This is a genomic window from Streptomyces sp. NPDC045021 (genome assembly GCF_056432645.1).
The window spans coordinates 55,721-106,542 of sequence record NZ_JBWKIQ010000015.1 but is presented as its reverse complement, the minus strand read 5'-3'; the positions used below and the strand labels follow the sequence as shown (position 1 = coordinate 106,542).

Here is a 50,822-nt window from a genome sequence, read left to right as displayed (position 1 = left end):
CCCCGCCGCGCGCGCGGGTGGGGTGGGGGGGGGGGCGGGGGCCCCCCCCGCCCCCCCCCCCCCCCCGCGCGCGCCCCCCCCCCCCCCCCCCCCCCCCCCCCCCGCCTCTCTGCTTTTCTTGTCAGTAATTCTCTGGACCTCAGAGTTCCGCTTGTCTGTAGCGGCTCTGTGCAATTTCTGGTGTTCCCGACGGCATGCTATTCGCATGACGCGAAGACCTCCTAGGAAGGAGTCTTCCGGTCGACGATGAGCGGCAGCGCCCGACAGCGGAACACGGGAAAGCGGCGCCACTCAGGTGGGCGCCACCGAGGTTTCGGAGTCGTCGTCGACCAGTCCCAGGGGGCCGTACCGCGCACGAAGGCCCGGACTGCCGTCCTCCAGCACGTGTCGCACAAGGGAGTGCCCGATGATGAGAACGAGCTCCACGGGAAAACTGCTGCGTTTGACCAGACTGTCCGGACACGGGGACGGCCGTTACCTGTTCGTGCCGCTCGACCACTCGGTCTCCGACGGACCGATCGCCAGCGCCGACCGTTTCGACGAACTGATCCGGGACGTGGTGGCCGGCGGTGCCGACGGCATCGTCGTGCACAAGGGCCGGGCCCGTGTCATCGACCCCGAACTGCTCGCGGACTGTTCGCTGATTGTCCACCTGAGCGCCAGTACCGCCCACAGCCCGGACGTCGACGCCAAGGTCCTGGTCGGTGACGTCGAGGACGCCCTGCGGCTCGGCGCCGACGCGGTGAGCGTGCATGTGAACATCGGCTCGGACACGGAGGCGGCCCAACTCGCCGACCTGGGAGCGGTCGCCGCGGCCTGCGACCGCTGGGGTATGCCACTGCTCGCCATGATCTACCCGCGCGGTCCCCGGGTCACCGACCCCACCGACCCCGTCCTGCTGTCGCATGTCGTCAATATCGCGGCCGACCTCGGGGTCGACATCGTCAAGACGGTGTTCGCCTCCCCGGCCGAGCGGATGGCCGAAGTGATCGACAGCTCGCCGCTCCCGATCATCGTGGCGGGCGGCGCCCGCGCCGACAGCCTGACCGACTTCGCCACCTCGGCGCTCTCCGTCGGGTGCAGCGGGCTCGCCGTCGGACGACGGGTCTTCGGCGCCACCGCCCCGCGCGCCACAGTCTTCGAACTGGCCGGGATCGTCCACGGACACCCCGGCCCCCTCCTCTCTTCCCGTTCTCCGCGAATGGCAGGTGCCCTGTGAAGCTCAGCTGGATAGACGTCCGTTCCATCGGATCGGCCAAAGACGCCATCGTCGAAGAGGCGATCCACGCCCGGATCGACGGGATCCTCGCCTCCGACCCAACGGACTTCGCCGTACTCCCGCCGACCGTGAAGAAGATCCTCTTCCCTCAGGGGGAGAACCTCCCCGAGGACTTCGGCGCCGCCGATGTCGTCATCGTCGAGCCGGCCAAACACGGCGAGCCCGCCGAACTGGCGCTGCGCCACCCCGAGGTGGAGTTCGGCCGCTACATCGAGATCGTGGACGCCGAGTCGCTGGAGGAGGCCTGCCGCTCCGGTCGTACGGAGAAGTGGAGCGTGCTGGACTTCCGCGACCCGACGAAGATCCCGCTGGAGATCGTGATCGCGGCCGCCGCCAGGGCGGAGGGCAGCCTCATCACCATCGCCCACGACGTCGAGGAAGCGGAGATCATCTACGGCGTCCTCGAACTCGGCTCCGACGGTGTGCTCATGGCGCCGGCCGCGATCGGCGACGCCACCGGCCTCAAGCGGGCCGGCGAGGGCGGTGTGCCGGACCTGGAGCTGGTCGAGCTGGAGATCACCGCCACCGCGCACGTCGGCATGGGCGACCGGGCCTGTGTGGACACCGCCGCCTACTTCGGCAAGGACGAGGGCATCCTCGTCGGCTCGTCCTCCAAGGGCATGATCCTCTGCGTCAGCGAGACCCATCCGCTGCCGTACATGCCCACCCGCCCCTTCCGGGTCAACGCCGGGGCCATCCACTCGTACACCCTCGGCCAGAACGAGCGCACCAACTACCTGAGCGAGCTGAAGGCGGGCAGCAAGGTCACGGCCGTGGACATCCACGGGAAGACCCGACTGGTGGTCGTGGGCCGCGTCAAGATCGAGAGCCGGCCGCTCATCTCCATCGACGCGGCGGGCCCGGACGGCCGCACGGCAAATCTGATCCTCCAGGACGACTGGCATGTGCGGGTCCTCGGCCCCGGCGGCGTCGTGCTCAACAGCACGGAGCTCAAGCCGGGCGACAAGGTCCTCGGGTACCTGCCCGTCGCGGACCGCCATGTCGGTTACCCGATCAACGAGTTCTGCCTGGAGACGTGACAGATGCGGGAGCGAGCGTCCGACGCGGCGCGCAGAACACGACCGGCCGGCCGCTCGCGCCCGCCCCAGGGGGGCGCGGCGGCGGGGCCGCCCCAGACCAGGGAGTTCCCCGACGACGACGCCCGCTGGCGGGCCGTACTACGGCGTGACCGGCGCGCCGACGAGGCGTTCTGCTACTCGGTGGTGACCACCGGCACCTACAGCCGGCCGTCCTGCGGGTCACGGCACTCCCGCCGCGCCAACACCGTCTTCTTCCCGGACCCCGAGGCCGCCGAACGCGCCGGCTTCCGGCCCTGCCGGCGCTGCCGGCCGGACCAGGCGGCGTACGACCCGCACGCCGCCGCGGTCGTCCGGTCGTGCCGGCTGATGGAGGCACCGGGCCCGGCCCCCTCGCTCGGTGAGCTCGCGGACGCGACCGGCTTCAGCCGGTTCCACTTCCACCGCCTGTTCACCGCCCTGACGGGCGTCACCCCCAAGGCATACGCCGCCGCCTGCCGCGCCGACCGGCTGCGGCGGGAGATCCCCAGGACCGGGACCATCACCGAGGCCATCTACGAGGCCGGGTTCAACTCCAGCGGCAACTTCTACGCACTGGCGCAGGACCTGCTGGGCATGACGCCCAGCACCTTCAAGAACAACGGACGCGGGGAGCGCATCGGCTACGCGCTGGCCGAGTGCGAACTGGGCCTGCTCCTGGTCGGCACGACGTCCGCAGGCATCTGCTCGATCCAGTTCGGCCCCGACGCCGAGACCCTCGTCGGGCGGCTGCGCAGCCGGTTCGCGGAATCCGGGCTGACCGCCGCCGACCCCGGCTTCGGCCGCCGGCTGGCCACGGCCCTGCGCGGCACGGCGCCCCTCGCGGGCGACGCCGCCATCCCCTGCGACATCCGGATCAGGGCGCTGGGGGAGCGGCTGCGGACAGCGCTCAACGAGTCACGGCCGGGTCCCCCCGCACCGAGGGCTGAACCCGCGCCCTCCCCACCGATGGCACGAGCAAGAGAGGCACACGGATGAACATCCTCGGGACCCATCGCTCCGTCACCCAGCGCCTGCGCCTGACGGCTGACCGGCAGCTCGGTGCGGGCGACTTCTTCTGGCACACCTGGCGAACCGCGCGCGACCGCGACCGGCCGGTCCTGTTCCACCCCGACACCACGTCACCCGCCTGGGACGAGGGCGAGCTGCCGGGGGTGTCCCTCAACGACATCCGGATCGCCGCGATCCGGTACGCCCACTGGTACCGCACCCACGGGGTGCGCCCGTCGACCCACGTCGGGGTCTTCACCCGCGACGGACTGTACGGACTGCTCCACCACATAGCGATCACCAGCCTCGGCGCGGTCGCGGTGCACTGCAACCCCAACATGGCCATCGGCACGGCAGCGGAGTACTTCCGCCGCACCCGGACGACGATCCTGGTGGGCGACGCGGACCTGCTGGCCGGCTGCGCCGAGTCCTGGTCGCTGCCGAACGCGGCCCCGGACCAGCCGCTCCTGACCGAGGACATCGCGCGGCTCGACGAGACGGCCCCCCTGCCGCCCGCACCGCTGACCGGGTTCCCCTACCGCCACCGGCCCGACGACCTGGTGATGATCTCGCACTCCTCGGGGACCACCGGGCGGCCCAAGGCCCCGGTCTTCACCCACGCGTCGTTCTTCAACGGCAAGCGCGAACGCCTGTGGACCTTCCCCTCGCTGCGCTCCGACCGGATGCTGACCGCGCTGCCGCACAGCCACTCGGCCGGCATCAGCTATCTCAGCATGGCTCTCATGCTCGGCATCCCGACGCTGCTCCTGGACGCGGCGGACGGCGACTCGGTCGCGCGGGCCGTCAACTGGTTCCACCCCACCTTCGTCCTGGGGTTCCCGCTGACCCTGGCGGAGATCGACCCCTCCCGGATCACCCCGGACGCGGCCCGGCGCATCCACACCTGGAACGGCATGGGAGACGCCTCCCACGAACGCCACATCCGCCCGCTGACCGCGCTGGGCACCCGCCGCGACGGCGGGAAGGCACTGGCCGGTTCGGCGTACGTCGACGGGCTGGGCTCCTCCGAGATGGGGATGGTCCTGTTCAAGCAGGTCTTCACCCCGCAGTCGGCCGGCTTCGGGCGGCTCATCGGCCGCCCCGTCAAGGCCGTACAGGACGCCGCGGTCCTCGACGAGCAGGGCCGGCCGCTGCCCGACGGCGAAGCCGGACTGCTCGGCGTCCGCACCCCCAGCATCACCCCCGGCTACTGGGACGACCCGACGCTCGGGAAGGAGTCCGTGCGCAACGGCTACTTCCTGACCGGTGACGTCGTCCGGCGCGAGAGCGACGGCCTGTGGTACCACCTCGACCGCACCCCCGACGTGATCCGCACCGCCGACGGCCCCGTGTACAGCCTCCCCGTGGAGGAGGTCGTGCTGCTCACCACCCAGGCGTTGGACGCCGCGGTCGTCGCGGTGGACGACCCCGGGGCCCCCGGTGCCCAGCGGCCGGCCGCCGTCGTGCTGTTCGCCGGCGGCTCCGGGGCGGACTCCGGCCCCCATGACGCCTCCCCGCAGGACCTGCTGGACCGCTGCAACGAGGCGCTGGCCGGGCGCGGACTCGCACCGTTGAGCGCCCTCGTCATCGCCGCGGACCGCGGCGCCCTGCCGGTCGGCCCGACCGGCAAGGTCCTTAAGCGGCAGCTGCGCGAAGCGCACCAGGACCTGCTGAGCCGGCCGGCGGGAGCGGGCGCGGCCCAGCGTGGGCAGCGGCTGCCCGCGGCGTAGACCGCAGCCCCTGTACCGCGGCCCTCATACAGCTGCCTCACACAGCGGCCCGCACCAAGGGCCCGTCCGGCAACCCTCAGGAAGACCCACACACCGAAAGGCTCGACGACATGGCCGACGGGCAACCCGCACGCCGCGTGGTGGACATCCTCACCGGTGCTTGGCAGGCTCAAGCGCTCTACGCGGTCGCGGCACTCAATCTCCCCGACCACATCGTCTCCGGGAACACCACCGCCGCGAAGATCGCCGCGGCGGCCGGCTGCGACCAGGACGGCATCGAGCGCCTGCTGCGGCTGGCGACCGCCATGGGCGTCTTCGAGGAGACCGCGGAGTGCTACCGGCTCACCGGGGTCGGCGAACTGCTGCGCTCGGACGACGAACGGTCGATGCGCGACATGGCGGTGATCTACGGCGAGGAGTTCCACCGCGCCTGGGGACAGGTGGTCCCCGCCCTGCGCACCGGCACCTCCGGGTTCGCCGTGGCCTTCGGGACCCCGCTGCGCGGCTATCTGGAGACGGAACCGGGCGCGGGGGAGAAGTTCCAGAAGGCGATGAACGCCGGCAACGTGTTCTTCCCCGACGTCCTGGGGGCCTACGACTTCACCTCCTGCCGCACCGTCGTCGACGTCGCCGGGGGCAGCGGGATGCTCCTGGGCACCGTCCTGCGGGAGTACCCGCAGCTGCGCGGCGTGCTGTTCGACCTGCCGCACATGACCCCCGTCGCGCGGGAACACCTCCAGAGCACCCTGGGCCCACACCGCTGGCAGACGGTCGCCGGTGACGCCTTCCAGAAGGTCCCGCCGGGAGCGGACGTCTATCTGCTCTCCCGGGTCCTCCAGGACTGGGACGACGAACGGTGCGTACGGCTGCTCTCCGTCATCCGGAAGGCGATGCCCGACACCGGTCGGCTGCTGATCGTGGAACGGGTCATCCCCACGGACGGCTCCGGACTGCTGGCCCTGCTGTGGGACCTGCACCTGCTCATGGCCGCCGGCGGCCGGGAACGCACGCTGGACGGCTACCGGTCCGTCCTGGCCGGCGCCGGGCTGCGGTTGGAATCCGTCACCCCGATGGCCCTCGAAACGAGCCTGCTGGTCGCGGCACCGGCATAGGCCGGGGTCCGGCCGGCCCGCGACAACGCGAACCGAAGGAAGCGTGATGAACTCATCCCGTCGACCCGAACCGGCCGACCGGCGCACCCCCGTACTCATCGTGGGCGGAGGCGGGTCGGGACTCACCGCCTCCCTGGCCCTGTCGGGGCTCGGTGTCGGCTCCCTGCTCGTCGAACGCCACCCCGGCACCTCGACGCTGCCCAAGGCGCACATCCTCAACGCCCGCACCATGGAGGTCTTCGGGCAGCTGGGCGTGGCCGGTGACATCTACCGCGAAGGCGCTCCGCAGGAGAACTGCGGAGCGATGGTATGGCTCTCCAGCCTCGGCGGCGACCAGCCCTACGACCGCAAGGTGCTCTACCGGACCAGCGCGTACGGCGGCGGTGAACTGGCCGAACGCTACGCCCGCGCCTCCGCCTACCCGCACGCCAACCTCGGCCAGCGGTGGTTGGAACCGCTGCTGCGCCGGCACGCGGAGGAACGCGCCCCTGGCCAACTCCTCTTCCACCACGAGCTGGTCGGACTCGATGAGGACGGGGACGGCGTCACGGCCACCGTGCTGGACCGCACCGCCGACCGGACCTTCCGGGTGCGGGCCGGGTACGTCATCGCCGCCGACGGCGGCAAGACCGTCAGCCGTCTGCGCGGCATCCGCATGACGGGCACCCCGACGTTCCTGGAGTGGATCAACCTCCATGTGCGCGCCGACTTCTCGGAGTTCATCCCGTACGACGACGCCGTCGTCAACCGCGTGTCCAGCCTGTCGGACGACGGGACGCTGGAGCACTGCGGAGTGGTGCCGATGGGACCGCGCCGGTGGGGGCGATACTCCGAGGAGTGGACACTGATGTTCTCCCGGCCGCCGGGCGCCGCCGCACTCGACGACGACACGATCGTCAAGATGGTGCGCCGCACCCTGAAACTCCCCGACGACCACGCCATGGACGTCCGGAGCGTCAGCCGCTGGCCGGTCGAGGGCACCGTCGCCGAGCACTTCCGCTCCGGCCGGGTCTTCCTCGTCGGCGACGCCGCCCACCGCCATCCGCCGTCCGGCGCCCTCGGCCTCAACACCGGTGTCCAGGACGCCCACAACCTCGCCTGGAAACTCGCCCACGTCCTCGACGGGCAGGCCGCCCCCGCGTTGCTCGACAGCTACGAGGCGGAGCGCCGCCCGGTGGCCGAACGGGTCGTCGAGCGGGCGCTGTACTCGCTGTTCAACCAGATCGCGTTCACCTCGGGCACCGGGGTGGTGCAGGGAGCCCGGCCGGAGTGGAACCGCGCCCAGATGACGGCGCTGTTCTCCGACACCCCGGACGGCGCGACCCGGCGCGCCGTGCAGCGCGAGTACTTCGCCACCAACCGGATCACCACCGAGCACCTGGGCCTGGAGATGGGGTCCGACTACGGTGACGCCGGCTTCGTCGGCGACGACGGCACCGAGCGCCTGGAGCAGGATCCGCTCGGCCTCGAACACGTCCAGGACGCCCGCCCCGGGTCCCGGCTGCCGCACGCCTGGCTGCGGCACAGCGGGCAGCGCGTCTCCACCCACCATCTGCACGCCGGGGGCGGATCGTTCCTGCTGCTCGCCGGCTCCGGGGGCGCTCCCTGGCTCGCGGCCGTCGAGGAGGTGGCGGACACCTGCGGTGTCGCGGTCACCGCGTACGCCGTCGGGACCGGCGACGGGCCCTGGGACGGGCCCTGGGACGACGACGGCGCCTGGACGGAGCTGCGCGGCCACGACGACGACGGAGCGGTCCTGGTCCGCCCGGACGGCTACGTCGCGATGCGCTGGCTGGTGGGGCAGGCGCGGCCCGCCGCCGCTCTCGCGGCGGCGCTCGACCTGGCGCTGGCGCGCGGTGCGCGCGGTGCGGTACGACCGGGAGGGCGTGACTAGATGTCCGAGCCGCTGCGGACCCCCGTCGCCATCGCCGGTGGCGGACCGGTCGGGCTGATGCTCGCCCTCTTCCTCGACCACCACGGCATCCCCAGCACCGTCTTCGGCACCGGCCGGCCCCGGCGCGACGAGCCGCGCGGCACCACCCACGACGCCCGGACGATGGAGCACTACCGCCGGCTGGGCGTCTCCGGCCCGATCCGACGGCTCGGACTACCCGCCGGCCACCCCACCGACATCGCGTACTTCACCCGGTACAACAGCCCCGAACTGTCACGGTTGCCGCAACCCGCGCCGACCCAGCGGCTGCGGCAGGTCGCCGCGGCGCCCCGCACGGACCAGCTCCCCGAGCCGGCCCACCGCGCCGACCAGACGTCCGTCGGGGACTTCCTCTCCGAACACGCCAGGACCCGCCCCAACATCACCCTGTGCGGCGGCCGGCAGATCACCGGATTCGACCAGGACGCCGGGCAGGTGCGCGTCCGCGCCGAGCACCCGGGCCATGCCGACGAGGAGTGGACCGCGCGGTACGCCGTCGTCAGCGACGCGGGACCCGGCTTCGTCCAGCAGGAGCTGGGCATCCGCTATGAAGGCCCCGCAGCCGGCGCCCCCGGCCGGCCGGACGCCGGGCTCCGGGCGACAGCGGCGCACCTGCGCCTGCCCACCTTCCACCGAGAGGTGCTCTCCGGACAGCCCGCCTGGAGTTACTGGGCGATGAACGCCGAACTCGTCGCGAACCTCATCGCGCTCAACGGCGAGGACGAGTTCTTCCTGCTGACCAGTTCGGTGGACCCCGACACCGCGGACGCGGCCCGGCTCACCGACCTGGTCCGGCGGGCGGCGGGCACCGACCTGCCCGTCGAGGTGCTCAGCCACAGCTCCTGGGCGCCCGGCGCGGCGCTGGTGGCGGAGCGGTTCGTCAAGGGACGGGTCCTGCTGGCGGGCGACGCCGCCCATCTGTTCACCCCGGACAGCGGGTTCGGCCTGAACACCGGGGTCGACGACGCCGCCAACCTCGCCTGGAAGCTCGCCGCCGTCCTCCAGGGCTGGGGCGGCCCCGACCTGCTCGCGACGTACGGCAGCGAACGCCGGCCGATCGCCCTGCGAAACACCGCCGCCGCACGGGAACTCCACACCGCGATAGCGGAGATCGAGCGCCCGGCGGCCCTGGACACCGACACCCCTGAGGGCATGGCGGCCCGCGACCGGGTGGGCGGCCTGCTGCGCTGCCACGGCCAACGGACCGACTCGATCGGGGTGCAGCTCGGCGTCCGCTACGACGGATCACCGATCATCGCCCCCGACGCGGACGCCGAGACCCCGGGCGACCCCTGGGGCATGTACCTCCCGACGAGCGTCCCCGGTGGCCGCACCCCGCACCTGTGGCTGGACGACTGGCACGGCCAGGGCAGTTCCCTGTTCGACCGCTTCACACCCGGCTTCACCCTGCTGCGGCTGGGCCCGGAACCCCCGAGCGGCAAACCGCTGCTCGCGGCGGCCCAGGCGCACGGCATGCCCTTACAGATCCTGGACGTCGAGGGCCGGCCCGCCCGTGATCTCTACGAACGGGACCTGGTCCTCATCCGGCCGGACCAGCACGTGGCCTGGCGCGGAGACCAACTGCCCACCGACCCGGGCGACCTGGTGGCACGGGTGACCGGGGCCGGACGGGCCCTGACGGGGAGGCGGATATGACTGCACGAGACCTGGAAATCTGCGTGGTGGGCGCGGGACCGCGCGGACTGTCGGTCCTGGAACGGCTCTGCGCCAACGAACGCGCCCGCCCGTCCCACCGATCCGTCGTCATCCACGTCGTCGACCCCTTCCCGCCCGGCCCCGGACGGGTCTGGCGGACCACGCAGTCCGCGCTGTTGCTGATGAACACCGTCGCCTCGCAGGTCACTGTCTACACGGACGACAGCGTCGAGATGGACGGGCCCGTCGAACACGGCCCCAGCCTGTACGAATGGGCCAAGTCCGCCGTTCTGGGCGGCAGTACGGACCGTTACGACGACCGCACCCGGGCCGAGGCCCGCGACCTCGCCCCCGACTCGTACCCCACCCGCGCCTTCTACGGCCGCTACCTCGCGCACGTCTACCAGCAGGTGCGGGACCGGGCGCCGGACCACTGCACCGTGCGCGAACACCGCACGCGGGCCGTGGCGCTGGAGGACACCGGCGGTGTCCCCGGCACCTCACAGACTCTCACCCTGGCCGACGGCACCCGGCTGCCGGGACTGGACGCCGTCGTCCTGGCCCAGGGCCACGTACCGTCCCGCCCGACCGCACGCGAGGAGGAGTGGGCCCGCGCCGCCGCCGCCCACGGCCTGACGTACCAGGGCCCGGCCAACCCCGCCGACCTCGACCTGTGCGCCGTCAAGGCCGGCCAGACCGTACTGGTCCGGGGCCTGGGGCTGAACTTCTTCGACGAGATGGCACTGCTCACCCGCGGCCGCGGCGGCACCTTCGAACGCCGGGACGACGGAACCCTCGTCTACCACCCCTCGGGACAGGAGCCGCAGATTCGGGCCGGCTCACGGCGCGGCATCCCGTACCACGCGCGCGGCGAGAACGAGAAGGGCGCGCACGGACGGCACCTCCCCCGGGTGCTCACCCCGCTGACGATCGGCCGGCTGCGCCGCCGCGCCGTCGACGCCGAGCGCGTCCACTTCGGAACGGACCTGTGGCCGCTGATCGCCAAGGAGGTCGAGAGCGTCTATTACGAGACGCTGCTGACCGCGCGCGGCCAGACCTCCGCCGCGTTGCGCTTCGTCCGCCGCTACCTGGCGGCGCCGGCCGGTGAGGGCGAACGGCTCCTGCTCGACGACTTCGGTATCGCCGAAGCCGACCGCTGGGACTGGCAGGCCATCTCCCGGCCCCTCGCGGAGCACCGGTTCGACGACCGCCACACCTTCCGCGACTGGCTGCTCGACCACCTGGCGCAGGACGTACGCGACGCCAGGGCCGGCAACCTCAGCGGACCCCTCAAAGCGGCTCTGGACGTCCTGCGGGATCTGCGCAACGAGATCCGGCTCGCGGTCGACCACGGCGGCCTGGAGGGCAATTCCTACCGTGACGACCTCCAGGGCTGGTACACCCCGCTCAACGCATATCTGTCCATCGGCCCGCCCGTCTCCCGCATCGAGGAACTGCGGGCCCTGATCGAGGCCGGCGTGGTGGAGATCATCGGCCCGGACCTGGAGATCGGCATCGACACCGGCAGCCGCCCCGCGTTCGTGGCCGTCTCCAAGACCCTCGACACGGAACCCGTCCGCTCGACCGTCCTCATCGAGGCCCGGCTGCCGGAACCCGACCTCCGGCGCACCGGGGACGCCCTGCTGCGCCAACTGCTCACCAGCGGACAGGCGGTCCCGTACCGGCTGCAGGGAAGCTGCGGCACCGAGTACGAGACTGGCGGCCTGGCCGTCACGGAACGCCCCTACCGGACGGTGGACGTCCACGGCCGCGCCCACCCCCGCCGCTTCGCGTACGGCGTCCCCACCGAATCCGTCCACTGGGTGACGGCGGCCGGCATCCGGCCCGGCGTCAATTCGGTGACGCTCGGCGACTCCGACGCCATCGCCCACGCGGTCCTGGCTCTCACCCCCGCACGGGGCGGGACCGCCGCCGAACGGTACGAAAGCGGCCTGGCGGAGGTGGCGTCATGAGTGAGGCCGTCACGAGTGAGGGCTTCGACGGCGGGACCGACAGCGGACTGTTGTCGCCGGTACGCGTCGGCGTCCCCGTGGAGGAGGCGGTCTGCGACCGCGCCTGGCTCCAGGCGATGCTCGACGCGGAAGCGGCGCTGGCCCGCGCCCAGGCGGCGCTGGGGACGATGCCCGCGCCGGCCGCCGTGGCGATCACCCGCGCCGCCCGCGCCGATCGGATGGACCTGCGCTCCCTGGCCCTGGCCTGCCGGGAGACCGCCAACCCCGTCGTCGGCCTCGTCCAGTCCCTCACCGCGGCGGTCGCGGCCACCGACCCCGCCGCGGCCGAGTACGTCCACCGGGGATCGACCAGCCAGGACGTCCTGGACACCGGTGTCATGCTGGTGTGCCGCGACGCGCTGCGGCTGATCGGCGCTGACCTGGAGCGGACCGCCGCGGACCTGGCCGGCCTCGCCGGACAGCACCGGAGCACCGTCATGGCGGGCCGCACCCTGGCCCTGCACGCGGTACCCACCACCTTCGGCCTCAAGGCCGCCGGCTGGCGGGCGCTGGTCATGGACGCCGGAGCCCGGCTGCGCGCCGTGGAGCGGACGCTGCCGGTCTCGCTCGGTGGCGCGGCGGGCACCCTGGCCGGCTACCTGGAGTACGCGACGCCCGACGGCCCGCCGGACGACCCCGACCGCTATCTTGACCGGCTCGTCGACCGGTTCGCCGCCGAGACCTCGCTGGCCCGCCCGGTCCTGCCCTGGCACGCGCTGCGCACCCCCGTCGTGGACGTAGCGGCGGCCCTGGCCTTCACCGCCGGGGCGCTGGGGAAGATCGCCGCCGATGTGCAGGTGCTGACCAGGACCGAGATCGGCGAGGTCACGGAACCCGCCGTCGCCGGACGCGGCATCTCCTCGGCCATGCCCCACAAACGCAACCCCGTACTGGCCACCCTGATCCGCAGCGCGGCCCTGCAGGTCCCCCTGCTGGCCACCGGACTGACCCAGTGCCTGATCTCCGAGGACGAACGCTCCGCCGGCCCCTGGCACGCCGAATGGCTGCTGCTGCGCGAAAGCCTGCGGCTGACCGGCGGCGCCGCCCACACGGCCGCCGAACTCGCCGGCGGGCTGGTCGTCAGCCCCGGCCGGATGCGGGAGAACCTGGCGCTCACCGGCAGTCAGATGGTGACCGAACGGCTGGTGGCGGTCCTGGCCCCGCACCTGGGCCGGGCCCGCGCCAAGGGACTGCTCAGCGCCGCCTCACAGACCGCCGTCCGGGAGAGCCGGCCGCTGTTCGAAGTCCTGCGCGCGCACCCGGACGTCGCCCGCTGTCTGGACGACACAACCCTGGAGAAGTTGCTCGACCCCACGGCCTACACCGGCGCCGCCGAAGCGCTCGTCGACCGGGCCCTGGCCGCGCCGTCCCCGTTCGACAGCCCGATGACCGCGTCCGACTCCGAACCGACCGTCCGCTGACCATCCGCCGACCATCTGCTGAGCGAAGGACCGTACTGATGTCGACACGCCTGTTCACCTCCGAGTCCGTGACCGAGGGACACCCCGACAAGATCGCCGACCAGATCAGCGACACGATCCTGGACGCCCTGCTGCAGGAGGACCCGGCCGCCCGGGTCGCCGTGGAGACCCTGATCGCCACCGGTCAGGTGCACATCGCAGGCGAGGTGACCACGTCCGCCTACGTGCCCATCGACCAGCTCGTGCGCAACAAGATCCTGGAGATCGGCTACGACTCCTCCTCGAAGGGCTTCGACGGCGCCTCCTGCGGCGTCTCCGTCTCCCTCGGCACCCAGTCGCCCGACATCGCCCAGGGCGTCGACAACGCCTACGAACACCGCACCGGCGGCGAGGACGGGGAACTCGACCAGCAGGGCGCGGGCGACCAGGGCCTGATGTTCGGCTACGCCACCGACGAGACCCCCAACCTGATGCCGCTGCCGATCGAACTGGCCCACCGGCTCTCCCGCCGCCTCTCCCAGGCCCGCAGGGACGGCTCGATCCCCTATCTGCGCCCCGACGGCAAGACCCAGGTCACCATCGAGTACCGGGGCAGCCGGCCGGTACGCCTCGACACCGTCGTCGTCTCCTCGCAGCACGCCGCCGACATCAGCCTGGACGGCCTGCTCACCCCGGACATCCGCGAGTACGTCGTCGAACACGTACTGGCCGAACTCGCGGAGGACGGCATCAAGCTCGACACCGACGGCCACCGGCTGCTGGTCAACCCGACCGGACGCTTCGAGATCGGCGGTCCGATGGGCGACGCCGGACTGACCGGCCGGAAGATCATCATCGACACGTACGGCGGGATGGCCCGGCACGGCGGCGGCGCGTTCTCCGGCAAGGACCCGTCCAAGGTGGACCGTTCGGCCGCCTACGCGATGCGCTGGGTCGCCAAGAACGTCGTCGCCTCCGGTCTCGCGGAGCGCTGCGAGGTCCAGGTCGCCTACGCGATCGGCAAGGCCGAACCCGTGGGCCTGTTCGTCGAGACCTTCGGTACCGCCAAGGTCGCCGTCGACCGCATCGAGCACGCCATCGCCGCCGTCTTCGACCTCCGCCCGGCAGCCGTCATCCGCGACCTGAACCTGCTGCGTCCGATCTACGCCCGGACGGCCACGTACGGCCACTTCGGCCGGGAGCACCCCGACTTCACCTGGGAGCGCACCGACCGCGTCCACGCCCTGCGCCGGGCCGCCGGTCTCTGACGCCGGGAAAACGACCCCCGGCACCACCCCTCCGGGCGTCCCGCCGCCCGAAAGGCAGGTACTGCCGCACAGGACGACCCCCGACACCGGAAGCCCCCGATACAAGAAGCCCCCGATACAGGAAGCCCCCGACACAGGACGAGGAGATGACGTCGTGCGTATCGCCGTCACCGGATCGATCGCCACCGACCACCTGATGGTCTTCCCCGGACGTTTCGCCGACCAGCTGATGCCCGAACACCTTGAGCGGGTCTCTCTGTCGTTCCTCGCCGACACCCTGGAGGTGCGGCGCGGGGGAGTGGCCGCCAACATCGCCGTCGGCCTGGCCCGGCTGGGCCTGCGGCCCGTGCTCGCCGGCGCGGCGGGCAAGGACTTCACCGACTACGACGCATGGCTCCGGGAGACCGGAGTGGACACCGGATCCGTCCGCGTCAGCGAAACCCTCCACACCGCCCGGTTCGTGTGCACCACCGACGCCGACCAGAACCAGATCGCGACGTTCTACGCCGGCGCCATGTCCGAGGCGAAGCACATAGCCCTCGCCCCGATCGCCGAACACGCCGAACACGCCGAATCCCCCGGGCTCGTCGTGATCGCGCCCAACGACATCGACGCCATGCTGCGCCACACCGACGAGTGCCGGCTCCTCGGCCTGCCATTCGCAGCCGACCCCTCACAGCAGCTGGCCCGGCTCGACAGAGAGCAGACCTGCCGGCTGGTGGAGGGCGCCACCTACTTGTTCACCAACGAGTACGAGGCGGCGCTGCTCCAGGAACGCACCGGCTGGACCGAGGACGAGATCCTCCACCGGACCGGCACCTGGATCACCACCCTCGGCCCCGGCGGCGTGATGATCGCGAGCGAGGGCCAACCCCCGTTGAACGTTCCCGCGGTACCCACCCTGGCCCCGGCCGACCCCACCGGCGTGGGCGACGGCTTCCGGGCCGGCTTCCTGGCCGGTATCGGCGCCGGCCTGGCCCTCGAACCGGCGGCCCGGCTCGGCTGCGCACTCGCCACGGCGGTACTCGAATCGGTCGGCCCCCAGGAGTACAAGCTCGTTCCCGCCGAACTGCTGCACCGGATCGAGCGCACCTACGGCCCGGCCTCCGCAACCGAGATCGAGCCGGTCCTTCCGGGGCTGTCATGACCGCCCGAGGACAGGACCTCCGGGCGGCGTTCGCGTCGCGGGTGGTGGTGGGCGACGGTGCGATGGGCACGATGTTGCAGGAGCAAGATCCGTCGATGGACGACTTCGAGAACCTGGAGGGTTGCCATGAGGTTCTGAACGTGACGCGGCCGGACATTGTGCGGTCGGTGCACGAGGAGTACTTCGCGGCGGGTGTCGACTGCGTCGAGACCAACACCTTCGGTGCGAACCTGGCGGCGCTGGGGGAGTACGACATTCCGGGCCGCATTCATGAACTGTCGGTGGCCGGTGCCCGGCTGGCCCGTGAGGTGGCGGACGGTTTCGCGACGCCGGACCGGCCGCGCTGGGTCCTGGGCTCGGTCGGGCCCGGTACGAAGCTGCCGACACTGGGCCACGCCCCCTACGCCGCCCTGCGGGACGGCTACGAGGCGAACGTCGCCGGCCTCGTGGAGGGCGGCGTGGACGCGATCCTGGTGGAGACCACCCAGGACCTGCTGCAGACCAAGGCCGCCGTCCTCGGCGCGCATCGCGCTCTGCGGAAACTCGGAAGCAACCTGCCCATCATCACGCATGTGACCGTCGAGACGACGGGCGCGATGCTGCTGGGTTCCGAGATCGGTGCGGCGCTGACGGCGCTGGAGCCGCTCGGTATCGACATGATCGGTCTGAACTGCGCCACGGGACCGGCGGAGATGAGCGAGCACCTGCGCTATCTGTCGCGGCACGCCCGTATCGCCGTTTCGTGCATGCCGAACGCCGGCCTGCCGGTGCTGGGCAAGGACGGCGCGCACTACCCGCTGTCGCCCGAGGAACTGGCCGACGCCCACGAGGCATTTGTCGGTGAGTACGGGTTGTCGCTGGTGGGCGGTTGCTGCGGGACGACGCCCGAACATCTGCGGCAGGTCGTCGAGCGGGTGCGAGGGCGGGATCTGTCCCTGCGCAGCCCGATGTCCGAACCGGGAGCCGCGTCGCTCTATCAGTCGGTGCCGTTCCGGCAGGACGCGTCTTACCTGGCGATCGGGGAGCGGACGAACGCGAACGGGTCGAGGAAGTTCCGGGAGGCGATGCTGGAAAGGCGTTGGGACGACTGCGTGGAGATGGCGCGCGACCAGATCCGCGAAGGCGCCCACCTGCTGGATCTGTGTGTCGACTACGTGGGCCGGGACGGCGCCGCCGACATGGCCGAGATCGCCGGCCGCCTCGCCACCGCCTCGACGCTGCCGATCGTGCTGGACTCCACCGAGGTCCCGGTGTTGCGGGCGGGGTTGGAGAAGCTGGGTGGCCGGGCGGTCATCAACTCGGTGAACTACGAGGACGGTGACGGACCTGAGTCACGTTTCGCGCAGGTCACGGCGCTGGCCTCGGAGCACGGTGCTGCGTTGATCGCGTTGACGATCGACGAGGAGGGGCAGGCGCGCACTCCGGAGCACAAGGTCGCCATCGCCGAGCGGCTGATCGAGGATCTGACCGGCAACTGGGGCATTCAGGAGTCCGACATCCTGGTGGACTGTCTGACGTTCACCATTGCGACCGGTCAGGAAGAGTCCCGCAAGGACGGGATCTCGACGATCGAGGCGATCAGGGAGCTGAAGCGCCGCCACCCGCTGGTGCAGACGACCCTCGGCCTGTCGAACATCTCCTTCGGGCTCAACCCGGCCGCCCGTACAGTGCTGAACTCCGTGTTCCTCAACGAGTGCGTGGCGGCGGGCTTGGATTCCGCGATCGTGCACGCTGCGAAGATCGTGCCGATCGCTCGCATCCCCGAGGAGCAGCGGGAGATCGCCCTGGATCTGGTCTATGACCGGCGTCGTGAGGGCTACGACCCGCTGCAGGCCTTCCTGGAGGCGTTCGAGGGTGTCGACATGAAGTCGGTGAAGGCGGGGCGTGCGGAGGAGTTGGCCGCGCTTCCACTGGACGAGCGGTTGCAGCGGCGGATCATCGACGGTGAGAAGAACGGCCTGGAGCAGGATCTCGACGAGGCCCTGACCGTCCAGTCGGCCCTGCAGATCGTCAATGACACGCTGCTGGAGGGCATGAAGGTCGTCGGTGAGCTGTTCGGTTCCGGGCAGATGCAGTTGCCGTTCGTGCTGCAGTCCGCCGAGGTCATGAAGATCGCGGTGGCGTATCTGGAACCGCATATGGAGAAGTCGGATGCGGAGGGCAAGGGCACGATCGTGCTGGCCACCGTGCGTGGCGACGTCCATGACATCGGTAAGAACCTCGTCGACATCATCCTGTCCAACAACGGCTACAACGTGGTGAACCTGGGGATCAAGCAGCCGGTGGCGGCGATCCTGGACGCGGCGACCGAGCACAAGGCCGACGTGATCGGCATGTCGGGGCTGCTGGTGAAGTCCACGGTGATCATGAAGGAGAACCTGCAGGAGCTCAACCAGCGCAAGATGGCCGCCGACTACCCCGTCATCCTCGGCGGCGCCGCCCTGACCCGCGCGTACGTCGAGCAGGATCTGCACGAGATCTACGAGGGCGAGGTCCGATACGCCCGTGACGCGTTCGAGGGCCTGCGGCTGATGGACGCGCTGATCGCCGTCAAGCGCGGGGTGCCGGGAGTGACGTTGCCGGAGTTGAAGCAGCGGCGGGTGCCGATACGTCCGGCGGTCGTGGAGGAGCCGGACGAGGAGCGCGGTTCGGTCCGGTCGAACGTGGCCACCGACAACCCGGTCCCCATCCCGCCGTTCTGGGGCAGCCGCATCATCAAGGGCACGCCGCTCAAGGACTACGCGGCCTGGATCGATGAGAACGCGCTGTTCAAGGGGCAGTGGGGGTTGAAGTCCGCGCGGGGTGGCGGCCCGTCCTATGAGGAGTTGCTGGCATCGGAGGGCCGGCCGCGGTTGCGGATGTGGCTGGACCGGCTGCACACCGAGAACATGCTCGAAGCGGCCATCGTCTACGGCTACTTCCCCTGCGTGTCCAAGGGCGACGACCTGATCATCCTCGGCGAGGACGGCAGCGAGCGGACCCGTTTCACCTTCCCGCGCCAGCGCCGCGGGCGCCGGCTGTGCCTGGCGGACTTCTTCCGCCCGGAGGACTCCGGCGAGACCGACGTCATCGAGATGCAGGTCGTCACCGTCGGCAACCGGGTCTCGGTCGCGGCGAACGAGATCTTCGCCGCGAACGCCTACCGCGACTACATGGAACTGCACGGACTGTCCGTCCAGTTGACCGAGGCGCTGGCGGAGTACTGGCACGGACGCGTCAGGTCCGAGCTGGGCATCGCCTCAGCGGACCCGGACAACCTGGACGCGATGTTCCGCACCGAGTACCAGGGCTGCCGCTACTCGCTCGGCTACCCGGCCTGCCCGAACCTGGAGGACCGCGCCAAGATCATGGACCTGCTCCAGCCGGAACGCATCGGGGTCAACCTCTCCGAGGAGTTCCAGCTGCACCCCGAGCAGTCCACCGACGCGATCGTCATCCACCACCCGGAAGCCAGCTACTTCAACGCTCATGGAGGACCCTCATGAGCACGCTGCGCGAAATCCTGGCCACCGGCACCCGCACGTTCTCGTTCGAGTTCTTCCCACCCAAGACCGACACCGGCGAGCGCACCCTCTGGCGGACGATCCGGCAGATCGAATCGCTCTCACCGACCTTCGTCTCCGTCACATACGGCGCAGGAGGATCGTCCCGGGACCGCACCATCGCGGTGACGGAACGGCTCGCCTCCGACACCACGCTGCGCCCGGTCGCCCACCTCACCGCGGTCGGCCATTCGGCGGCCGAACTGCGTCACATCGTGGGCCGCTACGCCGACGCCGGTATCCGTGACGTCCTCGTTCTGCGCGGCGACCCGCCGGGCGACCCCGGCGGCCCCTGGGTCACCCACCCCGGAGGTTTTGCGTACGCTCACGAGCTGGTCAGCCTCGTCACGACCCTGGGCGAATTCAGCGTCGGCGTGGCCGCCTTCCCCGAGCGGCACCCCCGCTCGCCGAGCTGGGACGACGACATCCGGTACTTCGTCGACAAGTGCCGGGCCGGCGCCGACTACGCCGTCACCCAGATGTTCTTCGATGTGGAGGACTATCTGCGGCTGCGCGACCGGGTGGCCGCCGCGGGGTGTGACACCCCGATCATCCCGGAGATCATGCCCGCGACCGACGTCCGGCAGATCCGACGCTTCGCCGAACTCAGCAACGCGACGTTCCCCGCGCACCTGGCCCGCCGGCTCGACGCGGCCCGTGACGACCCGGCCGAAGGACACCGGATCGGGGTCGGCCACGCTACCGCCATGGCGGAGCGGCTGCTCGATGAAGAGGCGCCCGGGCTGCACTACATCACCCTCAACCACTCGACGGCCGTACTGGAGATCCACCGGAACATCGTCCAGTACATGGGCCTCCCGGCCACCACTCTGACCAGGCCTGTAACGGCCGCTGTATAGCGGTGCGGACAGTGAATGCCGTGTCCGATTTCCGCCAGCTCCGGCGTCCCGTCCAACGCATAGTGAGGGGTGAGGACAGCTACGAAGGGACCACGATCATGACGCTCTACAGCATTGCCGGAAGCCCGCTCGGCGACCTTCTCCTGGTGGGCGAGACGTCGGCCACGGTAAGGAGCGGGGTCGCGCTCGCGTCGCTGTCGATGCCCGGCCAGAAGGGCGCGGTGGTCGTCCAGGACGACTGGCGGCGCGACGATGAGGTCTTCTCCGATGTGGCACGTCAGCTCCGCGGCTACTTCTGCGGGAGCGCAAAGACCTTCGACCTGGAGTTCGCGCCTACGGGCACGGAGTTCCAGCAGCGCGTCTGGCGGGCGCTGGACGACATCCCGTACGGCACGACGACCACCTACGGGCACCTTGCGGATCAACTCGGAGTCGAGCGCGCGGAGATCCGCGCCGTGGGCGCGGCGATCGGGGCCAACCCGCTGCTCCTGGTCCGCCCCTGCCACCGGGTCATCGGGGCTGACGGCTCGCTGCGCGGCTACGCGGGCGGTGTCAAGCGCAAGCAGGACCTCCTGATCCACGAAGGAGCCCTGCAACCCGTTCTCATCTGACGCGTATCCCACCGGACCGCGCCACCGCCGAACGATCCCGAGCCGCGCAGACCGCGGACGGCCGGCCCAAGGCCGGCCGCCGCCCGCCGGATCGTGGATCCATCCGTCCCCACCCCCTCCGGAGAACCCCATGCGTACCGCTTTCACCGTCACCGAGGCCCGCCGCAGGGTGGCCGCCGCCGACTGGACGGCCGTGGCCGCCGAGCTCGACGCCCAGGGCTGTGCCCTGACCCCGCCGCTGCTCACCCCTGACGAGTGCCGTGCCCTGACCGCGCTGTACGACGACGCCGACCGCTTCCGTTCCACCGTCGACATGGCCCGTCACCGCTTCGGCTCCGGTCAGTACCGCTACTTCACCCATGATCTTCCGGAGCCGGTACGGCAGTTGAGGCGAGCGCTGTACCCGCGCCTGCTCACCGTCGCCCGTGACTGGGCGCAGCGGCTGGGGCGGCCCGCTCCGTGGCCCGACGACCTGGAGGAGTGGACCGAGATGTGCCACGCGGCCGGCCAGGACAGGTCCGCGCAGATCCTGCTCCGCTACGGGCCGGACGACTGGAACGCCCTGCACCGCGACGTCTTCGGCGACATGCTCTTCCCGCTCCAGGTGGTCGTCGGTCTCGACGCCTACGGGACGGATTACACCGGTGGGGAGTTCCTGCTGGTCGAACAGCGGCCCCGGGCCCAGTCGCGCGGCATCACCACCGTCCTGCCACAGGGGCACGGCCTGATCTTCACCACCCGGGACCGGCCCATCCGCTCCACCCGCGGCTGGTCGGCCGGCGGTATGCGGCACGGCGTCAGCACCGTACGGTCCGGCCGCCGCCACGCCCTTGGCCTGGTCTTCCACGATGCGGCCTGACCCAATGCCGCCTGGCATGGACGCGGCGGTGGGCACCGGTGTCGCCCGCTACACCCTCGTCGGCCCGTCCGGACAGACGTTCCGCAGCACGGCGCCGGGCACCCTCGGCGGACACCGGCGCGGCCGGCTGTACGGGCGGCTCGACTGCCCGTCGGCTCTGCGGGTCATCGCCCACGGCGGTTACGTCCGTGACCGGGTCTTCTTCCAAGACGAGGCTACGGCGGTGGCCGCGGGCTACCGTCCGTGCGCCGTCTGCCTGCCGCGGGAGTACCGGCACTGGAGGTCCCAGCAGGAGAGCCCAGCGTGCCGAGGACGCTGGGAAGGGGAGGGCACGACATGACCGGACCGCAGTCGCGGGATCTCTCCCGCTCCCCGCTGATGCCCGTGGCGCAGGCTGCCCGGTACGCCGGGATGCCACCGCCCGCTCCGCACACCGAGGCTGAACTCCGTTCGCTGCTGGCTCTGCTGACGGCGCCTGCCGCCGGCATCTCGACGGTCGCGGTCGGGCACAGCCGGGACGCGGCCTCACGGGCGGCGGCCGAAGCTTTCACCGCCGGGTGGCAGGCCGCCGGGGGCACGGTCGTCGCGGTCGTGGACTGGCCGGAGCAGGCAGCCTCCTGGCTGCGGCCGGCCGTACGTCTCACGGCGCAGAGCCCGGACGCGTGGGTCATCGCCGCCGCCCCGCTCGGCTGGGCCCAGCTGAGCCGCAGGCTCAGGCTCAGCACGGACTGGGATCCGAACCGCACCTTCGCCTTCGCTTCCGTGGAACCGGACGTGGCCCTGGACCCGCACCCGGAAGTGCACCCGGACGTGCGTCGGGCCCGCTGATCCTCGACGTCCGGCACGCCGCGCGTGCGTGTAGCACCCATCACTCTCGCCTTCCTGGTTGCTGCGCGCCTGCGGACGCAGCTTGGCCGTCAGGCCTGGCGGGCGCGGGCGGCGAGGCGGTCGGAGAGCGCAAGGACGAGGTCGCGTAGTTCTTCGGGGCGTTCGATGATGAACGGCCGGTCGAGGGAGGCGAGCACCGGAGGCAGCCAGTCGAGCCGCTCCGCCCGTAGTTCGACGAGCAGCCAGCGTTCGGTCGCAGGATCCGCGCCTGCCGCCGACGCGGGTTCCTCCACACTCGCAACGCTGGCGGGAAGCCAGGTGCGGATCTGCTCGAGCGTCCCTTGGATCCGCAAGGTCACCTGATGCCGGTAGGCAGCCGTGGCGAAACCGGACAGGACACGCTGCGTCGGGTCCAGTCCGGCGGGTGCCTCGAACGAGCCGGGCAGGGCCCTTGTGTCTGTGATGCGGTCGAGTCGGAAGGTCCGGTCCTTCCTGATTTCGGGGTCCGTGCCGGTGACGTACCACCGGCCCGCATGGGCTACAACCCCGTACGGGTGCAGCGTGCGGTCGCTGAGCCGACCGTCGCGGTCGGTGTACCGGATCGAGACCGGTCGTTGGTGACGTACCGCATCGGCGATGGTGAGTAGGACCTCGGCGTCAGGGGTGGTGAACTCACCGGGTGGTTCGGTGAAGGAAAGGGACTCCAGGACCGTGTCGACTCGGCGGGCGAGGCGCTCGGGCAGCACACGGCGGATTTTGGCTGCTGCCGTGATGCTCGCGGTGGCTGTCGTCGTCATCAACCCCGCTCGGCGGCCGGCGACCAGGCCGAGCAGCACGGCGATGGCCTCATCGTCGCTGAGCATGAGCGGTGGCAAGCGGTAGCCGGGTGCGAGGCGGTAGCCGCCGTAGCGGCCGCGTACTGCCTCGACCGGCACGTCGAGATCGATCAGCTGGTGCACATACCGCCGCACGGTGCGTGCGTCGACGCCGAGCCGGCCGGCGAGTTCGGCCATCGTCCGGGTGCCGCCGGACTGCAGCAGCTCCAGGAGGGTGAGCACACGGCCGGTGGGTCGAGACATGTTCCGAGCCTAACGCGAATACTGGACCGATTCTGTCCACTATTTGTTCTAGCGTGCGAAGGGCAACGACCCCACGAATCTAGGGAGAACACCATGGACTTCGTCTCGATCCGGATCATCACCGGCGACGTCGCACGCCTCGTCGAGTTCTATGAGAAGACCACCGGGGTCCCGGCGACCTGGTCCACCGAGGACTTCGCCGAACTGAAGACCCGCAGCGCCACTCTCGCCATCGCCGGCACCCGTACCGTCCCGCTGTTCGCGCCGGGCTCCTCCCACCCGGCCGACAACCACAGCGTGATCATCGAGTTTCTGGTCGACGACGTGGACCGCGTGCGCGAGAACCTGACCGGCTTCGTCACTGACTTCGTCAACGAGCCCACCACAATGCCCTGGGGTAACCGGTCGCTGCTGTTCCGCGACCCCGACGGCAACCTCGTCAACTTCTTCACCCCGGTCACCCCGGCGGCGATCGCGAAGTTCGCCCGTTGATACCAGGAGATGTGTGCGCCGGGGCACCCGCACGGGTGCATCCGCGCGCCGGGCTGCGGGTTCATGCCGAGACTGGGCGGGCAGGCGAAATGACGCGTTCCGGATCCAGCGGATGGGAGTGGTGAGTCGGATGCCCAGGGGATCGAGTCCGAAGCGGGAGCGGCAGTACGAGCACATCAAGGACAGCGAGAAGAAGCAGGGCAAGAGCACGAAGCGGGCGACGGAGATCGCGGCGCGGACGGTGAACAAGGAACGGGCCCGGGCAGGCGAGTCCAAAACCGCCAGCCGCACCTCCACCCGGGACATGTCGTCCGCCGAGCGCGGCGGGCAGCGCTCGCACTCCGGCTCCGGCGGCCCCACCAGGGACCAGTTGTACAACGAGGCCCGTCAGCGCAACATTCACGGCCGCTCCACCATGAACAAGGCGCAGCTGGCCAAAGCCCTCGGCCACTGAACTCATTGACCCATCAACCGCGGGAAACCGCGCCACTGAAGCAGATCCCCCCTGAGGCCTTGGGGCCCGGTTCGGACTCAAGCCATCAGGTGGTTGCGCAGTTGGGTGAGGGTGCGGTTGAGGAGCCGGGAGATGTGCATCTGGCTGACGCCGAGTTCGGCGCCGATCTGGGCCTGGGTCATTTCCAGGCCGAATCGCATGTTCAGGATCTGGCGGTCGCGTTCGGGCAGGGCCGCGATCAGGGGCTTGAGGGCGACGAGGTTCTCGATCCCTTCCAGGGCCGGGTCGACGTTGCCGATCTGCTCGGACAGGGCTCGGTCGATGTCGCCGCCGGCGGCGCCGACCATGGGCAGATCCAGAGTGCCGGCGGTATAACCGTTGGACGCGACCAGCCCCTCGGTGACCTCCTCGGGCGTGATGTCGAGGAAGGCCGCGAGCTCCGCGGTGGTGGGGTCACGCTTCAGCTGGTCCGAGAGCGTTTCGACGGCCTTGGCGAGATCGAGTCGCAGTTCTTGCAAACGCCGGGGGACGTGCACGGCCCAGCTCGTGTCGCGGAAGAACCGCTTGATCTCGCCGGAGATGTAGGGGATGGCGAAGGTGGTGAATTCGACCTCGCGGGAGAGTTCGAACCGGTCGATGGCCTTGATCAGGCCGATCGCGCCCACCTGGATGATGTCCTCGCGCGATTCGGAGCGGTTACGAAACCGTCGGGCGACGAACGCGACCACGGCCATGTTCAACTCGATGAGGGTGTTGCGCGTGTACTGGTACGCCCGCGTGCCCTCCTCCAGCGTGCGCAGGCGGTCGAAGAACAGCTTGGACAGTTCCCGCGCGTCGGCCGGAGCGATCTTGCCCGCATCCTCGATCCACGGCAGCTGTTCGTTGCCCGAGGCGGGAGCGGTGATCGTGGTCTGCGGTGCCGTGTTGATCATCATGACTGCTCCTCATCCTGTCGAGTTCGTCCCGCAACTGTCTGCTTTGTACCCATCGAGTGGGAGCGCACACCATGGCCTCCGATGCGGGAGCTCACGGACCGGAGATCCGGGTCCGGGTCCGGATCAGGGGCCGCATGGGCCCGCCGGCGCCATCCACGCCGGGCGAGTCCCGTGACTGGAGTCTGCTTCCATGGTGCACAAAAACTATGGTGGTGACAATAGATAATCTCGAATCCTGTGGCTACCATCCTTGTCGCGGCTAGCGGACCCGGAGAGCTGCGGGCCTCTCCGTGAGCAGGGTGAAAACGAGGCGAGGACCCCGCCAGGGGCAGACAGCAGAAGGCGCCGGCCCAGACGGCGGTGGCGGATGCGAGGGGGCCGGCATGGAGGCAGAGTTATGGGGCAGCCGGACCGTAGTCCAGGGCGTTGCGAACCGGAGGTCACGATGGGCGTCCGCACACTGATCCAGGGATGGCCCGTGTACCGGCAGCTCACCGGGACGGATCCTCTGGGTAGAGGCGCTGCCGCAGCATCGTCGCAGCAGAGGACCGCGCGGACCGCCGGCGCCGACCGGGTGGTGGGTTCGATCTGCCCGTACTGTGCCGTGGGCTGCGGGCAGCAGGTCTACGTCAAGGACGACCGTGTCATCCAGATCGAGGGCGATCCCGACTCACCCATCAGCCGCGGTCGGCTCTGCCCGAAGGGCTCGGCGACGCTTCAGCTGACGACCGGCTCCGCTCGGCGCCACGAGGTGCTCTACCGGCCTCCGCACGGCCGCGACTGGCAGCAGCTGGATCTGGAAACGGCCATGGACATGGTGGCCGACCGCGTGGTGGCGACTCGACGCGACACCTGGCAGTGGGAGACCGACGACGGCCTGCGCGTCGCGCGGACGCTGGGCATCGCCAGCCTCGGTGGGGCGACGTTGGACAACGAGGAGAACTACCTCATCAAGAAACTGCTGACCGGCCTCGGCGTGGTGCAGGTGGAGAACCAGGCCCGGGTCTGCCACAGCTCCACAGTCTCCGGCTTGGGCACCACCTTCGGCCGCGGCGGCGCCACCACCTTCATGCAGGACCTGCAGAATTCCGACTGCATCGTGATCCAGGGATCCAACTTCGCCGAGGCCCATCCCGTCGGGTTCCAGTGGGTGCTGGAGGCCAAGGCTCGGGGCGCGCAGATCATCCATGTCGATCCGCGGTTCACCCGCACCAGCGCGCTGGCCGATCTGCATGTACCGATCCGGGCGGGAAGCGACATCGCCTTCCTCGGCGCGATCATCAACCACGTCCTGGAGGAGGGCAAGGACTTTCGGGAGTACGTCCTCGCCTACACCAACGCCGCGACGCTGGTGAGCGAGGAGTTCCAGGACACCGAGGATCTCGACGGTGTCTTCTCCGGACTCGACGAGGAGCGAGGCCATTACGACCCGATGAGCTGGCAGTACCAAGGCGCCCAGGTACAGGCCCCTTCCGGCGAGGTGGACGAGCAGTACGACAGGAGCGCCGACGACGGCGACGAGGGCGGTAACGGCGAGCGGTCGCACGCCGACACCCAGGGCAAACTGGCGGCCTCGGGCGCGTCGGAGACACACGGCTCAGGCGGAGCGCAGGCGCACGCCAACCCCGAACGCGACGAGACGCTGCAGCACCCCCGCTGCGTCTACCAGATCCTCAAGCGCCACTACGCCCGGTACACCCCGGAGATGGTGGAGGCCACGTGCGGGGTACCGCGCGAGACGTTCCTGCGGGTGTGCGCCGCGCTGACCGACAACTCCGGCCGCGACCGTACTTCGGCTTTCGTGTACGCGGTCGGCTGGACGCAGCACTCGGTGGGCAGCCAGTACATCCGCGCCGCAGGCGTGCTGCAGCTGCTGCTCGGCAACATCGGACGGCCCGGCGGCGGCATTCAGGCACTGCGCGGACACGCCAGCATCCAGGGATCCAGCGACATCCCGACGCTCTTCAACCTGTTGCCGGGCTATCTGCCCATGCCGCACGCACACGCCCACGAAACCCTGGACGCCTTCGTCGACGCCAGCCGCACCGACAAGGGTTTCTGGGGAAACATGCGGGCCTACTTCGTCAGCCTGCTCAAGTCCTACTACGGCGACGCGGCCACCGCGGAGAACGATTTCTGTTTTGATCACCTGCCCCGGCTGACCGGCTCCCACGGAACCTACGACACCGTGTTGGCCCAGCTCGACGGCACCTGCAAGGGCTACTTCCTGCTGGGCGAGAACCCGGCCGTCGGCTCCGCCAACGCCCGTCTGCAGCGACTGGGGATGGCCAACCTGGACTGGCTGGTCGTCCGCGACTTCTCCCTCATCGAGTCAGCGACCTGGTGGCAGGACGGCCCCGAGATCGCGACGGGGGAGCTGCGGACCGAGGACATCGGCACCGAGGTGTTCTTCTTCCCGGCCGCGTCCCACACCGAGAAATCCGGGTCGTTCACCAACACCAACCGGTGGCTGCAGTGGCACCACGCGGCTGTCGAACCTGATGGTGACGCCCGCAGCGATCTGTGGTTCATGTACCACCTGGGCCGGCGGATCAAGGAGAGGCTGGCCCATTCCACCGACCCGATGGACCAGCCGGTGCGGGATCTGACGTGGGGCTATCCGGTCGACGGCCAGCTGCGGGAGCCGGTCAGCGAGGCGGTGCTCGCGGAGATCAACGGTCACGGTCCCGACGGGGCGCCGCTGAGCGCCTACACCGAACTCAAGGATGACGGTTCCACCGACTGCGGCTGCTGGATCTACTGCGGAGTCTTCGCCGACGGCGTCAACCAGGCGGCCCGCCGCAAGCCGCACACCGAGCAGGACTGGGTGGCCGCCGAGTGGGCCTGGGCCTGGCCGGCCAATCGTCGGATCCTGTACAACCGGGCGTCCGCAGCGCCGGACGGCCGGCCGTGGAGCGAGCGCAAAGCGTACGTCTGGTGGGATCCGGAGGCCGGATCGTGGACCGGTCACGACATCCCGGACTTCGTCCCGGACCGCGATCCGACGTATGTGCCGCCCGAGGGGGCGACGGGCCCCGACGCGTTGCGCGGTGACGACCCGTTCATCATGCAGGCCGACGGCAAGGGTTGGCTGTACGCACCGGCCGGTCTCGAGGACGGACCGCTGCCCACGCACTACGAACCGCAGGACTCACCATTCGCCAATCCGCTGTACGCCGGGCAGAGCCGTTCGCCTGCCCGGCAGCTGCATTCGCGGCCGGGCAATCGCTACCATCCCAGCGGCGACGAGCCCGGCGCGGACGTGTACCCCTACGTGGTGACGACCCACCGACTCACCGAGCATTTCACGGCCGGCGGGATGAGCCGCTGGTCGCCGTACCTGTCGGAACTGCAGCCGGAGCTGTTCTGCGAGGTCTCGCCGGAACTCGCCGCGGAACGCGGGCTGGAACACGCGGGCTGGGCCACTCTCATCACGGCCCGCGGAGCCATCGAGGCGAGAGTCATGGTGACCCGGCGCATCACCCCTCTGACCGTGCAGGGCCGCACCGTCCACCAGATCGGTCTGCCCTTCCACTGGGGCCCCAACGGCCTGTCCACCGGCGACGCGGCGAACGAACTGGTTGCCATCGCTCTGGACCCGAATTCCCGCATCCAGGAGGACAAGGCGCTCACCGCCGACATCCGGGCCGGCCGCAGGCCCAGGGGAGCCGCTCTGCCGCGCCTCGTCGCCGAGTACCGGGACCGCGCGGGCATCACTGAACACACCGGGACGGAGACCCGATCATGACCGAGCCGCACGGGAATCTGCTGTCGGGCCCGGAGCCTGACCCCGCGGGTGATGCGGGGCACGCCGGGCATCCGGACCGCGTCGGATTCTTCACCGACACATCCGTCTGCATCGGCTGCAAGGCCTGCGAGGTGGCCTGCAAGGAGTGGAACGCCATCCCCGAGGACGGGCTGTCCCTGACCGGGATGTCGTACGACAACACCGGCGGGCTCGGCGCCTCCAGTTGGCGGCATGTCGCGTTCATCGAGCAGTCGTCGACGCCCGAGGCCGAAGCCCCCGCGGCTGCTCCTCCCGCAACCGAACCCTCTGGCGACGAGCGGCCTACGAGTGCGGCAGCCGGGCCGCCGTCACCCGAGGGTCGCACGGAGCTGCGCTGGCTGATGTCGTCCGACGTGTGCAAGCACTGCACCCACGCGGCGTGCCTGGACGTCTGTCCGACCGGTTCGCTGTTCCGCACCGAATTCGGCACGGTCGTCGTGCAGGAGGACATCTGCAACGGTTGCGGCTACTGCGTGCCCGCCTGCCCCTACGGCGTCATCGAACAGCGCGAAACCGACGGCCGGGCCTTCAAGTGCACCATGTGCTACGACCGGCTGGGCGCCGGCCAGGAGCCCGCGTGCGCCAAGGCGTGCCCCACCGAATCCATTCAGTTCGGACCGCTGGACGAACTGCGGGAGCGGGCCGCACAGCGCGTCGACCAACTGCACGAAGCGGGCGTGACCGACGCTCGGCTCTACGGCCACGACCCCGAGGACGGCGTCGGCGGTGACGGAGCGTTCTTCCTGCTGCTCGACAAGCCGGAGGTGTACGGGCTTCCGCCGGATCCGGTCGTCACCACCAGGGACCTGCCGGCTATGTGGAAGCACGCGGGCATCGCCGCACTGTCGCTCGCCGGCGGGATCGCGCTCACCTTCTTCCCCTCACCCTTCACACGACGGAAGGCAGGACGATGAGTGGCTCCGACGTCACCCGGGACGGGATCCAGGGTGCCCGGCCCGGACGGCAGGCGAGTCCTGCCGCTCTCCAGGCCGGTCGCGGTGGCCGCCGGCGCAAACGCCGCGGCGAGGAACTCATGGTGCCCCGGGCCGAGTTCACGTCCTACTACGGAAGGCCGGTGATCAAGGCTCCCTCCTGGGAGGCCCGCGACATCGCCGGCTACTTCTTCCTCGGCGGTCTGGCGGGCGCCGGATCCGTCGTCGCTGCCGGAGCACAGCTGACCGGGCGTCCCGCCATGGCAAGGGCGATGAAGGTGTCGTCGCTTGCCGCCGTGACGCTGTCGGCCGCAGCTCTCGTGCACGACCTCGGCCGCCCGGAGCGATTCGCGAACATGCTGCGGGTGTTCAAACCCACCTCACCGATGAGCATGGGCTCCTGGTTGCTCGCGGGATACGGGCCCGCGGCGGGGGCAGCGGCCCTCACCGCGGTGACCGGCAGGCTGCCGAGAGCCGGTGCCGTGGCCACCGCCGGGGCGGCCGTGCTCGGGCCGGCCGTCGCCGCGTACACCGCGGTGCTCGCCGCGGACACCGCGGTTCCGGCCTGGCACGACGCGCACCGGGAACTGCCGTATCTGTTCACGGCCTCCGCGACGGCCGCTGCCGCGGGTATGGCGCTGGTTCTGGCACCCGTCACGGAGACAGGTCCGGCACAGCGCGCCGCGGTCCTCGGTGCCGTTGCCGATCTGGCCACCATCAGGATCATCGAGCGGCGGCTTGGAATCGTCGCCGAGACCTACCGGACGGGCACCGCGGGACAACTCCTGCGTGCGGCCGAACTGCTCACCGCGGCAGGCGGTCTCGGCGCGGCGCTGTCGGTGGGCTCCGGCCGCAGGGCCGCCGTCGCCGGAGGTCTGGCCCTGCTCGCCGGATCGGCCTGCACGCGCTTCGGCGTTTTCCGGGCGGGAATCGCCTCGGCTGAAGATCCCCGCTACAGCGTCGTGCCGCAGCGCGATCGACAGGCCCGTGAGCGGCAGGATGGGCAAACAGGGAAGAACCCGTGACGCGGGAGTCGTGAAGCCGAGAGGAGGTATCTCTTGCCCAGGACAGCGAAAGTCGTCTACAAACCGATCGGGCTGGTCGTCGGGTTGGCGGGCGGCGCTGTGGCCGGACTGGTCTTCCGAAAAGTGTGGGACCGCATCGGGCCCGGTCAGGACGCCCCGAAGCCCCTCGAACAGGACCACGGCTGGGGTGAGGTGCTCGCCGCCGCGGCCGTACAGGGTCTGATCATGGCGGTCGTCCGGGCAGCCGTTCAGCGGGGCGGTGCTGTCGGCTGGCGCCGCGTTACCGGCACCTGGCCGGGCGACTAAACGGAGACGGACGATGAATCGCGTTACGGCAGCCGTCCTGCGATGGATGGCTTGGTGGGCACTGATGTTCCTGCTGTACCTCGTCGTGATCGGCCCGCTGTCGGCGCTGGAAGTCGCGGTGGGGGCCGGCGGCGCGGCGTTCGCGGCTGCGGGGGCAGTGGCCCTGTCGCATGCCGTGGGCTCCCGGACCGGCGGATCCACCGGTTTGAGTTCCGCGGTGGCCGGCTGGCCGGCGACCGTGCTCCGGGAGACCGGACAGGTTGCCGCCTTCACCTGGCGGACGCTGTGGGGCCGGGGACTGCCGGAGAACGGTGGCGCCTCGGTGGTGCGGATGCCACTGAGGCCCGGGGTGGGTGCCGCCTGGGCCGCCGCCCTGTTGTCGTCCACCCCCGGCTCCTGCGTGCTGGACGTGGAGCAGGCCGAGAAACCGGGGGATCCCGACGTCCTGCGGGTCCATCTGCTGGGCGGATCGCCCTCAGCAGTCGAACAGGCCGTGGCGGGGGAGCGGATGCCGTGAACGCCTGGCTGCTCGCCGCCTGCCTGTTGCTCCCCGGTGCGCTGGGTCCGTGCGTATGGGCGGCTTCACGGGGGGAACCGGAACACCGCGTGGCGGGTCTCGCGCTGGCCGGAACGATCGCGACGGCATTCTTCCTGCTCATGGCCCAGGGACTGGCCCGCACCACCTACAGCGACCTGGCACTCGTACTGGCCGTCCTCACCCCGACGGGCACCCTGGTCTTCACCCGGCTGGTCACCGCCGAGGACCGGGTTCCTTCGTCCGGTCACGGTGAACGCGGACCGGGGAAGTCCTGACATGGACCCTCGGCACGTCTGCGCCCTGACCTTGCTGACGGCGGGCGCGGCTGTGCTGCTGCTGTCGGCTGCCGCGCTCGTGATCCTGCCCGCGCCCTACCTGCGACTGCACGCGCTGGCCCCCGCGACGTCCCTGGGTCTGCCCCTGGTGGCCCTGGCCCTCGCGGTCGAGACCGGGCCCGGCCGGGCAGCCCTCAAACTTCTGTTCGTCGCCCTGCTGTCGGCGGTGGCCGGCCCCGTCATTTCCATGGCCGTTGGCCGCGCGACCGTACGCGCCCAGGAACAGCAACGGAAGGGACCCCCCTCGTGAACGACGCCCCCGGAGCGATGAACTTCCTGATCGTGGTGGCGCTGGTCCTGGTGACCGCGACTGCCACCACCGCGGTGCTGACCCGCGATCCCGTACGGCAGGCGGCGGTGCTCGCCGTTCTCGGTCTGTGCCTGTCGGTGCTCTTCCTGCTGTTTCAGGCGCCGGATGTGGCCCTGTCGCAGCTGGGCGTCGGGAGTGCCATCACTCCGCTGCTGATCCTGCTGACAGTACGCAAGGTACGGCGAGCCGGTGCCGACGAACGCCCGCACCGCGACGACGAGCAGGCTCAGTGACCCGCCGCGTCCGGAAGTGGTTGTTCCTGGCCGCGGCGGCGATTGTGGGCGCTGTGTTCGTCATGGCCTGCGTCGGCCTGCCCCCGTTCGGGGCCGGTTCCCATCCCTACGGGGACCGCGCTGTCGCCGCCTCGCTCGGCCACCGGACCGCGAACGTTGTGGCCTCGGTCAATTTTGATCTGCGTGCCTTCGACACCCTGGGCGAGGAGTCGATCCTCTTCGGCGCGGTCCTGGGCGCCGTGGTGTTGCTGCGGCGGGCCCGGGACGAGGACCGGCAGCGGCCTGAACCCGGCCGCGTACTGCCCTCCGTGCGGCTCCTGGCGATGGCCCTGCTGCCCGTCACGCTCCTTGTCGGGGTCTACGTCGTCGCCCATGGTCAACTGACGCCCGGCGGCGGTTTCCAGGGCGGCGTCATCCTCGCGACCGGATTGCATGTGGCCTATGTGGCAGCCGACTACCGGGCGCTGCGCACAGTGCGCCCGCTGGCGCTGCTGGGCGCTGTCGACGCGGTGGGAGCGGGCGCATTCACCCTTCTCGGTGGCGCCGGCCTGCTGGCCGGCGCCGCCTATCTGCAGAACGTGCTGCCATGGGGCACGTTCAACCAGTTGTCCTCCGGCGGGCTCGTGCCTCTGGTCAACGCCGCTGTGGGGCTGGAGGTCGGCTCCGGCGTCGTCGTGCTGCTCGCGCAGTTCCTGGACCAGGCGGTGGAGATCGAACCCTCGGCTGCGGATCGCGACTCCGACCGGACGCCCGACCGTGTTTCCGACGACACCACCCAACGACCGGCGGAGGACGGATGACCCTACTGCCCTTCCTGGCCGCCGGCTGGATCTTCCTGATCGGCGTGTACGGCATGGTGACCAGCCGAAATCTGGTCCATGCGGTGGGATGCCTGGCTGTCGCCCAATCCTCGACCTATGTGCTGCTGCTCGGTATCGGCTATCGCAGCGGTGCCACCGCCCCGGTGTTCGCCGACATTCCGGTGACCTCGCCCGTTGTGGACCCCGTTGTGCAGGCCCTGGCCCTGACCGACGTGGTGGTCGGCGCCACCGTGACCGCGCTGCTGCTGAGCCTGGTCATTCAGATCCGCAAACGGCACGGAACCCTGGACCCCGAAGCCCTGACCGGGCTGAAAGGCTGACGCCCGTGCCGCAGGCATCGGACCTGCTCCCGCTCGCTGTTGCCCTGCCGCTGCTCGGCGCCGCCACCCTCGTCGTCGCCGGCCGGATGCTGTCGCGCGCGGCCACCGACGCCCTGGCGGTCCTGTTCGCCACTGGGACACTGGCGGACCTGGTCCTGCTGTGGACACGCACCGGGGACGCCCGCGCGGTGTCGTGGCTCGGCGGCTGGCGGATGCACGGCGGGGAGAGCGTCGGCATCGTCCTGGTCGGTGACCGGCTCGGCATCGGGCTGGCGCTGCTCGTCGCCGCGCTCCTTGTGGCCGTACTGGCCTACTCCTGGCGGTACTTCGACGAACCACCGCACGACCATCGCGGCACCTTCCCTGCTCTGCTGCTGCTCTTCGAGGCGGGGATGTGCGGATTCGCGCTCACCGGAGACCTGTTCAACGCGTTCGTCTTCTTCGAGCTGATGGGCGTCGTGGCCTATGCCCTCACGGGCTTCCGCGTCGAGGACCCCCGCCCGCTGCAGGGCGCGCTCACCTTCGGCATGGTCAACTCCCTGGCCGCGTACTGTTCGCTGCTCGGTATCGGCATGCTCTACGCCCGCACCGGTGAACTGGGAATGGCACAGATCGGTGCACGGCTGGCAGGACACCGGGCGGACGCCCTCGTGGTCACCGCCTTCGTCCTGGTGCTCACCGCACTGCTGGTCAAGGCGGCTGCCGTCCCCTTCCACTTCTGGCTTCCGGACGCGCATGCGGTGGCGCCGACCCCGGTGTGCATGCTGCTGTCCGGAGTCATGGTCGAACTCGGGGTCTTCGGTGTGGCCCGCGTGTACTGGACCGTTTTCGCCGGCCCCGGTGGGATTCCGCGGTCCGCCTTTCAGCACACCCTCCTCGCCGTGGGGCTGTTGACGGCGGCTGTCGGCGCGGTGATGTGCTGGCAGCAACGCCACATCAAACGGTTGCTGGCGTATTCCACCATCGGCCACACAGGACTCTTCCTGATCGGGGTGGCCCTGCTCGGCCCGGACGCCGCGGCGGGCACCGCGCTGTACGTCGCCGGGCACGCGGGCGTCAAGGCTGCGCTGTTCGGGCTCACCGGTGTGCTCCTTGACCGGCACGGATCGGTCGACGAACACGGGTTGCACGGCCGAGGCCGCGACCTGCCGCTCGCGGGTGTGCTGTTCGCACTCGGCGGCCTCGCCCTGGCTGGTCTGCCGCCGTTCGGCGCCGGGCTGGGCAAGGCGGTCGCCGAACATGCGGCGGGGGAGTACTCAGGCTGGCTGCCCGCGGTCTATGTGGCCGTCTCGGCGGTGACCGGCGGAGCGGTGCTCCGCGTCGGACTACGGGTCTTCGCCGGCGCCGGCACCCCGCCGCAGGTGGACCACCCGGACCTGGAGACGACCGGAGACGGCGAGGAGCCCGAGATCCGCGACCCCCGTCGGCCGGTTCCCCGCCTCATGACAGTGGTGCCGGCGGTGTTGCTGGCCTGCAGTCTGCTGGTCGGAGTACTGCCCGCGGTCGGATCCGCACTCGGTGCGGCGGCTGTCCGCTTCACGGACCACTTCGGGTACCTGGCCGCGGTCTACGGCACGGGAATGACCTCGCCGGCAAGGCCGGGTCCGGTTCCGGAGACCGGCTGGACCGGGGTGGGTCTCCTCCTCGGTCTGCTGTCCGCGGCCCTGGCGGTGGCGTTCGCGGTCGGGGCCGTCCACGGTCCGGCCTGGACCGGCAGCGCGAGCCGCGGCCTGCGCGGCGTCGCGGCGGCGGGCGGGCAGTACCTCGTCGTCCCACTACGACGTCTGCACTCGGGTCATCTGGGGGACTACGTGACCTGGCTGACGGTGGGTGTCGCCGCCCTGCTACTCGCCTTCCTGGTCCAGGTGTGAGTCGTGCGAGGTTGCGAGTGCCGGCGGTGGGTCCGTCCTGACCGGGCGCGTGGAGGGCCACGAGCCGGGCGTCCGGCATGTGCGCACTGAGCCGATGCAGCTGCCTGCCGAGATGCTTCGGGGCCTTTCTGCCGCCGTGTACGAGGAAGCGCGTGTCTGTCGGCCGGTACGGATCTGACCGGGTTCAAGGTCGAAGCGACCAACGGCAGCATCGGCAAGGTCGACAGGCACTCCGATGAGGTCGGCTCCGCGTACATCGTTGTCGACACCGGTCTGTGGATCTTCGGCATCTGAGATCTTGGGAGGCGGGGCGTGCGCAAGGCAATGGGCGGCCGTGAGATCGCGGCCCAGGACTGCCACAGCGTGCCCGCCATCGGTCCGGCCGCAGTGGCCCCCCACGGTCACCGCTCTTGCACCTGGACTCAGTTGTGGCGAGGGTCGCAGTGGTCGCAGTCAGTGTTTTGTGCGCGCGATGGCGTCGGTGACGACAGACCGTAGATCACCGGTGCGTGCGTATGTGTCGCGCTGGAGCCCGGCCCCGCCGCCGCGTCTCAGCAGCTGACTCAGCGACTCCTTGACCAGGGACAGATCGTCGGCGTCCAGGAGTGCTTCGGTGGTGTGGTCCACCAGTGTGTTGATCACGGTCTCGGCTGGTACCGGAGTCCAGGTGAGGGGATGGACGAGCTGGTCGGAGACCCCTGATCGTGCGGCCCGCCACGCTGAGAGTCGCAGCAGACCCACTGGCGCCGCCGGCGTCGGTTCGCCCGCGCGCCAGGCGCGCGCGGCTGTCTCCACCAGAGCTCGCACCAGAGCCGCCAGCAGTACCGCGTCGTCCGCGTCCATGCACACGTCGGCGACCCTGATCTCGACAGTGGGATAGGTGCGTGAGAGCCGAGCGTCGAAGTAGATCATCCCTTCGTCGAGGAGCACTCCCGTCCCCAGCAGAGACCGCACCTGAGCGTGGTACCGCTCCGGCGACCCGAACTCCTCCGTGGGGCCCGCCGAGGGCCAGCGCCCCCACACCTGATTCCGGAAGCTGCTGTACTCGCTGTCGCGACCCTGCCAGAACGGCGAATTCGCACTCAGCGCCAGCAGGACGGAAAGCCAGGGCCGGATCCGGTCGAGGACGGCCACGCCCTCCTCGTCCGACTCCACGCCCACATGCACATGGCAGCCGCAGGTGAGTTGTTCCTGCGCGGTGAGACCGAACTCCTCGACCAACCGACGGTAGCGCCGCCCCGAACTCACCGAGGGATCGGCAGGCAGGACAGATGTGGCGAGGGCCGCCACTTCTGTCCCTGTCTCGCGCGCCCTCTCCGAGGCCGCCGCTCGCCAGCGCCGCACTTCCCTGGCCAGATCACTCATCGATGTCTGCGGCCGTGTGGTGGTCTCCAACTGCTCCCGTTGCAGTTCTGACTCCAGCCTGGCCTGGTCGTCGCCCTCAACCTGCGCGGCCAGTACCGCTTCCGCGATGGCACGCGGTTCTCCGGTGTCCGGGTCGACCAGCAGCAGTTCTTCCTCGACGCCCACACTACGCACGGTGGCTGCCCTTCTTCGTCCTGTCGTCGACCGCCGCAGCGTCTTCGACCTCGTTGCCGGGGTCCGAGCCGGGTGCGGCTTCTCCCCACGATGCCGGGCCCTGCCCTCCCGCCCAGGACACCTGCGAGCCCGTCGCTTCAGCGAGCGTTGTTCGGATCCGGGCGCCACTTCTCCAAGCGGGCGCGGATGAGTCCTGCGGCCAGCTGGGGCAGGGCTTCGGCGGGCACGAGTCGTGCCAATCCTTGTGGAGTGTCGGGGAGGCCCAGAGATGCTGCCGTTTCCAGGGAACGCTGATCGAAATAGGGACGCAGTTCGGGCCACAACCCCTGTACTTCACGACAGAAGATGTCGGCGCCCACCGGCCCGATGCGCGGTACCTTCTGGAGCAGCGCATGAATCCGCTTCGGATCCTCCTCCGCCTCCTCGCGCAGGCGGCGCAGATCGCCGTGCCAGTTGTCCAGTAGCAGTCGAGCCCCGTCGAGCAGGGCGGTGGCGGTGCTCTCGTCGTAGCGGCGGTAGTGGGCACGGCCCAGTGCGTCGACGATTGTCTGCCATTCGGTGGCGGCCATGGTGCGTGGGGTGCGCAGACCGGCCCCGAAAACCTCCTTGGCCGCGTTGGTCGCGATCTCCGCTTTGATTCGGGTCGAGCACAGAACAGCGAGCACCAGCAGCTGATACAGGGGGGAAGGCTTGGCGCGAAGAGTGATGCCCGCTTCCCCTGCGTACGTGCGACCGTACTCGCGCATGAGTTGTGAGGTCAGATCGGTGGTCTTCATGGTGACTACCTGGGATTCCGGACGAGGAATTGCGACGAGGAATTGCATTGGTCCGACGTTCTGCTGTACCCGAAGAACGGTGAGGACATGCCTCTACTGGTCGTCGCCGCCGGTCGCCTGACGCCGGCAGGAACCCAGGGGGGTCGGTAAGGGCGTGTTCGGAGCCGGGCAGTCAGGCGTGGGTGGTACGCCGATGACCCTGGTGGCTCGGCGAGGCGGTGGGTTCGCGGTCACCGGAACGATGACGCGCACTCTGCGAGGGGCTGCTCCAGACCAGGATCAGAGCCAGGACCATCGGAGCAGTAAGCAGGACCAGGAGTCCCATCGCGCACCTCACTTTCATCGGTCAGTGACCTTGCGCCTGACCGGATCGGTGAGCCGCAAACCCTGGGTCACTCGTGCGGGTGACCCTGTAGTGGTCAGGGTGCCGGGCTGCCGTCCGTTGGATTTTCAGCGGGCCTCGTGGAGACGGGGCAGAATTCGGGTGCGGTAGAAATTGAAGAACTCCCGCTCATCGCGCGTTTTGCGAGTCCCTGCTCGGACGCGGTTCGGGGTCTCTCTCGACCGATTCAGCAGATCGTCCCCGTTGCGAGGGGTTCGTGGCGCCAGGAAGATCGGGAACCGCGACGCGCGGCGGTAGATCTCGTATCAGTGGTTTGTTCGCTGAGAATGTCATAGCAGTCGTCTACCCGAGTCAGGTGAGTCATTCCTGTCGCTGCCAGATCCGCTGCCCGCGAGACTGAGCCGGAGCCGGCAGGAGTGCTGCGCGGTGGTGTGGAGGCGACATGGCGCGCCGGCTCAGGGCTCCGGTCGGCTCTCCCCGGTCAGGGACTGCAGTCGGCGATGCGCGGCGGTCACGCTATGTGCGTGACGGCCGAGTCCTGCCCAAGGGTCGCAGTCGAGCCGGTCGCCCAGATCGGTCATCGTCCAGCGGCGGGCCGTCAACTCCGGTGCATCCAGCTCGTCCCAGCTCAGGGGCGCGGCGACGGGTGCGCCCGGTAGGGGCCGGACGGCGAAGGGAGCGACGACGGTCTGGGCGTAGCCATTGCGGGCGACGTCCAAGAACAGGCGCCCTCGGCGGGCGCTCTTCCGCACCTCGGTGGTCAACTCCTCGGCATGGCGCGACGCGAGTGTGTGGGCGACGGCCCGTGCGAACGCGAGCACATTGTCCGCGTCCTGCGTGTCGTCGTTCCGGCTGAGCGGCACGATCACATGCAGACCTCGTGAGCCGGTGGTCATCAGGCCCGAGGACAGTTCCAGTTCGCCGAGCAGTTCGTACAGGTGACGGGCTGCGCTGCGTACGGTTTCGAAGTCGTCGGAGGACGGGTCCAGGTCGAAAACGAGCCGGTCCGGGTGGCGCGGCCGGTCGGCCCGGCTCAGCCAGCGGTGTGGGGTGATGCACGCCTGACCGGCGAGGTAGACCAGAGTCGCCTGGTCATCGCAGATCACATGGTCCACCTCGCCGTCCTCCTTGGATAGGGAGGCGTGGTGGATCCACTGGGGGAAGTACTTCGGAATTGCCTTCTGGAAGAATCGTTCGCCGTGGATTCCGTCCGGCATCCGCTCCAGCATGAGCGGCCTGCCGCGAAGCTCCGGAACCATGCGCGGAGCCACACGGCGGTAGTGCTCCGCAAGGTCCGCTTTCGTGATGCCGTCCTCCGGAAAGAGCTGTTTTTCTGGCCGGTTGACGCCGATGGTGTGCCGACCGACGCGCATTTCCAAGGTAGAGCTCACCTGAGCCTCCGTGGGTCGAGCCGACCGTGAGCCATCGACTCACCGGTCGGCGGCCGAATGCTCGCGGTGGCTTCCGCTTGCTCAAGCTTCGGGCTGCTGGGTGCCATGCGGGCTCGTAGAGGTCCGGGCGGGGTGCTGTGGTCCGACCCTGCTCGGGTGATGGGCTCCGGGGCAGAGACCGGCCCCGGTAGCGGACCCGGCCGAGGGCGCGGTTCCGGGGAGGGTTTCGGCGGTGGGGGATCCGGTTCGGGCGCAGGCGGAGCCGGCGGCACGGGGTCCGGCCCACCCGGCGCGGGCACGGGCCCAGGCACGGGACCCGGCTGTGGGCCACCCGGAGGCGCCGGGGTCGGGTTGGGTGGTACCGGATCGCTCGGGAGGTCCGACTCCAGCAGGTCCGGCAGATGGCTACGGAGAGAGGGCTGTACCGCCATGACGGGCTCCTTCGCTCACCGCTCCACTACGGATCCACGCTCGGAGGCTGACCGATCCGCAGCGGGCCTGTGCCCAGAGGACAGGCTCAGATGCCGATGGGCCCGGCGGTCGTCACCCGGGCCCGTCATGTGTCCGATCGCTTCGTGCCCGGCCTGCCGGCTACCACCGGTACCAGCGTCCGCGGCTGCCGGAAGCTCCGCTGCCGCGCATGACGAAGCCGAGCAGCCACACGACCAGCACGACGATTGCGACCCACCAGAGGATCTTGAGGGCGAAGCCGGCGCCGAAGAGGATGAGGGCGAGCAGCAGAACCAAAAGCAGTGGACCCATGATGACGAACCTCCTGATCAGCGCCTGCCCCGTCGTGGGCCACTCATGCCTCTCCCCATTGCTCGTCCCCGATGGTCGTCCTGGACACACCAGCACTGCGACGGGGCGGGTGCAGAGCCGGCCCGGTCCTGTTCGGGGCACGCGGATGCCGGCCATGACGGTCTCGAAGGCCGGAGTATCACCGGCCTGGCCCGGTGTGACGACGAAGGCGATCGGGCGTGCGCCGCCGTCCTGACTTGCGCCCCTTGGCGCGGATTTCGGCGTGATGCCAATGGGCCGGGATGCGGCAGAGAGGTTCGGTGGTTTCGGTGCAGCCGCACGCTCCTGGTAGGGCTCGCTCAACGCACTGTGCGGGAGGACTCGTCGTGGTGGTCCTTGGGTTCCGCGTTGCCGCCCGCCGCCTCCCCCGGGTGGGGGAGGCGAATACGTCCGGCGGGGGACGTGGCCGGGCCGGTGAGGACGGAGGCTGGGATTCCTGCTGATGGAGGGGGAGTTCGGGTGGAACGCTGGGATCGGGTCGGGCGGAACGCGGCGTATGGGGCGGCTCTGGCGTTGTCGCCGTACTTGCTGATCAAAGTCTCGTGGGTGGTCGGCTCCCTCGTGGGGGTGCTGCCGATCGGCAATGGGTTCAGCTTGACGGAGTGGGTGGTGCTCAACATCGTCACGATCGGTATGGCGGTGATCGGGATCGCCTTGGCGCTCGCGCTGGCGCGGCCATGGGGGATGCGGATACCGGGGGCGCTCGTCGCGTTCTGTTCCTGGGTGGGGTCGGGGTTCCTCGTCTCGGTGCTGCCTTTCGTTCTCTTCAGTGCGCTCCTGAGTGTGGGCGGTGACTCGCAGGGCGGCGGCGGTGACGACCCGGCCATGCCGGTCTGGGAGGGCGTACTCGTCCAGTTCAGCTTCGTGGGGATGGGGCTGGGGCTGGCTCTCGCGGTCCCGGCGTATCTGCGGCGCCGCTGGCCCGATGCGTTCGTCGGGCGCGTCGGTGACGGTCCGCGTACGGTGCCGCCGTGGGCGGCTGTCGTCGGTGCCGCGGTCGGCCTGGTCTGGCTCTACTGGGCGGCCGGAGGCACTTTGGGAATCGCCCACCCGGCCGAGCGGAACACCGACGGGCACGTGCTGGCCGCTGTATGGGGGTTTTGGGCACTCGCCGGATCCGCCGCCGTCTGGACGGTCGCCCGGGCGCGTCCTGCCGGGTTGCCGCGCTGGCTCCCGCTGGTGTTCGGGTGGGTCGGATCGGGCTCACTGTTCGCATGGAGCGCATGGAAGGTGCCCCTCTTGCTGTATGTAGCGGTGGCGGATCCGGCCGATGTCACGCCGCCGGAAAACCTCACCGTCGCGGTGGTGCTGCATCTCTGCGCCGTGGTGGCGGGCGCGGCGATGATGCGGACACTCGTCCGCGCGCGTATCCGCGGCGCCGAGTCCCATGCCCTGCCCGAGGTTGTCATTCGGCTCGAGGGGTGAGTGCCTCAGGTGGCGGCGGCGCCTTCTGAAGCGCCCCAGCCGAGGGTGAGATGATCTTGCTGTGGCCACCGGATGGCGCTGGTGGCCTGGGAAGATTGACCATGTAGTCATGACCTCCTCGCCCCGCCCGCCGTACGTCGGTGGCCGACAGGATCCGACAGGCGGGACTACCGCGGTCGGTGGAGAGTCCGCTCCCGCCCGCGGGTACCTGCTGGACAACGCGCGCGCCGAGGCGGGCGAGCGATTCGTTTGGCTGGCCGAGCTGTTCGACGGTCGCGCGGGCACTTCGATCGACTGGGGGTCAGGGCTGGCTTGCGCTTCTGGGAAGTGGGGGCCGGTGGCCCCGGTATCCCGGAGGCCCTCGCGGCGGCCGTCGGGCCGATCGGGCACGTGCTGGCCACGGGCCGTCAGGATCCGGTCCCCGGAACGCCGCGAAAGCATCGAAGAGCGGTTTGATCGATAAGGCAGTTCCCCTGGGGGTCTGAGAAGCGCGGCCTGTTGCTCACCGCGTCCGGTAGAGAGAGCGTCGGTTGAAGACCGCTACATCGTTGTTCATGCCCACGACGAGGTCACCGGCCGAGGTGAAGTCCACCGCGTAAGGGCTGAGCACCCGTAGGTGGCTGATGGGCTTGCCCGCCCGCAGATTCCAGATCCTCACCGTGTTGTCGCGATGTCCGCAGGTAGCGGCAACGGGGGTGCCGTCGACAACGGAACAGGCCACACCCGAGACGCCACCGGCGTGCCCCGCCAGAGGCTTGCCGAAGCCGGTGCCGTTGCGGAGATCCCACACCCGCACGTTGCCATCGATGCCGCCGGTGAGGGCAATGGGGGTGTCGTCCACGGCCGTGCACGCGAGAGCCGCCACCCCCTCAGCAGGGCCCGACAGCGGCCCTCCACGAGCATGACCGGTCCTCAGATCCCACACCCGCACTCCACCCGCGAGACGTCCACCCGTGACAGCGACCGGCGTACCGTCCACCATCAGGCAGGCCACCGCCGTCACGCCGCCGACATGACCGATCAGAGGCTCGCCAACGGCGGTACCCGTGCGCAGATCCCACACCCGTACCCGGCCGTCCAACCGGCCACCGCCCGTGACGGCGACAGGGGTGCCGTCCACCATGTAGCACGCCACTGCCGACACGCCTTCGGCATGGGCGACGTGGGCCTCCTTGAGAGAGGCGCGGGTCCGCAGATCCCAGACGCGCAACCTGCCGTCGCGACCGCAGGTGATGGCGACAGGAGTACCGTCCACGTCCGTACAGCCCACCGCCAGCACACCGTCAGGGTGACCGACCAGAGGTTCACCCAGAGCCGTGCCGGTCCGTAGATCCCATACCCACGCCGCCCCATCGAAGGGGCCGCCGCAGGTCACGGCAACAGGGGCGCCGTCCACGGCTGCGCACGTCACCGCCGAAATGACACCGGTATGACCGATCCGAGGCCCACCGCCGACCGTGCCGGCCCGCAGGTCCCACACCTGCACCGCCCCGTCATCGCCGCCGGTGACGGCAACGGCCGTGCCGTCCACCACGGTGCACGCCACGGCTGACACGCCGCCGGCATGACCGATCAGCGGTTCGCCGAGAGCAGTGCCGGTCCGCAGGTCCCACACCCGCACCGCCCCGTCGAAGCCGCCGCAGGTCACGGCGATCGGCGCACCGTCCACGGTGGTGCATGCCACCGCCGACACGCCACTGGCATGGCCGGTCAGAGGCTCGCCCCGTGCGGTACGGGTCCGTAGGTCCCATATCCGGACGAGGCCGTCCAGCCGGCCACCACCCGTGACGGCGACGGGGGTGCCGTCCACCACACAGCACGCTACTGCCGACACACCGTCGGTGTGACCCGCCCGAGTCCTTCCGGATGACGAGCGGTCCCCTCGTAGTGTCCACACCCCCAAGGAACCGTCGTCCTCCCCCGCGACGGCAACGGGCCCGTCCGCCAGGACGGTGCAAGCCACGGTCCACGTGGCACTCCGATAGCGGCCGCTGCCGGGAATACCCCTGCGAGGCATGCCGGTCCGCGCATCCCACATGGGCACGCCGTCGCCGTCGCATGCGAGGACCACTGGTATGCCGTCCACGAGGGAGAACGCCAACGCCGTCACGGGCAGTTTGCTGTCCGTCGAAAGTTCCCCGAGAGCCGCCCGGGTTCGCAGGTCCCACAGCCTGACCGCCCCGTCGGCGCCGCCGGTGACGGCAACGGCGGTACCGTCCACGACGCAGCATGCCACGGCCGACACGCGACCGGCATGAGCGATCACAGGCTCACCCAGGGCCGTGCCGGTCCGCAGATCCCACACCCGCACCGCACCGTCTTCACCGCCGGTGACGGTTAGCGGACTACCGTCCACCACAGTGCACGCCACCGCCGTCACGCCGCTGACGTGACCGGTCAGGGTGTCCCGCAGAGCCAGCGTGAAGCCGCTGCCCGTGGCCCAGTCGGGAGTCCAAGTGCCTCCCGGCATGCGGCCGGTCAGCTCGTCCTGCAAAGAGATGGCGTTGGCGCGGGCAGCATCCAGGGCAAGGACCTGGCGGCGTACCGCCGGAGCTGAGGCGGCATGGATGCCGAGCGAGGTGCGGTAGACCGCGGCGGTCAAGCGGGCAACATCACTTCGGATTCGGTGCAGGTACGGGGTGAGGCTGCGGGGGGTGGCATGGACGAGGTACTCCGGGTCCTGGACGATCTGATCCATGCGATCGGCTGCGGCGGCGTGGGCGGCGAGATGGGTGAGCAAGTAGGGGTGAGCCCGGGACCAGTCGCGGGTGGCGTCGCCCCGGAGCGGCACGCGGTCGGTGAGGACGTTGGTGAAGACCGAGTGGACAGCCTGCTGTTGGACACCGTCCTGGAGATGCTCGACCAGGGCCTGGTGGTAGAGCCGGTAGGCGGAGCGCCCCGATTCGGTGGCCTCCACCACGTACGAGCCGGCCGCGTGCCGCAGCCATACCAAGTCCTCGTCCGTGTAGGCGCGCCCTGAGATCGCGGAGGCCACCGGGGCCCAGATGTCCTCCCACGGAAGTCCCTGCCCCTGGGCGAAAGCCAGCGGGCGCAGCAGATCCGCCGCCCGCCGGGCATCGGGTCCCAGACGGCTGGCGAGGTCGTCCCGCATGGCCTGCCCCGCATGGCGCGGCAGCCCGTCCCGCCAGGCTCGGTCGTGCGGATCGGCGATGACTTCGCTGTCCGCGGCCAGGGTGCCGGCGGTGATGCGTGCGACCAGGAACGATGTGCCCGCGGCTGCGGCGACCGCTTCCGCCACCGGCCGCAGTGCCTCGGGACGGCGCCGGTAGGGGGAGGTGCGGTGGGATTCGATGAGGGTGCGGACGGTGTAGGCGGCGAGGGCTTCCGGATCGGCGTATCGGGGATCGTCGAGGTCGATCACCTGGTAATTGCCGGTGACGCTGCCCGGCCGTGCGGTCAAGCGGTCCAACAGGTAGGGGCGGGTGCCCAGGAGCAACCGGATCCGGCCGTCGGAGTGGTCGATCAGCGGCTGCAGGATCTGCGTGCACAGGGTGTCGGGCGTGGCAGCCTCGTCCAGGGCGTCGATGAGTGCCGTGAACGGCCCCTCGTCGGCACGGTCCTCCAGAGCCTGCAGCAACTCACCGACGGTGTCCGCCCGCACGTGCGCGGCAGCGGCCAGTCCTTGCAGAACGTCGGCGTCGGTGAGGTTCTGCGCGTACATGGCGACATCGATCGAATCCGCGTCCGGTATCAGCGACGGATCGAGTCCCAGGGCGTCGACTGGCACGGAGCGCCGGCGCTCTCGATGAGCCAGCGTCGCGAGAAGGCCGAGGACGGCGGTCTTGCCCGAGCCGGGGCCCGCAGCGACCACTGTGCAGGCCGGGCCGTCAACGGCGGGGGCGCGCAGCCACTGGGCGACGTCGGCGAGCGCGGCATGACGTCCGCAGAACCACCAGCCCTGAGAGGCGTCACCGTGGTAGCCCATGGCTCGCACGAGCAGGCGTCGGGTGAGCTCGGTGTCGCGACGGCGTGCCTGCTCGTCGAACTCGGCTGCCTGCTGGATGGCCAGATCCACATCGGTGAGCAGGGTGCTGTGGCGAGGGTTGGCGAAGAACGCCGGTGGCTCCCCGGTCAAACCGACCAGGGCGAGGTTGATGCGTTGGAACGCGGGCCGGTCGCGGTGGTTGTTCATCTGCTGCACCACCGTGGACACCGGCAGTGTCTGGGGACCGTGTCCGGCCGTGGCCCAACTACGGACCGCGTCCGTGAGCAGCCGTGGGAAGAGCCCGGTCCGGGCCTGCTGGTGTGGTTGGGCGGAGGAGAGGATGGCCAGGCCGGAGCCGGTGGCCTGGCCCCACCCCGCGCTGATGCGCTCCAGGGCGGCCGCCGCCAGTTCGTTGCCGCCCTGCCCGGAGTAACAGGTGTCCAGAACAAGGAGCAGGCGCCGTACCGCGGTACCGCGCAGGATCGCCCGGGCCAGTTCCACCGTCGGTAGCGCGGTGTAGGCGATGTCGTCGGGGTCGGTGTCAGCCGTCAGGAGCATGTGCTCGCCGCCGTCGTCGAGCACCTCGCCGTGCCCGGAGATGTAGACGGCCAGCAGGTCGTCCTCGCGGCGGTCCTGGGACTTGCAGAACGCGCGGAGCTGGTCGGTCAGTTGGGCCCGCGTCGGGTCCAATCCGAGGGCGGTCTCGTGCTGGTAACCCAGCTCGCCGGAGAACAACGCGATGACCCTGTCCCGGGCCTCACTCAGCTCAGGCCGATCCCACTCCGGGCATTTGGGGTAACGGGATATTGCCGTGGCGATCAGGAACCTGCGCGGGCCGTCCGCGGTCCTGGCCCCGCCATGGCGCCTCGAGGCGCTCATTCCAGGCCGGCGGCAACGGCACGCCCGCAGAGGGCATCTGTCAGGTACGCCAACAGGCTGTCCTCCCCGAAGAGTTGCTTGCCGACCCCGTGCACCGCTACCACGCGCGCCACATCGCACCGCCCCGTTCGCGCCGCTACCGATAGCAAGCACTGTAGAAGCCGCCGGCACCGCAAGTGACCGGGTACACGCAATCAGTCCAACATGGTTGGGGGTGACCCATTGCCCGCAGGGACAACGACGGCCGGCACGAGCGCACCCTGTCGTGGCGGGCGGGCCTCAACTCTTGACTGCCTCTGCGATCTGCAGGGCGGCCTGGGCGGGGGTGAGGTGTGTGGTGTCGACGACCTGGGCCTCGTCGTGTAGCCACGTGCGGGCGGCCTCGGCGTAGGGCTCAAGGTATTTGAGACGGAATGGGGAGGGGCCAAGAAGCGTGTCCCCCTCGATGCGCCCGCGGAGGGTGTCCTGGTCGGCGTGGAGGACGAAGTGCCGTATCGGAATGGCGTGGTGGGCGAGGCCCGTGCTGATCTCGCGCCAGTACTCCTCGACCAGGACAGTCATGGGCATCACCAGAGTGCCGCCGGTGTAGTCGAGTACGCGGCGGGCGGTCTCGACCACGAGTGGCCGCCACGGCGGCCAGTGCTGGAAGTTGTCCGTCGCGGGCAGCCCTGGCGCGATGTCCATGAGTGTCTCGCCGACCTTCTCGGCGTCGAACACCCGTGAATCCGGGATCAGCTGCTGCACGAGTGCACTGGTCGTCGTCTTGCCTGCTCCGTGGGTGCCGTTCAGCCATACGATCATGGGCCCCAACGCTAGCGCTGTGCGGGCCGCGGGAACGGGCAGGGCAGAAATCCCATACGACTTCGGGGTTTCCCGGGATGGTGTCAACCACCGGGATCGGGTGTCACCCATCTCGAAGAGTCGCATGAATGCGCAGCTCAGGACGGGTCAGACGGCGAATCGCAGTGTGGCGCGGCGGGATTGTCGCTCTCCTGTGGCAACAAGGCTGCTGCGGCTGCCGAATGGCCCACCCGGGACGCCGGCGACGTCCGTGAGGACCTGCCGAGGTGGTCGGCGAGAGACGGTGTTGTCGGCCTGAGCACCCGGGCGATCTTGGAGTTCTCGGAGTGGCGTGGACCACAGAGAGACTTCTCACAGGCTCATGTGCCCGAAAAAGGTATATAACTGCCGAAGTGGAGTGCAATGGCACTTACTTGACCACGAACTGACGAAGTGACCCATTTCATATGCTTCGTAGCATTCGACAGTCCTGCGTAGAAAGGTGCGTACTGTGACCGCTTATCTGTGCCCTCCTGCAGTGATACACGGCGAGCACGCCGTGGAGACCAGCCAGATCGTGGCGGAAGTGCGCGACCGGCACCCCCGCGCGCCGTGGCTGCCGCGGATCGACGGCATCGCGGCCAGTACCGGCATCGCTTCCCGCGGGTGGATGCTGCCGTTGGCCACCGCCGTCGCGCCCAGCAACGGGAGCGGCCTGCGGACCCCGGGCATCGCACCGGCCCGGCAGGCACTGATCCGCGACGGATTCACCGAGCAGGAAGTGGACCGCGCGATCACCGCACTCGAGGCGATACCGGCGCCGCAGACCGTGCAGGAGCGCACCGCGCCTGCCTGGGAAGCCGTGCAGGCGTACGGGGAGCGGGCCGCGCGAGGCGCACTGCAGATCGCAGGGCTGGACGCCGCCGACGTCGACTGCCTGATCACCAGCCACTCGACCACCCCGGCCTTGCCGGGACTGGACATAGCGCTGGCCGACCGGCTGTCGCTCCGCGATGACGTGCTTCTCCTCCCGGCCACGCAGTGGGCGTGCATCGCAGGGACCCGCTCCCTCGCGCTGGCGGCCGACCTGGTGGCCGCGGACCCCGACCGGGTGGTTCTGGTCGTGATAGCGGAGGCGCTGAGCACCACCTACCAGCCCGCGGACGACACGCTGGAATCCTTGATCGTCCGGCTGCTGTTCGCGGACACCGCCGTCGCCGCGGTGGTCACCGGCCGTCCCAGGCCGCAGTCGGTGCTGCGGCTGGACGCGGCCTGGCACCACACCCTGCCCGGTACCCGGGACCTGCACCGGCTAGACACCCGTGCCGACGGCACGCATTTCGTCATGGACCGGCGCGGGCCGCGCGCCGTACAGGACACGGTCGTCGCGATGTGGGAGTGGCTGCGCCGCCGCCACCAGGACGACGCCAACCCCTGGCATCCCGATCTTCTGCTCGCGCACCCCGGCGGGACCCGCGTGCTGGAGTACATGGAACAGACGATGCCCGACGGGTGGCCGACCGAGGTTCTGGCCTACAGCCGCGACAGCTACACCAGCGGCAACCGCGGCGGTGCGGCCGTGTTCGACATCCTGCGACGCGCGCACGACGCCGGCCAGAACGCGGGCAGCCGTACCGTGCTGTACGCGGCGGCGCCGGGACTCACGGCCACGGCCGTGGAGGGAGAGTGGCTCTAGCGCTACCGCGCCGCTCGTACTCTCCGGTGCGCTACCTGGCCAGTTCTGCCCACACGACCTTGCCGGTGTCGGTCCACCGCACACCCCAGCGAGTGGTGAGCTTGTGGACGACGCGCAGACCGCGCCCGCTGTCGTCGAGCAAGCCACCGCGACTCAGCCGCGGCCGGCCGTTGCTGGTGTCACCTACCTCACACAACAGGCTGTGACCGGTTTTGATCAGCCGCACCGTGATGGGCCCGGTGGCGAAGCGGACAGCGTTGGTGACCAGCTCGCTGATCACCAGCAGCGCGCTGTCGCGCGGGTCGTTCTTGGCGTGCCATTGCCGTAGGACGGCAGAAGCCAGCGTGCGCGCCCGGGCAGCGGCGTCGTCGCGAGCCGGCAGGCGCCAGGCCACGGTGTCCCGTTTACGACGCCCGGCCATGCGGGCGAGCAACAAGGTCACGTCGTCGCGCAGGCGGCTTCGCGAGGCGAGCTCGACCACCAGGCTCCTTGCCGCCTGCTGCAGGTCGTCCCAGGGATGCACCTTGCTCACCGCGTCCGTCAACCTGTCGATGCCTTCGTCGATCGAGACCGCCGGATCCTCCACCAGGCCGTCGGTGTAGAGGGCGAGCAACGACCCGGGGGGTGCGTCGAAAGTGTGCACGTCGAACGGCTCCCGCAAGGCGAATGCGGTACCCAGGCCAGGATGGGGGTGGGCCGCGAGAGTCCTGGCGGACCCGTCGGCAAGGACGAGGATCGGCGGGAGGTGGCCCGCGCTGGACGTGACCACCTGATGACTGACCGGATCGTAGACCGCGATGCAGCATGTCGACCCGAGCGCGCTGTAGCCGGCCGCCAGGCCGGCCTCCGCGTCGTCCAGGAGCGTGACGGTCTCGTCCAGATGCGCCAGCACCTCATCGGGCGCCAGCCCCGCCGACAGCAGCGCCCGGGCCTCCATGCTCAACTGGCCCATGGCTGCCGCGGCCCCCAGGCCATGCCCGACAACATCACCGACCACGAGGGCGGTACGGCCGTCCGGCAGGGGAAAGCTGTTCACCCAATCCCCGCCGACGCCCGCGCTGTCGGGGGTGGTGGGCTGGTAGACGCTGGCGACCTCGATGGTGTCGCTGCCGGCGCGCGGCAGCAGCCGGCGCTGCAGCGCCAGTACTTGGGCGTGCTCACGCTGGTGCTGGCGGGCCAGATCGACGTGGTGGGCGGTCCTGGCCACCAGCTCCTGCAGATCGAGCAACTCGCTGTCGTGGAAGGGACGGTCCGGCCGCCGCCAGACTTCCGCCACGCCCAGCACGATGGGCGGCGCGCCTTCGGAGCCTTCCAGGACCAGCGGTATGCACGCCACACTCGCCGGCCGGTCGACGGGGACCAGAGCACGCACCAGTCGCGGATCGCCGAGCGCCCGCTCGATCGCCTCCCGATCCGGAATGACGAGGGCCTGCGCGACATCGTCACGCTTGACCGCGAGGGACAGCAGACGGCTCGCCTCGCTGGGAAGGTTGTCGCCGGGAGTC

41 protein-coding genes and 1 pseudogene (1 of these 42 cut by a window edge) are annotated in these 50,822 nt (G+C 70.2%); 33 read left to right on the top strand and 9 right to left on the bottom strand.

From position 1 onward, the window contains the following. The first annotated feature begins 409 nt into the window (after positions 1-409). From AC07DC_RS34615 to AC07DC_RS34535, 17 genes are all read left to right on the top strand, one after another. A complete protein-coding gene (locus AC07DC_RS34615; protein WP_478918551.1) occupies positions 410-1,219 on the top strand; it encodes a 2-amino-3,7-dideoxy-D-threo-hept-6-ulosonate synthase in 810 nt (269 codons plus the stop codon). Beyond that, entirely contained in the window at positions 1,216-2,319 is a 1,104-nt protein-coding gene (locus tag AC07DC_RS34610; RefSeq protein WP_478918466.1) for a 3-dehydroquinate synthase II family protein, read from the top strand. The genes AC07DC_RS34615 and AC07DC_RS34610 overlap by 4 nt, the downstream gene beginning before the upstream one ends. A 3-nt stretch (positions 2,320-2,322) precedes the next feature. After that, positions 2,323-3,333 (top strand): bifunctional transcriptional activator/DNA repair enzyme AdaA, encoded by a 1,011-nt coding sequence (locus AC07DC_RS34605; protein WP_478918465.1) that lies wholly within the window; start codon positions 2,323-2,325, stop codon positions 3,331-3,333. Then, on the top strand, positions 3,330-5,075 hold the full coding sequence (locus tag AC07DC_RS34600) for a class I adenylate-forming enzyme family protein (protein WP_478918464.1): 1,746 nt from the start codon (positions 3,330-3,332) through the stop codon (positions 5,073-5,075). The genes AC07DC_RS34605 and AC07DC_RS34600 overlap by 4 nt, the downstream gene beginning before the upstream one ends. A 110-nt stretch (positions 5,076-5,185) precedes the next feature. After that, entirely contained in the window at positions 5,186-6,187 is a 1,002-nt protein-coding gene (locus AC07DC_RS34595) for a methyltransferase (protein WP_478918463.1), read from the top strand. A 46-nt stretch (positions 6,188-6,233) separates the two neighbouring features. Then, positions 6,234-8,081, top strand: coding sequence for an FAD-dependent monooxygenase (locus tag AC07DC_RS34590; RefSeq protein ID WP_478918462.1), 1,848 nt, complete (start codon positions 6,234-6,236; stop codon positions 8,079-8,081). After that, positions 8,082-9,776: an FAD-dependent monooxygenase gene (locus AC07DC_RS34585; RefSeq protein ID WP_478918461.1), complete on the top strand. Its 1,695-nt coding sequence runs from the start codon at positions 8,082-8,084 to the stop codon at positions 9,774-9,776. Next, entirely contained in the window at positions 9,773-11,749 is a 1,977-nt protein-coding gene (locus AC07DC_RS34580; protein WP_478918460.1) for an FAD/NAD(P)-binding protein, read from the top strand. The genes AC07DC_RS34585 and AC07DC_RS34580 overlap by 4 nt, the downstream gene beginning before the upstream one ends. After that, a complete protein-coding gene (locus AC07DC_RS34575) occupies positions 11,746-13,209 on the top strand; it encodes a nitrosuccinate lyase (RefSeq protein ID WP_478918459.1) in 1,464 nt (487 codons plus the stop codon). Before AC07DC_RS34580 ends, AC07DC_RS34575 begins: the two co-directional genes overlap by 4 nt. Positions 13,210-13,247: 38 nt before the next feature. After that, positions 13,248-14,456, top strand: coding sequence for a methionine adenosyltransferase (gene metK / locus AC07DC_RS34570; protein ID WP_478918458.1), 1,209 nt, complete (start codon positions 13,248-13,250; stop codon positions 14,454-14,456). Positions 14,457-14,610: 154 nt separating this feature from the next. Then, entirely contained in the window at positions 14,611-15,603 is a 993-nt protein-coding gene (locus AC07DC_RS34565) for a carbohydrate kinase family protein (RefSeq protein WP_478918457.1), read from the top strand. After that, a complete protein-coding gene (metH, locus tag AC07DC_RS34560; RefSeq protein WP_478918456.1) occupies positions 15,600-19,088 on the top strand; it encodes a methionine synthase in 3,489 nt (1,162 codons plus the stop codon). Before AC07DC_RS34565 ends, metH begins: the two co-directional genes overlap by 4 nt. After that, the gene (gene metF, locus AC07DC_RS34555; RefSeq protein WP_478918455.1) at positions 19,085-20,005 is read left to right on the top strand and encodes a methylenetetrahydrofolate reductase [NAD(P)H]; all 921 of its coding nucleotides are present in this window, start codon (positions 19,085-19,087) and stop codon (positions 20,003-20,005) included. The genes metH and metF overlap by 4 nt, the downstream gene beginning before the upstream one ends. Before the next feature lie 98 nt (positions 20,006-20,103). Beyond that, positions 20,104-20,616, top strand: coding sequence for a methylated-DNA--[protein]-cysteine S-methyltransferase (locus tag AC07DC_RS34550; protein ID WP_478918454.1), 513 nt, complete (start codon positions 20,104-20,106; stop codon positions 20,614-20,616). 130 nt (positions 20,617-20,746) lie between these two features. After that, positions 20,747-21,475 carry a 2OG-Fe(II) oxygenase gene (locus AC07DC_RS34545; RefSeq protein ID WP_478918453.1) on the top strand — a complete coding sequence of 243 codons (729 nt, stop codon included), beginning with the start codon at positions 20,747-20,749 and terminating at the stop codon, positions 21,473-21,475. A 16-nt stretch (positions 21,476-21,491) separates the two neighbouring features. Further along, on the top strand, positions 21,492-21,815 hold the full coding sequence (locus AC07DC_RS34540) for an Ada metal-binding domain-containing protein (protein WP_478918452.1): 324 nt from the start codon (positions 21,492-21,494) through the stop codon (positions 21,813-21,815). Then, the gene (locus tag AC07DC_RS34535) at positions 21,812-22,303 is read left to right on the top strand and encodes a hypothetical protein (protein WP_478918451.1); all 492 of its coding nucleotides are present in this window, start codon (positions 21,812-21,814) and stop codon (positions 22,301-22,303) included. The genes AC07DC_RS34540 and AC07DC_RS34535 overlap by 4 nt, the downstream gene beginning before the upstream one ends. A gap of 89 nt (positions 22,304-22,392) precedes the next feature. Here the strand turns inward: AC07DC_RS34535 and AC07DC_RS34530 are convergent, their stop codons facing one another. Next, positions 22,393-23,382: a helix-turn-helix transcriptional regulator gene (locus AC07DC_RS34530; RefSeq protein WP_478918450.1), complete on the bottom strand. Its 990-nt coding sequence runs from the start codon at positions 23,380-23,382 to the stop codon at positions 22,393-22,395. Positions 23,383-23,475: 93 nt separating this feature from the next. On the opposite strand from AC07DC_RS34530, the gene AC07DC_RS34525 reads away from it, so the two are divergent. Both AC07DC_RS34525 and AC07DC_RS34520 read left to right on the top strand, forming a co-directional pair. Beyond that, positions 23,476-23,874, top strand: a complete 399-nt coding sequence (locus tag AC07DC_RS34525; protein WP_478918449.1) for a VOC family protein — start codon at positions 23,476-23,478, stop codon at positions 23,872-23,874. Between the two features lie 130 nt (positions 23,875-24,004). Continuing rightward, complete coding sequence (locus AC07DC_RS34520) at positions 24,005-24,328, top strand: plasmid stabilization protein (RefSeq protein ID WP_478918448.1); 324 nt, start codon at positions 24,005-24,007, stop codon at positions 24,326-24,328. A gap of 77 nt (positions 24,329-24,405) precedes the next feature. Here AC07DC_RS34520 and AC07DC_RS34515 read toward each other — a convergent pair whose 3' ends face one another. Next, complete coding sequence (locus AC07DC_RS34515; RefSeq protein WP_478918447.1) at positions 24,406-25,263, bottom strand: RNA polymerase sigma factor SigF; 858 nt, start codon at positions 25,261-25,263, stop codon at positions 24,406-24,408. A 445-nt stretch (positions 25,264-25,708) separates the two neighbouring features. Between AC07DC_RS34515 and fdh the strand changes: the two genes are divergently transcribed. The 12 genes and pseudogenes from fdh to AC07DC_RS34455 form a co-directional block, all read left to right on the top strand. Then, on the top strand, positions 25,709-29,011 hold the full coding sequence (gene fdh / locus AC07DC_RS34510; RefSeq protein ID WP_478918446.1) for a formate dehydrogenase: 3,303 nt from the start codon (positions 25,709-25,711) through the stop codon (positions 29,009-29,011). Further along, a complete protein-coding gene (locus tag AC07DC_RS34505) occupies positions 29,008-29,964 on the top strand; it encodes a 4Fe-4S dicluster domain-containing protein (RefSeq protein WP_478918445.1) in 957 nt (318 codons plus the stop codon). The genes fdh and AC07DC_RS34505 overlap by 4 nt, the downstream gene beginning before the upstream one ends. Then, the gene (gene nrfD / locus AC07DC_RS34500) at positions 29,961-31,007 is read left to right on the top strand and encodes an NrfD/PsrC family molybdoenzyme membrane anchor subunit (protein ID WP_478918444.1); all 1,047 of its coding nucleotides are present in this window, start codon (positions 29,961-29,963) and stop codon (positions 31,005-31,007) included. The genes AC07DC_RS34505 and nrfD overlap by 4 nt, the downstream gene beginning before the upstream one ends. 33 nt (positions 31,008-31,040) lie before the next feature. Beyond that, entirely contained in the window at positions 31,041-31,313 is a 273-nt protein-coding gene (locus AC07DC_RS34495; RefSeq protein WP_478918443.1) for a DUF4235 domain-containing protein, read from the top strand. A 13-nt stretch (positions 31,314-31,326) separates the two neighbouring features. Then, positions 31,327-31,830 (top strand): hypothetical protein, encoded by a 504-nt coding sequence (locus AC07DC_RS34490; protein WP_478918442.1) that lies wholly within the window; start codon positions 31,327-31,329, stop codon positions 31,828-31,830. After that, entirely contained in the window at positions 31,827-32,126 is a 300-nt protein-coding gene (locus AC07DC_RS34485) for a monovalent cation/H+ antiporter complex subunit F (RefSeq protein WP_478918441.1), read from the top strand. The genes AC07DC_RS34490 and AC07DC_RS34485 overlap by 4 nt, the downstream gene beginning before the upstream one ends. A gap of 1 nt (position 32,127) precedes the next feature. Further along, the gene (locus AC07DC_RS34480; protein ID WP_478918440.1) at positions 32,128-32,436 is read left to right on the top strand and encodes a cation:proton antiporter; all 309 of its coding nucleotides are present in this window, start codon (positions 32,128-32,130) and stop codon (positions 32,434-32,436) included. Positions 32,437-32,453: 17 nt separating this feature from the next. Then, positions 32,454-32,729, top strand: a complete 276-nt coding sequence (locus AC07DC_RS34475; RefSeq protein WP_478918550.1) for a Na(+)/H(+) antiporter subunit B — start codon at positions 32,454-32,456, stop codon at positions 32,727-32,729. Further along, positions 32,726-33,529 carry an MnhB domain-containing protein gene (locus AC07DC_RS34470; protein ID WP_478918439.1) on the top strand — a complete coding sequence of 268 codons (804 nt, stop codon included), beginning with the start codon at positions 32,726-32,728 and terminating at the stop codon, positions 33,527-33,529. Before AC07DC_RS34475 ends, AC07DC_RS34470 begins: the two co-directional genes overlap by 4 nt. Next, positions 33,526-33,870, top strand: coding sequence for a sodium:proton antiporter (locus AC07DC_RS34465; protein ID WP_478918438.1), 345 nt, complete (start codon positions 33,526-33,528; stop codon positions 33,868-33,870). The genes AC07DC_RS34470 and AC07DC_RS34465 overlap by 4 nt, the downstream gene beginning before the upstream one ends. Positions 33,871-33,956: 86 nt before the next feature. Beyond that, a complete protein-coding gene (locus AC07DC_RS34460; RefSeq protein WP_478918549.1) occupies positions 33,957-35,741 on the top strand; it encodes a complex I subunit 5 family protein in 1,785 nt (594 codons plus the stop codon). Between the two features lie 156 nt (positions 35,742-35,897). Further along, positions 35,898-36,029 (top strand): annotated as a pseudogene (locus AC07DC_RS34455) (PRC-barrel domain containing protein); the annotation flags it as partial. 165 nt (positions 36,030-36,194) lie between these two features. On the opposite strand, the gene AC07DC_RS34450 reads toward AC07DC_RS34455, so the two are convergent. The 4 genes from AC07DC_RS34450 to AC07DC_RS34435 form a co-directional block, all read right to left on the bottom strand. Continuing rightward, the gene (locus AC07DC_RS34450) at positions 36,195-37,280 is read right to left on the bottom strand and encodes a glutamate--cysteine ligase 2 (RefSeq protein ID WP_478918437.1); all 1,086 of its coding nucleotides are present in this window, start codon (positions 37,278-37,280) and stop codon (positions 36,195-36,197) included. Between the two features lie 137 nt (positions 37,281-37,417). Beyond that, on the bottom strand, positions 37,418-38,056 hold the full coding sequence (locus AC07DC_RS34445) for an endonuclease (protein WP_478918436.1): 639 nt from the start codon (positions 38,054-38,056) through the stop codon (positions 37,418-37,420). 798 nt (positions 38,057-38,854) lie between these two features. After that, on the bottom strand, positions 38,855-39,772 hold the full coding sequence (gene ligD / locus AC07DC_RS34440; RefSeq protein ID WP_478918548.1) for a non-homologous end-joining DNA ligase: 918 nt from the start codon (positions 39,770-39,772) through the stop codon (positions 38,855-38,857). Between the two features lie 609 nt (positions 39,773-40,381). Beyond that, positions 40,382-40,552 carry a hydrophobic protein gene (locus tag AC07DC_RS34435; RefSeq protein ID WP_478918435.1) on the bottom strand — a complete coding sequence of 57 codons (171 nt, stop codon included), beginning with the start codon at positions 40,550-40,552 and terminating at the stop codon, positions 40,382-40,384. Positions 40,553-41,050: 498 nt separating this feature from the next. On the opposite strand from AC07DC_RS34435, the gene AC07DC_RS34430 reads away from it, so the two are divergent. Beyond that, on the top strand, positions 41,051-42,016 hold the full coding sequence (locus AC07DC_RS34430) for a hypothetical protein (protein ID WP_478918434.1): 966 nt from the start codon (positions 41,051-41,053) through the stop codon (positions 42,014-42,016). Between the two features lie 502 nt (positions 42,017-42,518). Here the strand turns inward: AC07DC_RS34430 and AC07DC_RS34425 are convergent. Both AC07DC_RS34425 and AC07DC_RS34420 read right to left on the bottom strand, forming a co-directional pair. After that, a complete protein-coding gene (locus tag AC07DC_RS34425) occupies positions 42,519-46,697 on the bottom strand; it encodes a caspase family protein (protein ID WP_478918433.1) in 4,179 nt (1,392 codons plus the stop codon). Between the two features lie 423 nt (positions 46,698-47,120). Beyond that, positions 47,121-47,642, bottom strand: coding sequence for a P-loop nucleotide/nucleoside kinase family protein (locus AC07DC_RS34420; RefSeq protein ID WP_478918432.1), 522 nt, complete (start codon positions 47,640-47,642; stop codon positions 47,121-47,123). A gap of 490 nt (positions 47,643-48,132) precedes the next feature. Here AC07DC_RS34420 and AC07DC_RS34415 point away from each other — a divergent pair, with 490 nt between their 5' ends. Continuing rightward, complete coding sequence (locus AC07DC_RS34415) at positions 48,133-49,317, top strand: beta-ketoacyl-[acyl-carrier-protein] synthase family protein (RefSeq protein ID WP_478918431.1); 1,185 nt, start codon at positions 48,133-48,135, stop codon at positions 49,315-49,317. A gap of 31 nt (positions 49,318-49,348) precedes the next feature. Here AC07DC_RS34415 and AC07DC_RS34410 read toward each other — a convergent pair whose 3' ends face one another. Then, positions 49,349-50,822: the 3' portion of a SpoIIE family protein phosphatase gene (locus AC07DC_RS34410; protein ID WP_478918430.1), read on the bottom strand. It continues 704 nt past the right edge of the window; only the last 1,474 of its 2,178 coding nucleotides appear in the window; the start codon falls outside the window, past its right edge — the gene reads right to left on this strand; it ends in the stop codon at positions 49,349-49,351.

Coding starts and splice junctions, on each gene's coding strand:
- AC07DC_RS34615 (WP_478918551.1), top strand. CDS start 410: ATGAGAACGAGCTCCACGGGAAAACTGCTGCGTTTGACCAGACTGTCC.
- AC07DC_RS34605 (WP_478918465.1), top strand. CDS start 2,323: ATGCGGGAGCGAGCGTCCGACGCGGCGCGCAGAACACGACCGGCCGGC.
- AC07DC_RS34600 (WP_478918464.1), top strand. CDS start 3,330: ATGAACATCCTCGGGACCCATCGCTCCGTCACCCAGCGCCTGCGCCTG.
- AC07DC_RS34595 (WP_478918463.1), top strand. CDS start 5,186: ATGGCCGACGGGCAACCCGCACGCCGCGTGGTGGACATCCTCACCGGT.
- AC07DC_RS34590 (WP_478918462.1), top strand. CDS start 6,234: ATGAACTCATCCCGTCGACCCGAACCGGCCGACCGGCGCACCCCCGTA.
- AC07DC_RS34585 (WP_478918461.1), top strand. CDS start 8,082: ATGTCCGAGCCGCTGCGGACCCCCGTCGCCATCGCCGGTGGCGGACCG.
- AC07DC_RS34580 (WP_478918460.1), top strand. CDS start 9,773: ATGACTGCACGAGACCTGGAAATCTGCGTGGTGGGCGCGGGACCGCGC.
- AC07DC_RS34575 (WP_478918459.1), top strand. CDS start 11,746: ATGAGTGAGGCCGTCACGAGTGAGGGCTTCGACGGCGGGACCGACAGC.
- metK (WP_478918458.1), top strand. CDS start 13,248: ATGTCGACACGCCTGTTCACCTCCGAGTCCGTGACCGAGGGACACCCC.
- metH (WP_478918456.1), top strand. CDS start 15,600: ATGACCGCCCGAGGACAGGACCTCCGGGCGGCGTTCGCGTCGCGGGTG.
- metF (WP_478918455.1), top strand. CDS start 19,085: ATGAGCACGCTGCGCGAAATCCTGGCCACCGGCACCCGCACGTTCTCG.
- AC07DC_RS34550 (WP_478918454.1), top strand. CDS start 20,104: ATGACGCTCTACAGCATTGCCGGAAGCCCGCTCGGCGACCTTCTCCTG.
- AC07DC_RS34545 (WP_478918453.1), top strand. CDS start 20,747: ATGCGTACCGCTTTCACCGTCACCGAGGCCCGCCGCAGGGTGGCCGCC.
- AC07DC_RS34540 (WP_478918452.1), top strand. CDS start 21,492: ATGGACGCGGCGGTGGGCACCGGTGTCGCCCGCTACACCCTCGTCGGC.
- AC07DC_RS34535 (WP_478918451.1), top strand. CDS start 21,812: ATGACCGGACCGCAGTCGCGGGATCTCTCCCGCTCCCCGCTGATGCCC.
- AC07DC_RS34530 (WP_478918450.1), bottom strand. CDS start 23,382: ATGTCTCGACCCACCGGCCGTGTGCTCACCCTCCTGGAGCTGCTGCAG.
- AC07DC_RS34525 (WP_478918449.1), top strand. CDS start 23,476: ATGGACTTCGTCTCGATCCGGATCATCACCGGCGACGTCGCACGCCTC.
- AC07DC_RS34520 (WP_478918448.1), top strand. CDS start 24,005: ATGCCCAGGGGATCGAGTCCGAAGCGGGAGCGGCAGTACGAGCACATC.
- AC07DC_RS34515 (WP_478918447.1), bottom strand. CDS start 25,263: ATGATGATCAACACGGCACCGCAGACCACGATCACCGCTCCCGCCTCG.
- fdh (WP_478918446.1), top strand. CDS start 25,709: ATGGGCGTCCGCACACTGATCCAGGGATGGCCCGTGTACCGGCAGCTC.
- AC07DC_RS34505 (WP_478918445.1), top strand. CDS start 29,008: ATGACCGAGCCGCACGGGAATCTGCTGTCGGGCCCGGAGCCTGACCCC.
- nrfD (WP_478918444.1), top strand. CDS start 29,961: ATGAGTGGCTCCGACGTCACCCGGGACGGGATCCAGGGTGCCCGGCCC.
- AC07DC_RS34490 (WP_478918442.1), top strand. CDS start 31,327: ATGAATCGCGTTACGGCAGCCGTCCTGCGATGGATGGCTTGGTGGGCA.
- AC07DC_RS34480 (WP_478918440.1), top strand. CDS start 32,128: ATGGACCCTCGGCACGTCTGCGCCCTGACCTTGCTGACGGCGGGCGCG.
- AC07DC_RS34475 (WP_478918550.1), top strand. CDS start 32,454: ATGAACTTCCTGATCGTGGTGGCGCTGGTCCTGGTGACCGCGACTGCC.
- AC07DC_RS34465 (WP_478918438.1), top strand. CDS start 33,526: ATGACCCTACTGCCCTTCCTGGCCGCCGGCTGGATCTTCCTGATCGGC.
- AC07DC_RS34460 (WP_478918549.1), top strand. CDS start 33,957: ATGCTGTCGCGCGCGGCCACCGACGCCCTGGCGGTCCTGTTCGCCACT.
- AC07DC_RS34445 (WP_478918436.1), bottom strand. CDS start 38,056: ATGAAGACCACCGATCTGACCTCACAACTCATGCGCGAGTACGGTCGC.
- ligD (WP_478918548.1), bottom strand. CDS start 39,772: ATGCGCGTCGGTCGGCACACCATCGGCGTCAACCGGCCAGAAAAACAG.
- AC07DC_RS34435 (WP_478918435.1), bottom strand. CDS start 40,552: ATGGGTCCACTGCTTTTGGTTCTGCTGCTCGCCCTCATCCTCTTCGGC.
- AC07DC_RS34420 (WP_478918432.1), bottom strand. CDS start 47,642: ATGATCGTATGGCTGAACGGCACCCACGGAGCAGGCAAGACGACGACC.